The sequence below is a fragment of the Novosphingobium sp. BL-A-41-Hi4A-0G genome (genome assembly GCF_055521735.1).
In genome coordinates, this window is the sequence record NZ_JBVFVU010000003.1 from 57,672 (window position 1) to 114,597 (window position 56,926).

Sequence of the window (56,926 nt, forward strand, 5' to 3'; positions counted from 1 at the left end):
AGTTGCGGCTTATCCGGCCATTTGCCCCATGGATGGGCACCTGCGCCCATCACATATACTGATCGGCTCATGTGGTAGGCTCCCCAAGGCACGGCGCAAACTTGTAGGTGACCACCGATCCACGTTCGGCATCGGTGAACAGAGTTTCGGTGGTAAGCCTCACCTGCATACCAATAGCGATCTGGTCGACCGCAACTCCTGTGAGCATGCCCATCACTTCCACCCCTTCGCCCAGTGCGACCAGCCCGATCGCATAGGGTGCCCATTCATCCATCCGGAACAATGGTGGAGGTTGATAATGCTGGACAGTATAGCTCACGAGTGTGCCTCGTTCCGGGAGATGCGCCGCTGCTAGCCGCTTGTCATGGCAGATCGGATTGCGGCAACTGAAGGCAACGGGAAAATAGAGCGTATTGCATCCGGCGCAGCGCGATCCAACCAGCCGCACTCCGTTTGGACCCTGTTCGAACAGTCCTGCAACCACAGGTACCTGTCCAGTCGTGGACATCGGCATAGCCTCAGGCTCGGCCGCAATCATAGCGACAGGATATCCCGAGTTTCGCGAAGATACAGTGTGTCCGTCACGATGTCTGTCACGATGACCTCGTGACGAACATAACGGCGCCCGCGCTTTTCGAATTTGTCTGCGGCACGGGTGGTGATCCTTACTGTCCTGCCGACCGGGATCGGCGCGAGGATCTCGGAATCATGATAGGTGTGGATCGAACCGATTGCGAACGGCCGCGTGTGGTCGAATTGCACCGACAGCACGAAATGCGAAACCAGCAGTGGTGGCACGATCGCACCACCGAATGGCGATTCCCCCGGAATCTGCCATGTGTTCATTTTCCACGCTTCGTACCATGGGTTGAAGTCTTCGACCCCATCGGCATAGAGGACTACCAGTTCGGGGGACAGATGGAGGTCGCGAATGAGTTCGTCGCCGATTTCCACCATGTCCCAGTAGGTCTGGGCACCTTGCTGAAGACCAGCGATGAAGCGCCGTGTTTGCGTTTCCTGAATTGGCGAAACCGGGCGCAGATCGCCGGTTCCTGGCGTTGATCTTGTCATTCGATCTGGCTCCGCTGAGTTACTCACTGACGTCGACTTCGACCCAGCCGACTGTCTTCTTTTCTCCAGCTTCGTTATCGGCCCAAACATCGACCACAAAGCGGAAGCCCTCGCCTTTCGGCTGCTTCTCACGGACCACGCCGTGGGTCGTGATCACCTCGTCGGCCAGCACTGAACCCACATATTTGCACACCACCCGCGCACCGGTGAACATCGCCGCGCCAAAATGATTCACGCACATTTCAGCAATGTAGGCCGACGACATTTCGCCCGTCTGGATCGGTGCGGACAATCCACTTTCAGCGGCATAGACCGGATCCCAGTGATTTGGATTGAACCGGCCCCATACCCGTGATCCCATCAACTGGATGACGGCCCTCTTCCGAATAGGCTGCAACTCATAGCCGACCGGAGTGTCGCGCGTGATCAAGATAGATTGTTCTGTCATCATGACTGTTCTCCGCAGAATGGTTCACTTGGCCCTGACAGCAGAACCGGCGCGAGAGAGTGCAGCACTCCAATGCAGACGTGTGCAACAAACCCGCGCCGCAAGCGGACTGCTCTGTGGCCAACGCCAAAAGCTACCTGCCGCGCGGCATCTGTTTGGGCAAAACCAGGCAACGAGAGCATAGCCAACGGGGGCGCCCCGCTTCCAGGCGGCATCCTCTGAAGTGCGCCAAACATAACTCTCTCCGATTCTGCCAACCAGCATGGCGGTCTCGTTCTAACGAAATGCCTGTTGCAGTGTATTTTCCGGTGGTGCAATTCCTGAACAGTTTTGTCAATGGCAGTGTTGATTAATCTGATGGAGATGGCACTGAGTGGCGAGCAGGCCCGCTCATCGCAGCCCGCTGAAATGCATGTTTACAAGGAAAACCGCCGGTATCTCGAGTGCTGGATCAAGCAGAAAACTTTTTATCAACGTATCTATTGACGACTTCTTAGGCCGAGTGCAACCAAAAGGCGCACATAGAAGCAGACCGGTAACTGGCGCCTTCCTGACGAGAAGGATGGACAAGGAAGGGTTGTACAGATTAGTCGCGCTCAGAGCCCCACGATGGTAGAACTGGCTTGGCATCTGGCTGCCGGTCCGCCGAATCCAAAGTACGCCTTCAACCGCGTACAGTGCCTGATCGACTGGCAAACGCCTGATATCGCGAACTTCATCTTTCGCGAAAGTAACGTCCACGCTGCGGTCATGTGTCCTCTCGCCTTGAACCGCCCCGGGACTGCCGAAAGCAATTTCGTTTAGTTCATGCGGCCATGGGTGCGTCGTCCAGCATGGCGTAATTGCGTTCCTCGGCTTCGGCCGGTGGCATATTGCCGATGGGCGCTAGTAGGCGGCTGTTGTTGAACCAGTCGACCCATTAGCTGCGCTGAACTTCGTTTCGAGCGTAGCATATTCAACGGCTTCAAAAGATCGCCCGGGCGCTCGCCGGTGGATCACCTCGTCCTTGGAGAGGCCGTTGATGGTCTCGGCTAAGGCGTTGTCGTAGCTGTCGTCAGCGCTCCCGTCCGATGGCGCGATCCCAGCCTCGGCAAGGCGCTCGGGATACATGATTGAGACGTATTGGGCGGATTCAAACGGTCGTCGCAACACCTGCTTCATACTAGGCGACCAGGAACTGGTCGTGGACTTCTGTGGGGTCTTCCAACCAAGCGCTTTCTGTGGGCGCGTGTTCAGCGCGTTAGCAACGCCATCGAGTTCGCCTATGGAGTGCCGACTAAGGTCGGTACCCTGGGGGAAATACTGCCGAAGCAAGCCGTTGGTATTCTCATTCGATCCGCGTTGCCATGTGCTTTGCCGGTCGCAGAAGTAGATTTCCAAGCCGCTGTCGATCTTGAGCTTTGCGTGCTGGGCCTTCTCGGCTCCTTGGTCCCAAGTTGTGGACCGGCGTGCAAAAGGGACCCCTCATTCTGATGGTGTAGCAGGCTACCTGGTTTTCCAGGTGGCGAGATCGGGATGTTGGTGGTGGAGACAGTTGACCCACGAGATCCTGACCGACCTGCTGCGTGCCGAAGCTGCGCATCGGCATGCTGCATCGATGCGCTACCGCATGGGCGCCCCGGAGAGCGCAACCACTCTCGGGTGCAGTATCGTGATGCTCGGCGACCTACCATCTTTACAACCTCCAATTTCTAGGTGTTGCGACGACCGGTTGAATCCGTCTTGGCTGCCGCGGTTGCTGTGCTGGAACTGGGTTCTGCACCAAGCTAGGGGGTTGAGTAGCAACGGAACAGAAAACCTACATAAGGCGCGGCTTCAGGCATCGTCGATGCCCGTGACGCTGGGATCACGGAGCGGCCGCAGCTCGCCGCGCGCGACCATGTCGGGGATGGTGAAGGCGTAGCGCCCGAGCATGTTGATGTGTTGGGAGCCGAGCGGCGAGAGGCGCGCGACGTCCTCGTCGAGGATCACATGACCTTCGGTGCGGAGCTGGTTGAGCGCGGCGTCGATGTAGATCGTGTTCCAGAGCACGACCAGATTGACGACGAGCCCAAGCGCGCCGAGTTGATCTTCTTGCCCTTCGCGGTAACGCTGACGAAGCTCACCGCGCTTGCCGTGGAATACGGTGCGGGCGAGCTGGTGACGGCTCTCGCCCCGGTTGAGCTGGACCAGGATGCGTCGCCGGTAGGTTTCGTCATTGTAGATTTCCGCTGAGAAGTGACCCGGTATTTCCATCGAGAATTGACCCGGGTGATGGTATGTCCCGCAGAGCGGGTTTTGGGTCAAGCTGGTGATTTTTCCTTTCGTGGTTTTGGTGAGGCAGAGCTGGCCCTGAACCGGAAGCTGTCATTGCCAGTTTCGATGATGTGGCAATGATGGGTTAGCCGATCCAGCAGGGCTGTGGTCATCTTGGCATCGCTGAATACCTCGGCCCATTCGCTGAAGCTGAGGTTAGTGGTGATCACGACGCTGGTGCGTTCGTACAATTTGCTGAGCAGGTGGAACAGCAAAGCTCCGCCTGATGGGCTGAACGGCAGATAGCCCAGTTCATCAAGGATGATGAGATCGAGCTTGAGCAGACGTTCGGCAATCTGCCCCGCCTTGTTGGCTGCTTTTTCCTGTTCGAGCGCATTGACCAGATCGACCGTGGCAAAGAAGCGCACTTTTCTGCGGTGATGTTCGACGGCTTGAACTCCCAGCGCAGTGGCGATGTGCGATTTGCCGGTTCCGGGCCCGCCAATCAGTACTACGTTGTCAGCGCCGTCGATGAACTCGCCACCATGGAGTTGCCGAACCAGGGCCTCGTTGGCCTCGCTGGATGCGAAGTCGAACCCGGCCAGGTCTTTGTAAGCTGGGAACCGGGCGGCCTTGATCTGATAAGCAATCGAGCGGACCTCACGTTCGGCCATCTCGGCTTTGAGCAACTGGGAGACCATCGGCACTGCGGCACTGAAGGCTGGGGCGCCTTGCTCGATAAGGTCCCCCACTGCTTGGGCCATGCCATACAACTTCAGCGCCTTGAGCATGACGACAACGGCGGCACTGGCGGGGTCATGACGCATGACGCAGCCCTCCCTCACGCAGGGCATCATAACGTCCGACATTGGCCAACGGCTCTTGCGCAAGGCGCAAAGCCTGCGGTGCGTCAATCGGCGCTGCCGGTGGAGCCTTACCATCGATCAGGCGGTGCAGGATATTGAGGACGTGGGTCTTGGTGGCGACGCCCGCATCCAGCGCCAGTTCGACAGCGCAAAGCACTGCCTGTTCGTCATGTTGCAGCACCAACGCCAATATCTCCGCCATCTCCTTGTCTCCGCCGGGACGACGTAGGAGCTGGCTTTGCAGCTGCTTGAAGGCCTCTGGGAGCTGCAAGAATGGCGCGCCATTGCGCAGTGCTCCCGGCTTGCGCTGGACTACTGCCAGATAATGCCGCCAGTCATAAATTGTCCGCCCGCCAGTGTGGTGGGATCGGTCAATGATTCTGGCATGTTCGCAAAGGATCTGCCCCTCGGCCGCCACCACGATCCGCTCGGGGTAGATCCTGATGCTGACCGGGCGGTTGGCAAAGGATGCCGGGACGCTGTACCGATTGCGTTCAAAGCTGATGAGGCAGATCGGGGACTGAACCGCCCCGGCTTTCCCGGAGGCATTTTCAATTGAGTCATGCGACCATATCGAGGGTCTCGTTGGCCGCATAGTAGTTGGCTTCGGCTTCGGCGGGTGGGATGTGCCCGATGGGTCCGAACAGGCGGTGATTGTTGAACCAGTCCACCCAGCGCAGCGTTGCCATTTCCACGGCCGATGCGCTCGGCCATGAGCGCTGCCGCCAGATGACCTCGGCCTTATAGAGACCGTTGATGGTCTCGGCCAAGGCGTTGTCATAGCTGTCGCCGACGCTGCCCACAGACGGCACGAGGTTGGCTTCGGCCAGACGCTGCGTGTAGTTCATCGCCAGGTATTGAACGCCCCTGTCGCTGTGGTGGATCAAGCCATCATCTGGACTTGGCCTGCGGGCATGGATCGCCTGCTCCAGGGCATCCAGTACGAAGCCCGCCGTGGCGCTGGTGCTGACCTTCCAGCCCACAATCCGGCGGGCGAAGGCATCGATCACGAACGCGACATAGACGAACCCGGCCCAGGTATGGACGTAGGTGAAGTCGACCACCCACAGCGCATTGGGCCGGCTGACGCGGAACTCGCGGTTGACCTTGTCCAGCGGGCACGGTGCCTTGGGGTTGCTGATGGTCGTCACCGTCGTCTTGCCCCGGCGCACGCCTGCCAGGCCCATGGTGCGCATCAGCCGCTCGACGGTGCACTTGGCCACCTTGATCCCCTCGCGGCGCATCTGGTGCCAGACCTTGCGGGCACCATAGAGGCCAAAGCTGTTCTCGTGGACGCGCTTGATCGCCTCGCGCATCTCGTCATCGCGCCGGACACGGGCGGGGCGCCTGCCGGGATCGGCAAGGCGGGCGGCATATTCGTGGTAGGAGGAAGGGGCGATTGCCAGTTCCCGGCAGATCGGCTCGATACCCAATTCCTTCCGGTGAGCGTCGATGAACGACATCACCATTTGCCGTGGCGGTCGAGCTCCGCCTGCGCAAAATATGCCGAGGCTTTGCGAAGGATCTCGTTGGCCCGGCGCAGTTCCTTGACCTCGCGCTCCAGGGCCTTGACCCGATCACGATCACTGACAGCCTGCGCCGCTGGCCCTGCTCGTCGGCTCGCCTCCTCACGGCACCAGCGGCGCAGTGTCTCGGTCGTGCAGCCAACCTTCCCGGCGATCGACGTCATCGCCGCCCACTCCGACGGGTAATCTCCCCGGTGCTCCTCCACCATCCGCACCGCACGGTCGCGAAACTCAGGCGAGAACTTGTTCCTTGTAGCGCTCATCGTGGCTCCTTCTCACAGATAGGAGCCTCCGGGAAAGCCGGGGCGGTTCAGACACCCGCTTGGTGTGTTCGACAAAACCATCGAAGGTCCGCCCCAGCGGCATCAGACTACCAACCTCAGCGGCGTGTACATCGGCTACGGTGCCGGGCAAGTTGCCATGTTGGATCTCACCCCATTGCGCGATGCATTGTTCCTCGAGCCAGGCATTGAGCGCATGGATATCCGGGAAGCTCGGCAACTTCTGCCACAGCCGCCGCCGTGCATCTTGCACGTTCTTCTCGACTTGGCCCTTCTCCCACCCCGAGGCCGGATTGCAGAATGCAGGCTCGAACAAGTAGTGGCTGGCCATTGCGGTGAAGCGCGCGTTGACCTGTCGGGCTTTGCCCTTGCCGATCTTATCGACCGCAGTTCGCATGTTATCGAAGATCCCGCGCTGCGGCACACCACCCAGCACGCGGAATGCCTGCGTCAGTGCATCAAACAGCATCTCATGCGTCTGTAACGGATAGGCCCGCACGATGAACGCCTTGCTGTGTGATAGTTTGGTATGGGCCGCCTGCAGCTTGACACGCTCGCCACCAAGAATTGCCCAATCTTCGCTCCAGTCGAACTGGAACGCCTCACCTGGCTGGAAAACCAAAGGCACGTATGTTCCGCGGCCACTGGCCTGCTGTGCCAAGAGACGGCCTGCCTTCCAATCCCGCACATAGGCAGCGACACGATTATAGGACCCTTCGTAGCCCAATACGGCCAGATCAGCATGCATCTGCTTCGCCGTGCGCTTCTGCTTGCGCGATTTGCCAGCCTCGATTTGTAACCAACCCGTCAGCTTCTCAGCAAACGGGTCCAGCTTGCTCGACCGGTCAGGTACCTTGAACTGCGGCACCACCGTATCCGCGCGCAGATACTTGCGGATCGTGTTGCGCGACAAACCGGTGCGCCGCTCAATCTCACGAAGCGGGATCTTATCACGAAGGCGCCACCGGCGAATTACACTCAATAAATCCATGTCGATCACTCCCGATACCCCTGACTGGTCAGCCAGGGGCGGGTTCAAACATGGGTCAATTCTCAATGGAAATTTATGCCCTTACCGGGTCACTTCTCAGCGGAAATCTACAACCAGTTCCTTGCTCAACAGATCAAGAGGGGTCGCGAAGGGCTTCAAGCGCCTCGCCCCCGACATTGACCAAGTCATCGCGGATGAGATCGAGCAGTTCCATTTGTCCCGCCCCAAGCCTAAACTTTCGCAACTTGTTCGACGGATCAAGTTCTCCTGCCTCGAGCGCGAATTGCCGCCACCTTCGCGCAAAACGATCGAGGCGCGCGTCGTTGCAATCGATCGCGAGCGATTGGTCGCTGCGCGAGACGGCCGGAAGGCCGCCGATGACCGATATCGACCGATCACTGGATCGTTCACCGCAGACTACCCGCTGCAAGTCGTTCAGATGGACCATACCCCTGCGGACATCATCGTGGTTGATGAGCACTTTCGCAGACCTTTGGGTCGACCCACACTGACGCTTCAGATCGACGTCGCGACGCGTTGTATCCCCGGCTTCTACATTTCGCTGGAAAGTCCCTCGAATACGTCCGTGGGCATGGCGATCCGCCATGCCGTCTTGCCGAAGGCCGATTGGCTGCAGGAACGGGAAGTTGAGATCGATTACCCGATTTATGGCATTCCCGACACTCTCCACCTCGATAATGCCAAGGAGTTCCACTCCCGCGCTCTCGAGCGCGGCTGCCAGCAACACGGGATTGAACTCAACTACCGCCCCATACGCACGCCGCATTATGGAGGCCACATCGAACGGCTTATCGGCACCACAATCGGCGAAGTGCATCTTTTGCCCGGCACGACGTTCTCGAACATCAAGGAAAAGGGCGACTACGACGCCGAAGGTCAGGCGTGCATGACCCTCCGGGACTTCGAGCGCTGGTTCGCCATTCAGATCGGGGTTTATCACGGCACCATCCATGGTGAGCTCGGCCTTCCCCCGCTGACTGCGTGGACCGACGCGCTTGGCACCCGCCCGCTACCACCGCGTCTGCCTGCCGATACCGGCGCTTTCCTCCTGGATTTCCTGCCCTTCGAAATGCGCAAGGCACGGCGCGAGGGCATCGAATTATTCCACCTGTTCTACTGGCACGGAGCACTCGCCCCTCTGGTCGCGAACTCCGACCGGAAGGTCCCGGTCAAATACAATCCGCTCAATCTCTCAGCGGTTTATGTCGAGCTGCCCGATGGCAAATATCTGACGGTGCCGCTCCGGGACCACCAGCGTCCGCCGATCACCAAGTTCGAACACGATCTTGCGCTAAAAACATTGCGCGATCGCGGGCGACAGTCAGTCGATGAGCAATCGCTCTTCTCGATGATTGCCGAGCAGCGTCGGATCGTCGTCGATGCTCTCGCCAAGACAAAATCTGCTCGCAAGACCGCCCAGCGTATCGCTTACGCTTTGCATGACGGGCAGCCCCTGACCAGCAGCCCCCCTCACCCGGCCCTGCCTGACATCGGCCCAGCGGGTAACGACCAACCCATCGTCCCCTTCCAGATCGAGGAGCGATTATGACCGGCCCTTACGATCATCTGTTCCCAGCCTATCGCGAACAGGCGAATTTGAGTGACGAAGCGCGGATTGACTGGTTGAGGCGCGACCGGTGGCTATCCTTGCCGCAAGCCGAGGCAGCTGTGTCCCGGCTTGGGGACCTTCTGACCTACCCGCCGCGTGGACGGATGCCGTGCCTTTTGTTGTTTGGCTCAACCGGTATGGGCAAAAGCGAGATACTGAACCGGTTCGCCGAGCTCCACGCCGGATCGTACGACGTGCGAGCTGGCATGGCGACCATGCCGGTGGTGGTCGTCCAGATGCCGCCGCAGCCGACCGAGGAAGAATTCTACACCGAGTTGATGCTGGCAATGAACTATGTCGAGTTCGAACGCCTACCCCTGCGCTCGCTACGCGGGCTCGCCCGCCGCATGCTCGCAGAATTCGGCACGAAAGTCCTGGTCCTCGACGAAATCGACAAGATGTTGGCCGGCACTCCGCGTCAGCAACGGATATTCCTCAATACCATTCGTTTCCTGACCAATGACCTGAAGATTCCGATTGTGTGCGCTGGCACCGAAGACGCGCGCATCGCGGTCCTCACCGATCCCAATCTCGCTGACCGTTTCGGCGTATTTGAACTGCTACCCTGGCGCAACGATCACGAACTTCGCCAACTCATGGCGAGTTTCTCTGGCTTGCTGCCTTTGCGCCGCGCTTCCCTGCTCGACGCGCCGGAGGTACGGCAACGTGTCATTGCGCTGACCCAAGGTGTAACGGGCCGCATTTTCAGGTTGATCGAAGCCATCGCCATAGCCGCAATACGCAGCGGCCGAGAGATGATCGATGCTGCGAGCTTTGACGACGAGAAGCTGTTGCTGCCCTTGGTATCGATGCAGGTTATAGCCAACACCAATCGCTCATTGCGCCGGCGCGCGGCATGAAAGCGTATCACGCGCCCTTTGCCGATGAGCTACTGGCATCGTGGCATGCTCGGCGCCGGGTAGAGGAATGCGGGCCGCAGCAAGTCGCGACGCACGCCGTCCTCAATCGCAACGCCGAGTGGTGCCACCCCGACATCAATCCGACCAAGGCTTGGCTCAAAGCCGCATCGGCACGGTTCAATGTGTCGACGTCAGAGTTGAATGCATGCGCGCTTGCACGCCGCTATCCCGCGTTGCCGCCTGATTTTGCGGCGTGGAATCTTGCATTCTTTCTTGGCCGTCCCGACGAAACCGGGCCAGCACCAAGGCTGCGAATTTCTTGGTGCACCCGGTGCCTGGCTGACGATTTTGCCGCCGGTCGACCAGCACATATCCGGCAAATTTGGGTTATGGCAGCCGCAGGCTTTTGCCATATGCACAGATGGCCGCTCGATGACCAATGCAGCGCGTGCGGTGCCGGCCAATGGCGATTTGCAGCGCCCCCGCGCGGCCCGCTTCGCATGATCTGTAGGAGTTGTTGGCGACCGCTGGAACGCGCCAATTCCGCTACACTTGAAAGCGCGCAAGACTCCCAAGAGTGCTGGGACTGCGTGATCGGGCTCGAGACCGAATTGCTGAACGCAGTAAGGGGTAAAATACCAGACCAGTTCCGCTTCAATTTCACTTCAGCGAGCCATTTGATCAACGCTGTCCGTGATATCTGCCGCCTCCTTACCCGAAGAAATCGCGTGCCCCCGCGATCTGACACCGCGCTCAACAGTTTCGAATGCCCAGCCCTGAGCCCGGCTCGGACAGCAGTCGACTTTCTTCCAATCGATACGACCTTCCCGCTTGCCACCGCCACTTTGGCGCAGCGCCGGGCCCTGCTTGGGGCGGTAGCGGCCATCATCCAACCACTGCGGCACATTGGCACAACCCTGTTCGGCCAGGGATCCGACCAAGCCATTGATATCTTTATCAGGTCGGTCGAAGGATCTGCACTCGATAACTGCATGGCCGAGCCGAAGAGATGGTCACCGTCGTTTCGTAGCCAAATTTCCGCAGCGTTGGACAGACGACGACACAAGGAGCTATCCCTGAGGCTCACCGATCAAATGCAGCGCCTCTGCTTGCGCAATGACCCGCCTGACGCCCTCTGGAGACCACGCCAAGCCGCCCCGCGGGGTCGGTTCGCGCAGGCCTCGCGACAGCCAAGTGGCAATGTCGCGCAAGGTTGAGTCCGGATGCGTGCGAAGTCTGTCGGCCACTAGCAGGGCCACGCGCGTGTCCGGCGGCAGGCGCTTCGCCGGCTCAAGCATCGAGGCGTCGGCATAGCCAGCCTTGACCAATGCCTTGCACGCCTTGATGAGCGTGCGCTCGGTGAATGAGCGTACCGGCGGCGTGATCGCGCGGATTTGCCTCAGGACGAGTGCCCACGGCAGGTCCGGCCTCAGCCGCTGGACGGTCGGAAGCCAACGCTGTCGGCCGTCCAGCAGGCTGTTGAGATAGCGTTCATTGAGGCTGTAGCGGATGTCGGCAATCGCCGCAGGATCACGCGCACGCATCTTCGGGTTGCCGGGCTTGGCGCCGCGGGCAATCGCAGCCTTCAACCCTGCCCGTGTGCGTTCCTTGATCAACGCGCGTTCGAACTCGGCAAAAGCACCGAGCATCTGCGTCATCAGCATGCCCTGAGGGCTCGATGTGTCGATGGGATCGTTGATGGATCGAAAGTAGGCACCCTTCGCGCGCAGGATCTCAACGATCTCGAGCAGATGCGACAGCGAACGTGCAAGGCGGTCAATCCGCACGACGAGCAGTGTGTCACCATGCCCCACCCGTTTGAGCGCTCGAGCCAGGTTGGGCCTTTCGCGGCTGCCACCACTTGCCTTGTCCTCGATGATCACGCTGCAGCCCTCCGCGCGCAACGTGTCGCGCTGACCGGAGGTGTCCTGTTCCTCGGTTGAAACGCGGGCGTAGCCGATCAGAGCCATTTGTCACATTCCGTATAACGCTAGCAACCGACCGGTTGCCCCCGTTAGATATAGCTTTTCGGTCAATTTGGCCAGTACCAGTCCGAGTGCCCTGCCCGCCTTTGCCAGGCACCGAAGGGAATGGATGGCGCCGAGATCCTCGAACCCGGCGCGGGCGGCGAAGGAATTGGAGGCGACGTGGCTCGCTACTGACGCGAATGGCGCAATTCTGCGGACCTAGGCTGCGGCAGCGGTCGTCAGTCCAGTGTTTTGCTACCAAGAATCCAGCGATCTGGGAAAATCTCGACAGCCTGCGCCGCAGAGAACCGTCGAGTCCGGCCAAACGGGGAAACCGACAGAAACCGACACGAATTTCGGCTCCTTCATATAGAATAGCGTGTCGTCCGTGAAGGGCTCTTATCGGACAGCAAACAAACCGTACAAGCAGAGTATACTTTTTGCAGGTTTAGTATACCATCTGTTTGTGCCCGCCTCCCCTGCCCCCTGGCAATTGACGCTTTCCCGCATCGCAGGCGCGCTGCCCTTCGTGTCGCCGCAACTCGGTCAAGCCCTTGCTTTGGCCTCGCTGCGGCGGCTTTGGCGACTCCATGTTCGCGACTTTGCCTTTGAAAATGCGGGACTTGAGCACAATCCAGGCCTCGACGCCGACGAACTGGTGCGCTCGTGGTATGCGGCCGAGCGACGCGACTTTTTGTCGTGGATCGTCCGGCGCGCATCCCCTGCCCTTGCTGCAGCTGCCCGAATGGCACTTGCCGCCAAAAACAGCACAGAGAGTTTCTCCAGCGCCTTTGCCCCCGCCGATGTCGCGCTGGACCGCCTTGATGCACTGCTTCCCAGCGATGACCCCGTGGCCACCCTGCTCGACTTGATCGCAGTGTTGCGGACCAAGGAGATCGATTTTCTGGAAGGCGGCAGCGAGATCGTCGAGTTCGAGGGGATCGCAATCACCCGCCCAGCGCCGCGTGGAGCTGCGTGGGCCGCATCGCTGGCCGTCGCCATGCGCCCACACCTGTTCGGGCTTGGTTCGCCCCCCATCGCGCTCGCAGGGGTTCTGCCGTGTGCGCTGTTTCGGGAGATACAGGAAGATCCCCTTCCCGCCCTACTGCAGTCGGCACTCGGGACTGCCTGCGATCATGCCGCGGATGATCTCTACACTTTGCATGGCGCATTGGCGCGGGGTGATGCAGTGCTCGCTGATCGAAATGCTTCGTCGACTGCGCCACAGGCCTGGCTTGTCATCAGGGGACTTGGTCCCCTCACCCGCGCAGAACTGGCGCGTGCGCTTGGTGTAACAAAACGCACTGCGTCGTTGGCAGTGTCAACTCTTGAGCAACTGGATCTCGTACGTTTGCGACCCGCCGACAACTCGATCTTTCCGGTACGCCACTGACGAGAATGGAGATACCAAGCCTTAGGTACGATGCACTTCGCGGTAGGGAACACCAATCCGTCGTGTTGCGCTTGCCCGGCGGCGCAGGAGGCCAGCGATAAAGTGTTCTGCGTCAGCAGCGTCAGCAGCGTCCGCAAACGACAACCGCTTGCCCTGCCCTCGCGTGCCTATCCTGCCCCAAGTCAGTTCGACGATCGAAACCCCGAACAGGTCCTGGCTTCGAGATATAACGTAGCGCCTTGCAACATTGAGAGCAGGATATTTGGCTTCTAGCCAAATCTAACATTCCCTTTGTTCATCCTCTAACATGCGGAGGAGTATGCGATAGCCACGGGGAGTTAGGCCAATCGGAATTTTGAATCACAGGTCCCTATCGTGATTCAGGGAATCGATCTTGAGGCTCTGACCAGCGCTAATCTGCGGAGCCGCTATCCCTGTGGAATGACCGCGTCGCACGCAAAGCGGTCATTCCACAGGGATATGTCGGCCTTCCTTAATCCTGAATCAAATCAATAACAAATCCGCCGCAGGCGAAACGTTAGGGGATTTAGATTCTAAGGTTAAGAGGTTACCTGCTCGCGATTAGCATGCAAACTCCTGATTTCTCGCGAGTCGGGGTGGCTATGCCGAATCTGAAAACACGACGTTCGGTTTCTGATAGCACGACAGCCAGATTCTAATAACACGTCATCTGATGCCCGATCACACGTTCGCCACCCTCCCGCCCTGTTGATAACTTTGAAAGCGCGGCTCAGAGCGTGAGGCCAGAGGATCAGTTAGCGTTCCGATTCATATATGATGCGCCGATCCCAAACTTTCTGATCGCCATTTGGCCTTAGGCTGAAACGAACGTGTTTTCGGAAATGCGGTATCTCCGGTCGAACGTGTTTTCGGGAATGGCTTTGGAGGGGTTATTTTCCCCCGGCTTGTCGGCTGACCCGTCGCGCTTCTTGGAAGCAGTGCCCGAAGTGGAGGCTTAGGCAATCTGCCAGTAGGTTCGACATTTGCACGTTAGATGGCTGATTTCGGTCAAAGATGACCAGCTGAAGCATGGTCGGAGTTTCAAAGCCGGTGCTCTTGGCCTTGTTAGCGATTCCTCAGCAGGTGCCGAACGCAGACATAGTTTGCTGATTGGATAGGCGAAGCGAAGTGATTCCCGAAAACACGTTCGTTAGCGGTGGCGCTTCACGGCGCTGTTCTTATCTTTACGATAAATCGCGATGCCCGCCGTAGACCGTCACCAGGTCTAGCAGAGCGGCAGCTGCACTAGCCCCGGGCGCTCATAACCGGTCCTGCAGAAGTGCGCGCCCTTTAAAAGCCGGGAAGCGTATGCTTATTGCGCTCATGGTGCTTCTTAATGAAGCCGTAGAACCGTTTCGAGTAGTTCCTTGGCAACTCATGCGGATTGCTGTTCAGAAAGGAATCGAATTGCCGCATCAGGGCATCGAGATCCCAACCAGGACATTCAGCACGGATGGCCTGATAGATTTCGGGATCGAGTGTGTCCTGAGCCCCCCCTCCCCTTCGTCGTGACTGAGATTGGCTTGCGTTGTTGGCCATTTCTGCTGAAGCATCGGCTTGTTGTTCGGGGCGCAGGCTCGCACTCGTTGTTGCAAGGAGTTTGCGCACGAGGGCAGGATCAACGAATTCCTGCGGAGGGCTGACCTTGGAGGCCTTTGGGAGAGATGCCTGCTGACTGCGCTGTGCTCTGCTCTCCGTGGTGACAGAGCCACTTTCGCCGGTTTTCCCGGAAGGCTTTTCGAGATGGCGACGCATCACCATCTTCAGCTTTGGACGCGGTGTCTCTGCCCCAATGACTTCCAGACTGATATCCGGGAGGTTATTGGCTCGCGCCAGTTCGAGAATTTTATTCTTGAACGAGGGCAGGGAGCTCTCGCTACCACTTTTCTGATGAAGAGTTTCGAAGCCAATCGTGAAACCTTCCGGACCATTGCCACCAGCGTGCTTGCGAGCTGCGCGGTAGAGCCATTTCCCGAGTCCACTCGTTATCTCGAAATACAAAGGCGAGATCGCAAGGACATTTCGCTTGTCCATGACGCCGTCGAAGAACCACTTGGAAAGCGTGATTTCCATTCCGAGCGAACGCTGGGTTCGTTCATCAACGAGATGAGTATAGCTATCGATCCACGAAAATGTGGTCTCGCGGGATTTAGAGTTCGCTCGGATGTTCGTCTTGATCGTCGTGGCCTGAAGACGATCAAGGGCTGCGATCAGACGCTCATAGGCGCGCCCACTTACACCCCAGCAGATTCGCTTGAGAAGATCGCCAGGTTGAACCCTAATGGTCGGCGACAGGTCGTTGTCTCCCCGCTCGCGCAGTTCGTTGAGGTGGGACGCCAGATAGATCATGATATCTGCATCCCAGATGGTCGCCATGCCATAGGCTGGGTTGGCTGACACATGCACGGTGACGGACTTATCCGGACTGAGGTACTCAATGGGTTTCAGGCGTTTCTTCTTCGAAAGACTGAAGAAAGGGCGCTGCATGGTCTCCTGATAGTCCCGCAGCGAGATATCGCTGAAATCAGGCAGCGTGAAGAACATCTCGAACTGCACTCGGCGGCCAGAGGAGGACTGCTCTGGCTCGCTCACGTTCTTCGCCCATTAAATCTGCCACTGTCCCACATGTGGGAGGGGTTAGTTAAGTATATGTAAAAAAACGATAAAAACCACATTTTTAGAGTGGTGAAGACATGGCCATAGGTGGGTTCGCAACCCTCCTTCATCGGGCAGGCCTTTTTAGAATCTTCGCCTTCTCAATCAGAGGGCGCAATGCATCGAGGATTTCGTCAGCGCTCAAATCAGTGGGGTTGATCGTTATCGTGAGTCCTCGTGCACGATCTTTTTCGATGACACCAATGGACGATCCTGCGGCTTCAATTACGGCTTTCTGGACACGGCCAGGCCTGCCTGAAACTGCCTTGAGCAGACGGATAACAACCTGAGGGCCGGAAATTGGCTCTTCGTCTCCCGATTGCCGGAAACTTTGTTCCGCAGCGATTTGCTTTGCTGCTTCCTCCATTCTGGGGCGCAGCGATGGGTTGCGTATGGCTGGAAGAAGCTTGTCACCGTACCGGACCTGAAGTTCCATTGGCGAGGCAAATGCGCTTACGATTGTTTGCGGAATCTCTGTTAGGCCAATGTACCGAGCGAGAGTGGATTTCGAAATCTTCACGCGTTCGGCAAGCCGGGCCTGAAGGCCATCGTAATAAGTATCGACTGCCGCCTTGTAGTTCAAACCGCGCTCCAGGTCTGAGATGTCTTCCCTTTCGCGGTTCTCGATGTCAGCAAGGCGGAACGCAGCTTCGTCATCGAGATCTTCGATGATCGCGACGAGTTCGATGTCCGGATAGTGATTCGCGTTGAGCCACGCGACAGCCCAGTGGCGCCTGGTGCCGATGATCAGCTCATATTGCTGCTCACCTTGCTGCTTTCGACGCACGACTACTGGGATGCGGTTCCCATTCTCTGCCTGGATCGATTCAATCAGAGAACGCAAACGGGGCTCGGTGAGCCGTTCGTAGTCACGGGCGTTCCCCGGCCAGATCAAACATTCTGCTGGCTTGAGCCGGATGGTAGGGCGCTTGACCATCCGCGCTGCTTCCGTGAAGCCTTCAAGCCGACGTGTTGTGAAATTGCGCGATGCAGCTGCCCCTGTAGCTTCTTTTGCTTCGGGGGCAGAGGGTTGGTCTGGGGCAGGGGAGGCGAGGGCCTCGCCAATCAATGAACGACGGCTCATGCTGCAACACTCCCCGCCGTGTTAGATGACCGTCGCGAAATGCTTTTGGACGGCCACTGTTCGTGTATCTCGTTCAGAATTTCGCCAAAGACTGCATTGAGATTGTCCCTGCAGCGCTGATAAGTTGCGTGAGCTGCCGATGGCTTGCTTTCGTAGATTGATCGGAAGGCTTGAGTCGCATTCTTGATTTCTTCCGAGGCAAGGATGGGCTGATTCAGAAGATAATTGGCATAGGTGGCCTTCATCATCTTCCACATGTCGGCCTCACCGGGCTTGCTCGGGGTGTAAGCTGAGCAGACAACACGAATGAACCCATAATCAACGGGTGTTCCGTGCGCCTCAAGGATCTCGATGTTCTCGGCGATCGTGTCCATGAAGTGGATGGTCGAGAGGTAGTCGAGCTGCCGGGCAGGAACAGGAATGAGCATGCCTGTTGCGGCCGCCATTACATTGAGACCCAAAAACCCCATCGCCGGCGGCGGATCGAGCAAAACGACATCGAAGTCCTTGATAATACTGTCGATGCCAATCCGCAGACGCTGAAGTCCCTCGCGCACCGCTTGCCCGCCCTCCGTGAGCGTCGCCGTGAGGTCCCACTCTGCATCCTGCAGGCCAAGGCTTGATGGCACTATTTTGATTGTGGGCCATGCCGTGTCCCGGATAGCCTTGCTGAAATCATCGAAAGTGCTGCGGGGCGACAAAAAGTTGCCCAATGATTCTTGGTCATCAATTAACGTTTCGGGCTGAATGTCGAACATCGTGGTCGTTGAGGCCTGCGGATCACAATCGATCACGAGCACGCTGTACCCATTGAGGGCAAGAAAATCGGCAAAATGCTTGGTAATAGTACTCTTGCCAACGCCACCCTTGAAATTCTGCACTGCAACTACGACCGCGTTTTCATGGGCGAGCTTGCCCGGATGAATGTTCAGCGCCTTGCGAATATGAGTAAGGTCTTCAAGTGTGTAATAGCGGCGGCCATTGGTGAGCTGCTTGGGAGGCGCGAGACGTCCTTCCTTCTCTGCCTTGGCAAGCGCTTCAGGCGTTCTTCCGACCAATTCCGCCGCCGCCGTTGGCCCAAAGGTGATGTCGAGCACCTTCCGATCATCCGGTTTGAACACTACGGCCTTGACCCGATCACGCATCATCTCGCACGATCTAGTCATGTTTCGCAGTGTGTTCACGGTATAGGTCATGCGCCAGCCTTTCGATGAATCACAATTCCGCGACCCAGTTAGCGTTTTATGACCATTTCCATCCGTAAAAGTCAAACCGATATCACAAAGCTGGTACCATTCCCTAATTCCGAAAACTGAGAGGCGCATCTTGTCGTAGGTCGTGGAGATGCGGCTTCCTATTCTGCAATCCAACTCGGTACAGCCTGCGCACGGAAAGTGGTTGGCGCTGTCCTTGCAGAGCTTGGGAACGATCATGAACCCGTCCCGCCCAAACGAAAGGGGAGGGGGAAGGCCTGATGCGGTTCAGCATCAGGAGCAGACCGTGACCGACCTTTTTGAGCAATCCAGCCAGAAGCTGGACGCAGCAATCACTGAAATCCAGCACGCCATCGCCACCGGACTAGCGAACAAGCAACGCCTGTTTGAGACAATGCGCCAGCTCTACGGGGAGGGCTCCGCAAACGGCACCTGGAGCCAGAGGGACGCTTTTGACCTGCTCGAGGCAGCCTTGACGCGCCACATGGCCGGACTGCTGAACAAACCTCAGATGCTGACCCAGATTTCGGAGATCAGTGCGCTTATCGATGCACTGCCGACGCATACGGTCAGAAGTGAAGACCAGATCAAGTACCAGCAATTCTCGACGCCCGCAGACCTCGCAAGCCTGGCCGTGATTTTGGCGCAACCGCTCGCAACCGATATCGTTCTTGAACCGAGCGCCGGACATGGCGCTCTTGTGGCAACTTTACCCGATATCAGCGCATTGCACCTCAACGAAATCGATCCGCGCAGGCGTGAGAAGCTGGTTCTGCTGTTCCCCCAGGCCACCACAACAGGGATCGATGGAGCCATGCTGGCTTCGCATCTCGACGCGGCTGTGCAGCCAAGCCTGATCCTGATGAACCCACCGTTCTCTAGGTCAATGGGGCGAGGGGCAGACGAGTTCGCAGCGGTGCGTCACCTGCGCGCTGCCATAACGCGCCTCAGGCAAGGAGGACGGATCGTCGCGATCATGCCGGACTGGTTCACGACGAGCGCAAAGCTTGCGAAAATCTACGAAGACACCTTTGCCTCTTGCACGGTCCGCACATCCATCCGGCTCGATAAATGCTATCACAAGCAGGGCACCAGCGTGGCCGTGCGCATGTACGTGATCGACAAGATCCCGGGGCAGATCAGACCTCCAGTTTTGGCGCGGGAGACAGTTGCAGACGTCGCGTCTGCGGTTCCAATCATCAAACGCGTGACAATCCAGCCCGACTGCGAACCGCGCGCGGTGCCGCCGAACGCAAAGCCGGGTGCGCTCTTCAAAGCCATGCGGGCAACGCCGATCACAAAGCCCGTCAAAGCAAGGGCCGCCCAAGCCCCCAAAATCGCAGCGCTGGCGTTCAGTACCTTGGACAAGCCGCGCGTGCTCGGTGAGCAAAGCGGGGTCTACATCCCCTACCGGCCAAGCCGGGTCGACATTGTTGGTGCACGCGAGCATCCGACGCCGCTCGTCGAAAGCGTGGCCATGGGATCAATCCCGGCACCTGTCCCGGATTATGTCCCGGCGCTGCAGGATCGGGTCTTGCAGGAAAGCCTGCTCTCCGAGGCCCAGATCGAAACTGTCATCTATGCCGGGAACGCGTGGCAGCAGCATTTGCCTGGCCTGTTCGTTCCGGCTGAAGAGGGTGTAGGCCTGCAGCTGGGCGAGCATGGACGCGCCTACCGCAAGGGCTATTTCCTCGGTGATGGCACGGGGGCAGGGAAGGGCAGACAGATCGCCGCCTGCATCCTTGATGGCTGGCTTGCCGGACGCCGCAAGGCCATCTGGGTCTCGAAGAACGAAAGCCTGCTCGAAGACGCGCGCCGCGACTGGAGCGCCATCGGGGGCCTTGCGGCCGACATTCAGCCGCTTTCCAACTGGAAGATCGATCAGGCCGTTCCGTTTCGCGAAGGGATCCTGTTCGTCACTTACCCGACCCTTCGTAGCCAGCGTCAGGACGCCACGCGCCTGAAGCAGCTGCTCGATTGGGCCGGCGAGGATTTCGACGGTGTCATCGCCTTCGATGAGAGCCACGAGATGGGCGGTGTTGCAGGGGGCGAGGGCGCCCGCGGCACGAAAAGCGGATCGCTGCAGGGCATCGCCGGCGTGCTGCTGCAAAACAATCTGCCCGATGCCCGGGTTCTCTACGCCTCTGCGACTGGGGCCTCGGAGGTCAACAACCTTGCCTATGCCGTACGCCTCGGTCTGTGGGGGCCCGGTACTGCGTTTGCCAACAGGGAAGATTTCATCAGCCAGATCAGGGCAGGGGGCATCGCTGCGATGGAACTCGTGTCGCGGGACCTCAAGGCACTGGGCCTCTATCAGGCGCGCGCGCTTAGCTTTGCAGGCGTCGAATACGAGATCCTGAAACATGATCTGACCGCCGAACAGATCGCCGTCTACGACACTTATGCCGACGCTTGGGCTATCATCCATCAGAACCTTGAGGAGGCGCTGGAGTTGACCGGCGTCGTCGACGAAATCGACGGCACAACGCTCAACAGCGGTGCGAAAGCCGCAGCGCGAAGCCGGTTTGAAAGCACCAAGCAGCGGTTCTTCAACCAGCTGCTGCTGTCGATGAAGCTGCCCACGCTGATTGCTGCCATCAATCTCCATCTGGATCGCGACGAGGTGGTTGTGGTCCAACTGGTTTCGACCGCCGAAAGCATCCTCGATCGCCGTCTCGACAGCCTCTCGCCAGAAGAGCGCGCGGAACTCGACCTCGATCTCAGCCCGCTCGACGCGGTGATTGAGTACCTTGAGCGCGCCTTCCCCACGCAACAGATGCAGGTATTCGTTGATGATACCGGCACCCAGCGCTCGACACCTATGTTCGATGAGGAAGGCCGTCCAGTCCACAACCAGACTGCGATCGCCCGCCGCGGCGAGATGATCGAGCACTTGTGTGCCATGCCGCCGATCAAGCCAGCGCTGGACGGGATCATCGAGCACTACGGACCGGAGAAGGTCGCCGAGGTGACCGGGCGCAGCAAGCGGCTCATAACCCAAAGCGACGGCCAGCAGCGTCTCGAGACCCGCTCGCCGCGGACAAACCAGTCCGAGACCGACCATTTCATGGATGGCAGGAAGCCGATCCTTGTCTTCAGCGATGCGGGCGGCACCGGACGGTCCTACCACGCCAGCCTTGATGCAGCTTGCCAGAAGCGGCGCATCCACTTCCTGCTTGAGCCGGGATGGCGAGCCGACCGCGCCATCCAGGGGCTGGGTCGAACGCACCGGACCCATCAAGCCAACACACCGCTGTTCCGGCCTGTGACCACGAACTGCAAGGGGGAACTGCGGTTCACAAGCACCATTGCGCGCAGGCTCGACAGCTTGGGGGCGCTGACGCGAGGCCAACGCCAGACTGGCGGCCAGAACCTGTTTGACCCTGCCGACAATCTCGAAAGCGAATATGCCAAGGCGGCTCTCTCGACCTGGTTTGCCTTGCTGGCACACGGCAAGCTCAAGAGCGCAACGCTGATCGATTTCCAGCGCCGGAGCGGGCTCAAGATTGTCTCCGAAGATGGTGTTCTCGAAGAGGACCTTCCGCCAATCCAGCGTTGGCTCAACCGCATCCTTGCGCTGCCGATCGGAATGCAGAATGCGATCTTCGAAGAATTTCTGGGGTTGGTCGAAGCGCGGGTGTCGGCTGCGCGCGAGGCCGGTTCGCTCGATGTTGGCGTCGAGACCCTGCGGGTCGAACAGGCCGAGGTTGTCGAAGACATAGTCTTGCGGACCGACGAGCGAACCGGTGCCACGTCGCATTTGCTGCAGCTGGCTCTCAAGACGAGAGCACGGCCGATCTCCCTTGAGCGTGTCCTTGATCGCCGCGACTACGCTGACGGCTGCATTCTGCTCCAAAACACCAAGAGCGGGAAAGCAGCCCTGGCCGAACCTTCGCGGCACTTCATGACCGAACAGGGCGAATTAATCAGGCGGGTTATCCTCCACCGTCCGCTCCGGCGCGAATACCACCACTTCGATGACCTTGCGGAATCGGCCTGGGAAGAAGCTCCGCGCCGGACTTTCGAGAAGCTGTGGCAAAGCGAGGTTGCGGAGCTTGCCGAACGGCTAACGACAGAGACCGTGTACCTTGCGACCGGACTTCTCCTGCCGATCTGGTCGAGCCTGCCTATCGACTATCTGGAGGTTCGGCGGATCGTCGACGAGGAGGGCAGAAGCTGGCTCGGCCGCATGGTCCACGAACTCGATGTGGCGAAGCTGCTCGAGAAGTTCGACATTGCCTCCACCGTTGAACTAACCCCGGATACGATCATCAAGGCGCTCGGCGAAGGCCGGACAGTCCCTATCAAGCAGCCGTTCGAGGCGACCATCAGATGGTCGCGCGTGGCAGGCGAGCAGCGCTACGAAATCGTCAGGGCGCCTGTCGATCAGCTGCCTTGGCTCAAGAGCATCGGCTGTTTCACGGAAATCATCTCGTTTCGTACCCGGGCGTTTATTCCGATAGAGGCAGCGCCGTCTGTCATCAGAGCACTGTTTCGAGCATGTGGAGCAGCTATGCCGGAGCCATCGATGCCGACTTTCCCGGTTGAGCCCTAACGCCCCACGGTTTTCCTCTTGGTATGATCCATCTGTGCAGCATGGAATGGCGAGGAGTGGGACAATGCTGCCGTTCGACGTGCGCCGCTCAAACGGCAGGCTTCGCCGCAACCCGCCTTAGCTAGCGTGAGATGGGGCGGATGGGGGTCTGGGGCAAAAGGTTTCCGGCTCAGGTGTCAACACCGGGACAAAAAACGGGCCAGGCTGTCAAAACCGGTCGACAGTCGAGCACTGGCGCACTTCGGTGATTACCTCTGCGGTCGGGGATCCCCGCGTCCGAAGGCGTAGTCGCTAATCAGCGAGCCGCAGACACCGTTATTCCCGCTACATCATCTAGTGGCAGCTGTGCACCACAATGATGGCCGGCGGCCTCACCGACACGCTGGATCTGGCTTTGCTCCATACCACCTGCCCCCACGAGTTGCACAGTGGCAAGTGGTATGGCTAGCCGCTCATCCTTTAGGTTTCAGCGTCAAGGGAAGGCCGGCGAACATTATGACTGCCTCTTCAACCAATGCCGCTATTTCCTGATTGATGCGGCCCGCAACATCGCGAAACCTTCTGGCAAGGGCGTTGTCGGGTACAATGCCCAGACCCACTTCGTTGGCGACCAGAATGACCGGCCCCCGTGCGGCTGAAAGCGAGCGCGTCAGTCCTTCCGTAGCGGCAGCCGTATCGCGTTCCGCCAGCATCAGGTTCGAAGCCCACAGCGTCAGGCAATCGACCAGCACCACCGTCTCGGGCGTGCTATATACCGTGATCGCCTCCGCCAGTTCCAGGGGGGCCTCGACGGTTGACCAGCGCGGCCCACGATCGGCACGGTGCAGGGCAATCCGCTCGCGCATCTCGTCATCGAAGGCCTGGGCTGAGGCCAGATAGATCAGTTCACCCGCCAGGGCCTCTGCCCTGCCTTGCGCATAGCGGCTCTTGCCCGAACGCGCGCCGCCCAGCACCAGCAAGTGGGACAAGGCGCTGCTCATGCGCTGTCTCCCGCCGGGACGGAAGCGGGTCTCTCCGCCATGGCCAGCGCCACCAGCGCGTCAATATCGAGATGCTCCTCAAGCGCGGCTGCGATCTCGTCCAGCGCCGCCTCGACAGAGGCGCCATAGTCCACGCCCCCGGCTTCTACATCCATGCGCGACAGCAGCGCCCGGCGCAGCTCCGCATCAGCCAGCAGGCCGTGGACATAGGAACCAAACACCGTGCCGCCCGCATTTATCGCGCCATCGCGGCGGCCATCGGCGAAAACGGCGAAGGGCTGTTCCGTATCCGGCCCGTTGGTTTGCCCCATGTGCATTTCATATCCCTGGAATGGCGCGCCCATCGCCAGCCCGCTGACCGGACGCAACGCCTTGTGCGCGTGCAAGGTCGTTTCAACATCAAGCAGGCCAAGGCCGCTGGCAGCGCTGGCCGAACCTTCAAACCCATCGGGATCGGCGATGCTTTTGCCGAGCATCTGGTAACCACCGCAAAGCCCAAGGATCAGCCCGCCGCGCCGGTGATGCGCAAAAATATCGATGTCCCAGCCCTCTGCACGCAGAGCGGCCAGATCGGCGATTGTCGACTTTGACCCGGGCAGGATGATGAGTGCGGCCTCTGCCGGGATCGGCTGGCCGGGCGGAACCATGTGCAGGTCCACACCATGTTCGAGCTTCAGCGGATCGAGGTCATCGAAATTAGATATGCGCGGCAGGATCGGACAGGCGATCAGCTTGCGGCTTTCAGCCCGCGCCTTGCCGCTCTCCAGCACCACGGCATCCTCGCTGGGGAGCCGCGCCGCCGCGCTCAACCATGGGACAACGCCGAAGCCGCGCCAGCCTGAGAGGCTTTCGATCTGGGCGTAGCCATCGGCGAACAGGGCGGGATCCCCCCGAAACTTGTTGATGATGAAACCCTGGATCATCGCCGTGTCGGCGGGGTCGATGATCGTTCTCGTGCCAACGATGGCGGCAATGACTCCGCCGCGATCAATATCGCCGACCAGCACGACGGGCACGCCTGCCGCTCGCGCAAAGCCCATATTGGCGATGTCGCCAGCGCGCAGGTTGATTTCCGCAGGAGAGCCGGCACCCTCGACAACGACGATGTCGCACGCCCGGCGGAGCCGGTTATAGCTGGCCAGAACTTCGCCGAGCAGCGCGCCCCGTGCCTGCCGAAAATTGCCCGCGCCCAATGTGCCGCGCACCCGACCATGCACGATCAGTTGCGATGTGCGGTCGGCCTGCGGTTTCAGCAGCACCGGATTCATGTCGGTATGCGGCTCCACCTTGCAGGCGATTGCCTGCAAGGCCTGCGCCCGGCCGATCTCGCCGCCATCGCTGGTGACGGCAGCATTGTTCGACATGTTCTGCGGCTTGAACGGCAAGACCCGCAAACCCCGCTGCACCAGGGCGCGGCACAGCCCCGCCACCAGCACGGATTTGCCCACATCAGAGCCGGTGCCCTGAAGCATTATAGCGCCCATGCTGCACCTCCTGCAATACCGGCCGCCATGAACCACAGGCACAGACATGCACGGGCGTAGATGCCCAATCCGCGCCAAATATCCTCTGTCCGGGCCGGGCGGTCTCCCTCCCCAATCCAGAGCTTGTCCGAAAGAATCCCGTCATAAGCGATTGGCCCAGCCAGGCGCAGCCCCAGCGCCCCAGCCATCGCGGCCTCGGGCCAGCCCGCATTGGGCGAGGCGTGCCTGGACGCATCGCGCCACAATATCCGCCAGCCACCCCCGCCGCACAGGCAGATCAGCAATCCCGACAGGCGCGCTGGAATGAGGTTCATCGCATCGTCGGTGCGGGCCGCAGCCCAACCATAGGCGCGCCATCGCTCCTCGCGGTGCCCAATCATGCTGTCGGCGGTGTTGATCGCTTTATAGGCCCAGATACCGGGCAGCCCCAGCACCAGCAGCCAGAACAACGGCGCGACCACCCCGTCGCAGAAACTTTCCGCCAGACTCTCGATCGCCGCGCGGGCAACACCCGCGTCATCAAGCGCGGCTGTATCGCGGCCAACGATCATGCCGACTGTGGCGCGCGCGGCTGGCAGATCCTGCCGCTCCAGCGCATCGGCAACGAGGCGGACGTGGTCGTACAGGCTGCGCTGCGCCAGACCCGGCCAGGCCAGCACAGCGATCAGGGGCCAGGCCCAAGGCCCGGCGATTGCCACGAGCAGACTTTGCAGCACCCAGCCCGCACCGCCCGCCATACCCAGCAGGATCAGGACGGTGACCGCCCCGGCCATGCGCCGCTGTCCATCGGAACGCGAGGGGACATTCCAGCGCCGTTCCAGCGCGGCGATAATCCGCGCAAAGATGCCCACAGGATGGCCGATCCGGCGATACAGCGGCTGAGGCCAGCCCACTGCCGCGTCGAGCACCAAGGCCAGGAAAGCAGTCAGATCAATCATCAGCCAGCGCCGCATCAAGGCGATCCAGCGCCTGTCGGTCGGCGGGCAGGCCCAGGCGCAGCCAGCGCGGATCGTAATCGAACGGCCGCGTCAGGATGGAATGGCGCGCAAGGCGTTCGAACAGCGCGGCGGCATCGTCCGTTTCGATCAGCCGGAACAGCGGGCAAGCACCTATCGCGCTGTAGCCCCGCCGCGCCAGCACCGCGTCCAGCGCATCCGCCTGTTCACGCAAGGCCATCCGCATGGCGGCTGTCCAGTCCACATCCTGATATGCCGCTGTGCCGATGGCCAGCGCCGCTGCCGATAGCGGCCAACTGCCCAGCCGCTGCCGATATTGCGCGATCAGCGCGCGCGGTCCCAGCACAAAGCCGAGCCGCACCCCGGCCAGCCCGAAGAATTTGCCGAACGAGCGGAAGATAATCAGCCGCTGTCCGTCCTGCACATGGGCGGCAAGGCTGCTGTGCGGGGCGGCATCGGCAAAGGCTTCGTCCACGACCAGCCACGCTGCGCTGTCGCGCCGCGCCGCCAGCCAGCCAAGCAGGGTGGCAGGCGACATGATCCGGCCATCGGGGTTATTGGGATTGGCAAGGATGATGGTCGCCTCCTCCGTTCCGGTCAGCTCGGTCAGGGCTACGGGGCGGCTGCGGGGAATCATTTCGCCATGGGTGCGATAGCTGGGCTGGGCGTGGATGGCAGCGCCGGGCAGGATGTCACCCAGCATCCGCAGGCCGATCTCCGTGCCTGGTACGGCACAGACATGGGCTGGGTCAGTGCCGAAACAGGCGGCGGCAGCGGCCTCCAGATCGTTCAGCGCGCCGGTGTCGGGCAGCGCCTGCCAGTCCACTGCCAGATTGTCCGCGCCGGGCCAGCCATGCGGATTGATGCCGGTGGACAGGTCGATCCACGGCGCCTTGCCCATGCCGAACTGCGCCATGGCATCGGCCAACCTGCCGCCGTGAAAACTGAAGCTGTTCATGTCGTGTGTATCCATAGGCCCGTGATTGCCACGCTCAGCAGCAAGCCGGTTTCGATCAACTCGATGCCTGCACCATGGCCATCGCCGGAAATCCCGCCCAACGCGCGGCGCACGTGCCACCCCCACCACAGAACGAGCAATGGTGTGACAAGCAGCGCCGGAGTGAACCACGCCGCCGCTGCCAGCGCGGCCGCCCAGCCCGCAAGATCGATCGGGCCGATGGCGGAACGGAATCGAGCCGCCAGCCCCTGATGCAGCGGCATCAGCCACCATGTCCACACCAGCGGGCCGATGCGCGCGGCAAACGGCACCAGTACCAGCGCGCCAAACGCCCGTGCATCCACCAGCATATCCAGCAGCACCAACTTGCTCAGCAGTTGGAGCACAATCGCGACAACGCCGAAGCTGCCGACATGGGGATCGGCCAGAACGGCCAGCAGCCGCTCGCGATCTTTATGCGCCGCGCCGCTGGCATCGGCGAGGTCGGCCAGGCCATCAAGGTGCAGCGCGCCGGTCACGCCCACCCAGACGATCAGTGCGGCTAATGCGCCCAGCCGGTGATCGACCAGCGCGCCTGCCCATGCGGCTCCCGCAACCGCTGCACCAATAACCAGGCCTACAGCGGGAAACCAGCGCATCGACCGGGCAAACGCGGCATCATCCACGACGATTGTCCGCAGTGGAGCTGGCATAGGCAGCCGCGTCAGGAATTGCAGGGCGATGATGAAGCCCCTCACGGATAAAGCCCCGCGATCTGTGCCGTGGGGGTTGCTCCGGGCCAGACGCGCAACGTCAGCAGGCAATTGTAGGGCAGGTCAACGGCCCACGTCTGGTGCATGTCAAACCCGCACAACACCGCCAGCGCCGCCCGCATCGCGCCTCCATGCGTGACGATCAGCGTCGGCCGCGCGGCCAGATCGCCAAGGGCGCTGGATACTCGTTCCACCAGCGCCGACCAGCGTTCTCCACCGGGCGGCGCATGGCCATCGGGATCGTCCCAGAACCGCGCCAGTGCCGCGCCTTCTACATCGCCGGGAGCCATCCCGTCCCATGCGCCAAAGTCCAGTTCGCGCCAGCGCGGATCGATTGACAGCGGCACACCGGTCGCAAGGGCAATGGCCTCGCCCGCCAAACGCGCCCGCGACAGGTCGGAAGCGATCAGCACTTCAGCCGCCAGATTCCGCGCCTGATCGGCGCAGGCCGCGATACCGGCGGCAATAGGCGGCGCATCGGTAAGACCAATCAGCCGCCCCGCGCCTTCCGGTTCACCGTGGCGCAGGAGATAAAGGGGAAAGCTGCTCACAGGCCGTCTGCCACCCCGGCCTGCGCAAAAGTGGCCATGCCGTTGTGCGTGGCCAGCGCTGCCCGGATTACCGACACGGCCAGCGCCGCGCCGCTGCCTTCGCCCAATCGCATCCCCAGCGACAGCAGGGGATCAAGGCCCAGATGCTCCAGCAAGCGGATATGCCCCGGTTCAGCCGAACAATGGCCCGCCAGACAATGATCGGTGATCGCCGGAACGGCGGCGGCCAGCGGCGCCAGTGCGGCGCAACTGATGAACCCGTCCAGCACCACCGGGATGCGCAGACGGCGCGCCTCCAGCACGGCCCCGGCAACGCCTGCGATTTCGCGCCCGCCCAACCGGCGCAGGATTTCAAACGGGGTGTCCGGCGCATCGGCATGAAAGGCCAGCGCCCGCTCTACCACGGCTACCTTGCGCGCAATTCCGCCCGCATCAACGCCCGTTCCCGGCCCGGCCCATTGCGCGGGACTGCCGCCATAACTGCGCGCGCAAAGCGCGGCGGCGGCGGTTGAATTGCCAATGCCCATTTCGCCAACGACCAGCAGGTGCAGCCCCGGCTCCACCACCGCCGCTCCGGCAGCAAGTGCAGCAAGGCACTCCGTCTCGTCCATTGCCGCAGCGATGGTGAAGTCCGCCGTGGGCCGGTCCAGATCGAGTGCGATGACCCGCAGATCAAGTCCGGCGGCCCCGGCCAGTGCGTTGATGGCGGCACCTCCGGCAGCGAAATTGCCGACCATCGCGGCAGTCACGCTGGCGGGAAAGGCGCTGACCCCGTGGACAACGAAGCCATGATTCCCGGCAAAGATCGCCGCGCGGCCCTGTTCGATCACCGGCTGCGCCGTGCCCTGCCATCCGGCCATAAACACCGCGATGTCTTCCAGTCGCCCCAGCGATCCGGCGGGCTTGGTCAGGCTGGCCTGCCGCGCCCGCGCAGCGGTGATGGCGTCCGCATCGGCCACAGGCAAACGCTCAAGCGCCGCTTCAAAGGCGGCAAGGGACGCAAACCGGCTCATTCCGCAACGAAGCCCTGCGGCGGGGTGCGGGTTATGAAATGCCCCTTCACGCCTTGCGGCCATTGCTTGAACGGCACCCGGCCATGTTCGCTGGCGGCATAGTGGACCGCATAGTCCAGAATGGCGGTGGCGGCGTCCTCGTCCGGCGTGAACCGGCCCAGAACATAGCCGACCTTGCCGGGCGCGCGCAGGTGGATTGTGCAGAAATCGGTGCAGGCGAACAGGCACGGCATCTCCTGCACCGCCACCCCGGCATAGCGCGCGTCGCTCTCCTGTACCTGTCGCAGCGCCGCCACCAGTTGCGCGCCGCCGCGCGTCCCGGCGGAGTCCTCACGCGCATCGGCGCTATGGCGGCAAGTGTTGCAGGCCACGATAGCGGGGCCGTCCTCCACGGGTATCAGCATGGTTTTCTGGTCCTTTGATTGAAAATCATCGTTCGAACACCCGGTCGCTCCACGGTTCACGCGGTTGCCAACCGTGCCGTTCCAGTTCGGGTGTGTCGGATGTGTCTGCCGGATAGCCAATGCACAGCAGCGCGATCAGCGACCAATGCGCGGGTACATCCAGCATGGCCTGAACCAAAGGCGGATCAACGATCGACACCCAGCCAAGGCCAATGCCGCGCAGCCGTGCCGCGAGCCAGAGATTGTGGATCGCCAGCACACAGGAATATCGCAGCATTTCAGGCATGGTGGCAATGCCAAGGCCGTGCCCCGCCTCGGGCAGTTCATCGCAGAACACCGCCATCAGTTCGGGCGCTTCACGCAAGCCGTGCAGCTTTAGCGACAGGTAGTGATCGTGCCGCGCCTGCCCGGCATAACGCTCCGCCGCTTGTGCACTTTGCCCATCGGCATGGGCGGCCAGCGCCTCGCGGATGTCAGGCGTCCGCACCCGCACAAATCGCCACGGCTGCGCATTGCCGACCGACGGCGCAAGCGAGGCACAGGCCAGCAGCGCGCGCATGTCCGCTTCGCCCACGGCGCGGCGGTCGAAATGCCGGACATCGCGCCGCCAGCGCAGCAATTGCATGAATTGCTCCGCAAATTCCGCGCCGAACACAGGCGGGACCGCGCTCAGAACTCGATCCCCGGTCAAAATTCAATGCCGGCCTGGGCCTTCACGCCGGAGCGGAATGGATGCTTGACCATGGTCATTTCGGTAACAAGGTCGGCCGCCTCGATCAGCGCCTCGGGGGCGTTGCGGCCTGTGACGATAACGTGCTTCATCATGTCGCGCGCGGTCAGCACCGCCACCACTTCATCGACCGGCAGATAATCATACCGCAGCACGATGTTCAGTTCGTCGGCCAGCACCATGTGATAGCTGGGATCGGCGATCATGCGCTTGACCTCGTCCCAGCCGGCGCGGGCGGCCGCGATATCGCGTGTGCGGTCCTGCGTGTCCCAGGTAAAACCCTCGCCCATCGGCTTGAATTCGACATTGTCGGGAAAGGCATCGAACACGGCCTTTTCACCCGTTTTCATCGCCCCTTTGACAAACTGGACCACCCCCACTTTCATGCCGTGGCCAATGGCGCGAACCACCATGCCCAGCGCCGCGCTGGTTTTGCCCTTGCCCTTGCCGGTGTGGACGATCAGCAGGCCCTGTTCGCGGGTCTTGCTGGCCATGATCTTGGCCTGCGCGGTCTGCTTCTTGCGCATCTTTTCGGCGTGGCGGGCATCGCCGCCTGCAACTTCTACTTGGTTTTCAGGTTCCATCGGCCAATTCCCTTCGCATGAGATAGACATCCATGATCCAGCCATGGCGCGCGCGCAGTTCCGCCCGGCGCAACGCGATCCGGGGACCGGCTTGCGCCAGGGGGCCCTGTTCCAGCGCCTCGTGCGCCATGCCCAGATAAGCGCCCCACCAGATGGTGATGCCTTGCGGTTGCAGCCCCTCGAACGCGCAACCGCTGTCAAGCATCACGACAATCGTGTCGGCTCCGGCAGGCCAGCCATGGGCGCGCAGCAGCCGCCCGGTGGTGATCGTCACCGGGCCGGCCAGCGGGTTCAACGGCATGGCATGGGCAGCGGTCAGCGCCTGAATACTGGTGATGCCCGGCACCACCCGCACGGCGATTTCCACCCCCGCGCTGCGCAGCCGGTCAGCAATGCGCAAGGTGCTGTCATACAGCGAGGGATCACCCCAGACGAGCAGCGCCAGCTTGCCACCGCCGGGCAAATGTTCGGCGATCTGCACCCGCCACGCATCGGCAATGGCATCATGCCAAGCGTTGACGTCATCCAGATAAGTGGCCCCATTGCCGCGCACTGGCAAGTCAAATTCCACAATCCGCGTTGGCCCCGTCAGCACCTGCGCGCAGATCTCCCGGCGCAGGTCGATCAGATCGGACTTGGCCTGCCCCTTGCGCGGCAACAGGATCAGGTCGGCACGGTTCATCGCCGCGACAGCCTGCGCTGTCAGGTGATCGGGGTTGCCAGTGCCGATACCGATCAGGTGGAGGTCGATCATTGGGCATCTCGGCACGAAGCGGGCGCGATCATGTGGAAATAGCTGCCGGTGACATGGCCGCGATGCGATCCGCTTTCGGCCACCGCCGCGCCTTCGGCATCGGTCACAAGCGCCAGCGGCGCGTCGCTCTGTTCGGCAATGGTTGAATAGTGGAACTCGTGCCCGCGCAGCCTGGTCCCGGCGGCAAGGCGCGATACCGGCACCAGCAGTTCGGCATGGCGATAGCCAAGGTGCATCTTGCGCTGGGCATGGCTGGTGACAAGCCCCAGCAGCCCGGCCATCCGGTGCCGTTCTCCGCTCTTGTCGATCAACCCCTGCCCCAGCACCATATAGCCGCCGCATTCGCCGTGCACGGGCCGCGTTTGCGCATGGCAGCGCAGGCCGGACAGGAATGTTGCAGCCGCCGCAATGGTCCCGGCGTGCAGTTCGGGATAGCCGCCGGGCAACCACACCAGATCGGCATGGGCGGCAGGCGCTTCATCGGCCAGCGGCGAGAATGGCAGGATCTCCGCCCCGGCGCGCCGCCAGCCTTCGATCAGATGCGGGTAGACGAACGAAAAGGCCGCATCGCGCGCCATGGCGATCCGCTGGGCCGGAGGGGCAGGCAGGTTGCCGCCGTCGGCTTGTGGTGCGGCACCAGCGGCAAGGCGAATAACGTCAAGATCGACATGGGCGCGCAGGAACGCTGCAAACTCGGCAATCGCGCGATCAAGGTCGGGATGCTCCACCGCCTGAACCAGCCCCAGATGGCGTTCGGGCAGGGTCAGGTCGCCGCGCCTTGGCAGGGCGCCCAGCACCGGAATGCCCACCGCCTCCATGCCCTTGCGCACCAGCCGTTCATGACGCGGACTGGCCACGCGGTTCAGGATCACCCCGGCAAATGGCAGCCCCGGATCAAGGCTGCTGAACCCCAGCGCGGTGGCGGCGGCGGACTGCGCCTGCCCCGACACATCCAGCACCAGCACGATCGGCCAGCCCATCCGGCGGGCCATGTCGGCGCTGGCACCATTGCCCGACGCACCCTTGCTGGCCACGCCATCGAACAACCCCATCGACCCTTCGGCCAGCACCATGTCCGCGCCCCCGGCCTGCGCCGCAATGGCAGCGATCAGATCGTCCTCCATCGCCCAGCTATCGAGATTGAACGACGGCCTGCCACTCGCCGCGCGGTGAAACGCCGGGTCGATATAGTCCGGCCCGCTCTTGAACGGCTGCACCGCCAGCCCGTCTTCGGTCAGGGCGCGCAGCAGGCCCAGCATCACCGTGGTCTTGCCTGTGCCCGATGCGGGGGCGGCGATCATCAATCCCGGAGTCTGGTGGCGCGCGCTCATTCGGCCGCACCGCCAAAACGTGACGTGGCATCCTGCGGCCTGAACCGGCGATCATAACCGGGCGCATAGAGGCTGCTTTCGGCAAAATCCTGCGCCGCCAGCACCCGCCCGACCAGGATCAGGGCGGTGCGCTCCATGCTCCCGGCGATGGCCTGTTCAATAGTGTCGAGCGTGGCGCGCACGATCCGCTGATCGGGCCAACTGGCGCGCCAGACCACCGCGACGGGGCAATCCGCGCCATAGGCCGGCGTCAGGTCCGCCACCACTTGCGCCAGATTGTGAACCGAAAGGTGAATGGCCAGCGTCGCGCCGGTCACGGCAAAGTTGGCCAGGCTTTCGGCGGGCGGCATCGTGCTGGCGCGGCCCGGTGTGCGGGTCAGCACCAGCGATTGCGCCAGCGCGGGCAGGGTCAGCTCTGCCTCCAGCGCAGCGGCGGCGGCGGCGAAAGCCGGGACGCCGGGTGTGATCGTAAAGGGAATGTCCAGCGCGCGCAGGCGGCGCAACTGCTCGCCCATGGCAGACCACACCGAAAGATCGCCCGAATGCAGCCGCGCCACATCGTGCCCGGCGGCATGGGCGGCGGCGATTTCGGCCATGATCTGGTCCAGTTCCAGCGGCGCGGTGTTCACGATCCGGGCGCCCGGCGGGCAATGATCCAGCACGGCGACCGGGATCAGCGACCCGGCATAAAGGCACACCGGGCTGCCCGCGATCAGATCGCGTCCGCGCAAAGTGAGAAGATCGGGCGCGCCGGGACCGGCGCCAATGAAGTGGACGGTCATGTCGGGGTTCCCTGAAGGTTGACACTGGCAGCAATGGCGCACGTCGCCATGCGATCGGGGGAGATGTGGCGCGGCGACAGCAGGCGCGCACCCGCGCCAGCAGCGGCAAGCGCGGACGCTTCGGCCACGCTGCCGACGTGACGAGCGTTCAGGCTGGCGATGGAGCGCGTGGGGGTGGAAACGGCAGCCAGTGCATCGGACGCCACGCCCATCAGCGGCAGGCCCAGCGCTTCGGCCAGAGGGAGCAGCGCTGCGAGCTTGTCTTGCGCCGTGGCCAGATGCGTCACCGGCGGTTGCCCCTGCTCCGCCAGCGCGAACGCCGCGCGCAGCGAAGGCAGGCCGACGCCTGACCGAAAGCCGAACCCGGCGATGATCACAGCGTCACGCTCCATTGCACCACCGGATAGCGCGCGCGCCAGCCGTGCCGGTTGCCCAGCGGTGCGGCGTCGGCCAGTTCGATGCGCAGGAGGCTCCCGCCCTTCTGGCCATGCCACCGGGCTAGCAGCGCTTCTGATTCCAGCGTCACCGCATTGGTCACCAGCCGCGTTCCGGCGGGCAAACGTGCCCATAGCGTGTCCAGCAAGGCTTCCGATAAACCACCGCCGATGAACACCGCATCGGGCAATGGTCCCGGTGGCAGGGCATCCGGCGCAATCCCGACGACAACTTTCAGCCGATCAACGCCCAGCGCAGCGGCGTTGGCCCGCACACGGTCCGCGCGCACCGGATCCGCCTCTATCGCACAGGCCCGGTTGGCCAGGTGGGCCAGCAGCCATTCGATCCCGATCGATCCCGATCCCGCGCCAATATCCCACAGCAGCTCACCCGCACACGGGGCCAGCGCCGATAGCGTCAGCGCGCGTACCGGACGCTTGGTCAACTGCCCGTCGGACGCAAACCAGTGGTCCGGTCGGCCCGCCGTCAGCGGCAAGGACGGGCCATGCCCGGCACACTCGATCCCGGCCGCTACCGGATGGGCGATGTCGGTGAAAGACAGCCCCTCGGCGCGCGCGGTGCGAACCCGTTCGCGCGGCCCGCCCAGCGCTTCCATCACATGCAACGCTGACGCGCCAAAGCCTTGGCCGGTCAGATAGTCCGCCAGCGCGGCCACCGCCGCGCCATCGCGCAACAGTGCAATGACGCGCCGCCCTGGTGCCAGGTGGGGCTTGAGCCGATCTAACGGCGCGGCATGGAGACCAAGACAGGCCACATCCTGAACCGGCCAGCCCAGCCGCGCAACCGCCAGCGTGAAAGTGGAAGGCGCGGGGATCGCCACCCATTCGCCCGGATCAAGCAGGCGCGCCACACTGCTTCCCGCCCCGAACCAGAACGGATCGCCCGATGCCAGCATCACCACCCGCTGCCCGCGATGTTGCATCAGCAGGGCAATGCCATCGGCAAAGGGTACTGGCCATTCGATCATGGTACAGGTAATCGCGGGCAGCAGCGACAGGTGCCGTGCCGGTCCCATGACCAGTCCGGCCTGCGCCAGCGCCGTGCGGGCGGCGGCGGAAAGGCCGTCCGGCCCGTCCTCGCCAATGCCGATGATCGTCAACCACGCTTCAGGAGCCATATCAGCCATGCCCAACGTCCTCCTGCTGGGCGGCACGACAGAGGCCAGCGCGCTTGCCCGCCTGCTTGGCGCGCGGGGCATTGCGACGACGCTCAGCTATGCCGGACGGACCGAAAACCCCCGCGCTCAACCGGTGCCGGTGCGTGTCGGCGGGTTCGGCGGTGTGGCGGGGCTGGCCGATTATCTGCGCCACCACCGCGTGACTCATCTGGTGGACGCGACCCACCCCTTTGCCGCAACGATGAGCAGCCATGCCGTGGAGGCGGCCCGCCTGGCCGGAGTGCCTCATGTAGCGCTGACCCGCCGGGCGTGGCAACCGGTCGCCGGAGACCGCTGGACCCGCGTTGCCAGCATCGACGGTGCGGTGGCAGCGCTGGCCGGGCACTCCCGCCGCGTAATGCTGGCGCTGGGCCGGATGCATGTGGCAGCCTTCGCTGCCCAGCCGCAGCATCATTATCTGTTGCGCTTTGTCGATGCGCCAGACCAGCCGCCGGGCTTGCCCCATCACACCCTGATCGTCGATCGCGGGCCGTTCACCGCCACAGGCGACAGCGCATTGATGGAGGCGCACGCCATCGATCTGGTGGTGTGCAAGAACGCTGGCGGGCAAGGCGCAGAGGCCAAGCTGATCGCCGCACGGGATCTGGGCCTGCCGGTCCTGATGATTGATCGCCCTGCCGTTCCGGGCCGGGCCGAATGCTATCGCCCGGAAGATGTACTGGTCTGGCTGGGTCATGACGCCGAACCCAAGGCCGAACGCGACGTGTAGAGGATCGGACCGAGCTTTCGCCCACTTGTCCGTTCGATGATCCGCGTCAGGCTTGATCCGACGATCACCATGGTCCGCATGTCGGCCATGTCTGCACGGGCCTGACCCAGCGGTACGATCCGCAATTGCTCGTCGGGCGTCGATACGGCGCGGGCGAACAAGATCGGGCGATCCGGGCCGCACACTTCGCGCAGCAATTCCAGCACACGTTCGAAACCTTCGGGCCGGGCTTTTGACCTCGGGTTGTAGAAGGCCATGGCAAAGTCCGCCTCTGCCGCCAGCCGCAACCGTTTTTCGATCAAATTCCACGGCTTGAGATTGTCCGACAGATTGATCGCGCAAAAATCATGACCCAGCGGCGCCCCCGCCCGCGCGCTGGCGGCCAGCATCGCGGTGATGCCGGGCAGCACCCGGATGTCGAGATCGCGCCAGTGGGCCGGGCCTGCCTCCAGCGCCTCGAACACGGCGGCGGCCATCGCGAAAACGCCCGGATCGCCCGATGATACCACCACCACGCGCCGCCCCTGCGCCGCGAGTTCCAGCGCATGGGCGGCCCGGTCCAGCTCCACCCGGTTATCGGACGGATGCAGTGTCAGCCCGGCGCGCGGGGCGATCCGGGCGACATAGGGAATATAGCCGATGACATCGCTTGCCCCGGCCAGAGCGGCGGTGACTTCGGGCGTAATCAGCGCCTCGTCGCCCGGCCCCAGACCGGCGATGGCCAGCCAGCCGCTCATGGCCCCGGCACTCATGGCCGGCGCCCCTGGCCGTGAATCAGCAGGATCGAGAAATAGGGCGTGACCGTTTCGGCCTCGATCAGCCGCGTGACCCGCTGACCTGGCATGGCGGCATGTTCGACCAGCCATGCCGCATCCTCGCGCCCGGCAGCGGCCACCGCGCGGCGCAGTTTGGGCAGGTTGCGCCCGATCTTCATCACCACCAGCGCATCTGTATCGCGGATGCGTCGCACCAGTTCATCCTCGGGCAGGGTCGCCATCGCGATGGTCAGCACATCGTCGCCCCAGGTGATCGGGATGCCGGTTGCGTTCCACGCCCCGGCCATGCCGGTGATACCCGGAACCACTGCCACCGGAACCGTGCCCGCCAGCCGGGTGTGCAAATGCATGAATGAACCGTAGAAAAACGGATCGCCCTCACACAGCACGACCACGTCTTCGCCTGCCTGCGCCAGCATGACCAATCGCTGCGTGCATTCGGCATAGAAAGCGGAAAGACAGTCGTTGTAGCGCGGGTCGGATAACGGAATCTCGGTCGTCACCGGATATTCCATCGGGATTTCGATCACGTCGGGGCGCAGCATTCCTTCGACAATCCGCCGCGCCTGTCCTGGTCGCCCGGCCTTGCGGAAATAGGCCACGTGGCGGGCGCCACGCACCAGCCGGTCAGAGCGAACGCTCAACAGATCGGGCGCACCCGGACCCAAACCCACGCCGTGGATCGTCCCGCAGGAAAGGGCCGCGCTCATTCGGTGCCGCTCGCCAAAGCGTTGATCGCAGCAACCGTGATCGCGCTGCCGCCCAGCCGCCCTTCAACGATGCAGCACGGCACCGGCGGCGCGGCCCATAACGCGGCCTTGGATTCGGCCGCGCCGACAAAGCCCACCGGACAGCCGATGACCGCCGCAGGGCGCGGGCAATCGGGATCTTCCAGCATATTCAGCAGATGGAACAGCGCGGTTGGCGCGTTGCCGATGGCCACCACCGCGCCTGCCAGATGCGGCCGCCACAGTTCCAGTGCGGCGGCAGAGCGGGTGTTACCCATTGCCCGCGCCATGTCGGGCACTTGCGGCGCATTCAGGGTGCAGATGATCTGATTATCAGCAGGCAGCCGCGCACGGGTGATCCCTTCGGACACCATCCGCGCATCGCACAGCACCGGCGCGCCAGCGGCCAGCGCCGCCCGCGCCGCACTGGCAAAGCCGGGTGAGAAGCGGATATGCGCGGCAAGGTCCACCATCCCGGCGGCGTGGATCATGCGCACCGCCACCGGTTCCTCATCAGCGAAAAAGGGCGCCAGATCGGCTTCGGCGCGGATCATGGCGAAAGACTGGCGATAGATGGCCGCGCCATCGGTTTCATAGATATGGGGCATCAAGCGGCTCCGAAATGGGCGAGAAGCTCGGCTGGGCTGAGCGCAGAGCGAACTGGCAACGCACCGGCGGGTGCGTTCAGGGAAAGATCGAACAGGCCATCGCGGCCGGTCAGCGTGACATCGGCGGCGCGCTGGCGGGCGCAGCCCTTGGCACAGCCCGAAACATGCAGCCGCCCGGCGACATGCGGTGCAAGGCGGCGGGCAAGATCGCGGGTTTCAACCGAGGCCTGCGGGCAGCAGGGCGCGCCGGGGCAAGCATCGACATGCAGCAGCGGGTCGGCAGGATTATCGATCAGCCCACCGGCGCAAACGGCAGGCGCGCCTTCCACCAGCAGCACACGCCACGGCGTGATCCGCACCGCTGCGGCGGGCGATGCTTCCACCATCCCGGCCAGTATCCGCGCCTCTATCCGGCCAAACGGCAAGCCATAGGCCCAACTCCCATCACGGAGGCCCAGATCATGAAGGCCCGGCACGATGCAAGCAGCCGACGGCGCGGGCAGAATGTCGCCACAGGCCCATTCGGGCAGGACCAGCCGGTGTCGCGCCATGCGCCCCGCTTTCGCGCCGCCGCTGGCCGCAAACCAGTGGGCGAGCGCGATCAGCGCGTCCACTTCCCTGCCAGCAGCAACCGCCATACCGGTGGCGCGGCCATCGGCGCGCAGGATCAGACCGCCATCGCCGCCGCGCTCAATGCGGAAATCGCCCGCCTCGCCACCCAGAATGCAGGTCTGACCGGCATCGATGGCAAAGCCCACTTTACCGAGCAGATCGGGCAACTCATCCAGCCGGGTCAGCAACGCGCCCGCAATGCGATGGCTGTCATCACCGACCCGCCAATCCGGCGCGACCAGAATGTTGCGCCGCTGTTCGATGACAGGGTCAGGGTCCACCAGATCCAGCACCAGCAACCGGTCGAGCAGCGCCTGCCAGCCAGTTTCAGGCACCCCGCGAAGCTGGAGATTGGCGCGGGCGGTCATGTCGATCAGGCCATTGCCGTGCACCACGGCGGCATCGCACAGGCCCAGCACTTGCGCCCGCGTCAGGCGGCCAAGCCGAGGCTTTACCCGCACCAGCAGCCCGTCGCCCGCCATCATCGGGTGCCAGGCATCGGGGCACCAGCCCTTCACCGCAAAACTGCTCATGCCCTGTCCTCAAGCCTTGGCAGGCTGGCGAGGATGGAATTGCGCCGGGTCTGCCACAGCCCGGCGGCATGGAGCGCGGCAAAGCGGGCTTCCATCGCCGCCAGCGCAGCCGGATTCTCGCGTTCAAGAAATGCGCGAACATCGGTCTGGCCCAGTGTCGCGTCGTGATAAAGGTCGAACAGATGCGGCGGTACGCTGCCTGAAAGGTGCGCAAAGGCACCCATATGGTCCAGCGTCGCGGCCAGTTCTGCCCCCCCGCGAAAGCCGTGCCGCATCATGCCCGCCACCCAGCCTGGGTGCGCCGCGCGGGCGCGGACCACGCGGGCGATCTCTTCGGTCAGGGTGCGCGCAACGGTGCGCCCCGGATCGCGATTGTCGAGGTGGTAGAGCGCCGCCGAACCACCGATCAGCGCCTTGGCAGCGGCAAAGCCCGCCTCGTGCGCGGCATAATCGGCGGCCAGCAGCAGATCGGTTTCGGGCAAGTCCTGAAGATGGACAAAGGCGTCCGCTCCTTCAACACGCTGGCGCAGGCCGGCAGGATCGGCAAAGGTTCCGATCGCATCGGAGGCTGCGTCAAACGCATGGTCCGATGCCGCCAGCCATGCCTCACCAGCAGCGCGCCGGGCCGCTTCAGTATAGACCTCGGCTGCATCGCCAAGACCCAGTCCATAGCTGCCGGGGGCCGGGCCATAGACGCGCGGTGCCGCAGCCTGCCCTGCAAACGGGTTCCAGTCCGCCGGTTCATCGCGCAAACACAGCGCGCGCACCGCTTGGCCAAACAGTATCGGCAGCGCAGGAAAGGCATCGCGGAACAGGCCGGAAATCCGCAACGTCACATCGATACGCGGCCGGTCCAGCAGCGCCAGCGGCAGGATTTCGATGCCTGTTACCCGTTCGGACGCGGTGTCCCACAGCGGCTTTGCGCCCAGCAGGTGCAGCGCCATGGCGAATTCCTCGCCCGCCGTGCGCATCGTGGCCGATCCCCACAGATCGACCACCAGCCCGCGCGGATAATCGCCGTGATCCTGCAGATGCCGCCGGATCAGCTCCTCTGCCAGTGTCACCCCTTGGGCATGGGCCGCGCGTGAAGGCACGGCGCGCGGGTCTATCGCATAAAGGTTTCGCCCGGTTGGCAGCACATCGCTGCGCCCGCGAAAGGGGGAGCCGGAGGGACCGGGCGGAACGCGGCGTCCGTCGAGTGCCGCCAGCAATCCGGCCCGCTCGGCTGCGCCCTGATCTCCCCGCCCGAACACATGCAGCCCGTCACCGAACTGGCTGTCCTTTACATCGCAAACGAAGCGGTCGATCCGGGTGATCGCCTCGACCAGCGTGGCCGCGTCATCAAGGCCCAGTTCCGCCTCAAGTCCCAGCACGCGCGCTTCGTCGCGGATGTTCACTTGCAGACGGTCGCGGCGGGCCGGGTCCAGCCCGCCAGCGTTGGAGAATTCATCCAGCAGCGCCTCGATCCGGGCCAGCCCCGCACCGCTTTGCGTTTGCACCAGTGGCGGGGGAACGTGCCCGATCGTAACCGCGCTGATCCGGCGCTTGGCCTGCGCCGCTTCGCCGGGATCGTTGACGATGAACGGATAGATCACCGGCATCGCGCCGGTCAGCGCCTCGGGCCAGCAAGCATCGGACAGCGCGACTGATTTGCCCGGCAGCCATTCCAGTGTGCCATGTGCGCCGATATGCACCAGCGCGTCCACGCTTCGCTGGCGCAGCCACAGGTAGAACGCCACATAGCCATGGCGCGGGCAGCGGGACAGGTCGTGATAGTCGCCGTCGCGATGGGCGCGTTCGCCGCGTTCGGGCTGCAAGGCTACCAGCGCGTTGCCGATGGGCAGCGCGGCAAAACGGAACGCGCCATCGGCGGCGGCAGCATCGGCTTCCGGCTCGCCCCATGCGGCGAAAAGTTCAGCGCGCAGGGTATCGGGCAGTGCTGCCAAAGCCTTGCGGTACTCTGCCATCGGCCAGTGCTGATGTGTGCATTGAAGGAGCGCTGCCAGTCCGGCCTGCGCGTCAGTGGCATATCCCGCCTCGGCCAGATCGGCCAGGATCGCCTCGGCAGAAGCCAGCGCATCCAGCCCCACGGCGTGGGCCATCTGGTATGTCTTGCCGGGATAAGTAGACAGGACCAGCGCAACCCGCCGTTCTGCAACCGGCGTTTGGGCAAGTGCGATCCAGCCCGCCACCCGCGCGGTGATCGCCCCAACCCGGCCTGCATCGGCGCGATGGATGGTGCGGGCAAAGCCAAGCGCGGGATCGCGCGTCCCCGCCTCCTTGAAGCTGGCGACGCCTGCAAACACCCGCCCGTCAATTTCGGGCAAGACCACGTGCATGGCAAGGTCTGCCGGGGAAAGCCCGCGCGAAGCCGCTGCCCATCCCGCGCGCCCGGACGTGGCCAGCGCCAGCTGAAACACGGGAACGCCCGCGCCATCAAGCGGGGTGGCGCCGTCATCGCCCCGCGCGGAAAAAGCGGTAGCGTTGATGATCGCTGCCGGGCCAAGCCCGCGCACCCAGCGGTCCACCTGTTCGCGCACCTGCGGGGCTTTCAGCGAGGGGACGAAGATCGACAATGCATCGAAACCGCGCTGCTCGAACGCGGTATGCAGGGCGGCAAACGGGTCCAGATCGTGGGCGGTCAGGTAAGAACGATAGAACACGATCAGGACCAGCGGCCTTGCGGGATCGCGCGCAAAGGCTTCAAGATCGATCACGCCCCGGCCGGGATGCCAGCCTCCCGCCATCAGCAGCGGATCGAATGTCCGGGCGGGGGCATCAATCAGCCCCGCCAGCTGCGACAGCGCGGCAAGCGCCGCCTGCGCCGCCCTTGCACCGCCAGCATCGCACCACTGCGCAAGTTCGCGCAACGCGGTCACCGGCACGGTCGAGGCCGCATCCAGCCGCGCATCCTCAAAGCCGTCGCCGGGCAGCACGGCCAGCACGATCCCGCGCGACCGGGCCAGCGCCTCGACCTGTTGCAGCCCGTAGCTCCAATAGGGCGTGCCGCCGATCAGCCGGATCAGGATCGCCTTTGCGCCCGACAGCGTCCGCTCGGCATACGTGTCGACCGACAGCGGATGCATCAGCGCCGCCAGATTGGCGAGCCGCAGCGAAGGAAATGTCGCATCGTCTGCACGGGCCTGATGCCATGCCGCCGCGAACGCCCCCAGATCGCTGTCCGAAAAGGACAGGACCACAAGATCCGCGGGCTCTTGCCCCAGATCCTGCGGGACGGCGGTTTCCTCCATCCCGTGCGTTTCGCGGAAAATGACGTGCATGGCCCGCGCCTTACGCCAGCAGCACCGCGCGAATGGCATCGGCGTCGACGTGATCGTGCTCGGCAATGGCGACCAGCGTGGTGCGGCGCGGCTCGTCAGGGCGCCACGGGCGATCGTACTGGTGCCGCACCCGCGCGCCCACCGCCTGCACCAGCAGCCGCATCGGCTTTCCCGCAACGGCGGCATAGCCCTTTACGCGCAGGATATGGTGATCGCGGGCCAGCGTCTCGATCCGCGCGACCAGCGCCGCCGGATCGGCGATCTCGCCCCATTCGATAACGGTGCTGTCAAAGTCGTCGTGTTCGTGATCATCCTCACCATCATGGTGCGATGGGCGCGCGGCGATGTCGTCCTCGGCTGCGGCATCAAGCCCCAGGATCACACGCGGATCGACCACGCCTTCGGTCAGTTCTATCACCGGAACCGGGCGACTAAGCTCTGCCGCAATGATCGCGCGCGCGGCGGCTACGCCTTGGGGTCCGGCCAGATCGACCTTGGTCAGCAGGATCATGTCGGCGCAGGCCAGCTGATCCTCGAACACTTCCGACAGCGGCGTCTCGTGATCGATGCTCGGATCGGCGGCGCGCTGGGCGTCAAGCGCTGCCACATCGGGCGCGAACCGGCCTGCCGCGACCGCTTCGGCATCGGCCAGCGCCAGCACGCCGTCCACGGTGATCCGGCTGCGGATCGCAGGCCAGTCGAACGCCTTGAGCAGCGGCTTTGGCAACGCCAGACCCGATGTCTCGATCAGGATGTGATCGGGGCGCGGATCAAGCGCCAGCAGCTTTTCCACCGTCGGGATGAAATCGTCCGCCACGGTGCAGCAGATGCAGCCATTGGCCAGCTCTACGATGTTTTCCGCCGGGCAATCAGGAATGGCGCAGGACTGCAGAATCTCGCCATCCACACCCAGAGAACCGAATTCGTTGACCACCACGGCCAGCCTGCGGCCACCGGCATTGTGGATCAGGTGGCTGATGAGCGTGGTTTTCCCCGCGCCCAGAAAGCCCGTGATGATGGTGACCGGCACCTTGGACAGGGACGCCTTGGACAGGTCTGGCATAGTAACTTCCCCGCGCGCCAGAGCGAGACACGGCGGGGCTTGCCGGACAAGTCCGGTCGGCGCGCGACGACGGGCGGGCGCGACAAAGCACCCGTAACCACGCAACCCGTGCAGCCCCAGCCACACAGCTTCGTCGCTCAGACGGAGAGTTACCGTGCCGTGACCATCCCCTGGATCAGGCAAGAGCGACCGGTGCGCCGGCAGGTCTCCTGGCTCGCGGGTCACAGCTTGATGCACGCCTTCCCAGACTTGGCGCTTGCGCGCTGCCCAGTGGCTGCTCCTGAATTCAGGAGCATGTGCATCGCGCTATCCGCTTACAGTTGCAGGGACAGCCACGGATTTGGGAGCACGCTCCCGCACCGCATTCCCGATTAAGCCCCTTGCGGGGCACCGGCGCGATCATTGAAGGGCGGGTTACCCCGATCCTTCACCGCGCGCTCTAGACGAAAATGCCAGCCAAGCCAATTGATGATGTTGCTTCACGCAACGTGGACGGTCAGGCACCGACCGAAACCTCGATTTCATCGAACCGCTTCCATCGATAGATCGCGTAACTCGCCAGCCAGCAGAACACGAAAAGACCGATGATGGCGAAGCCCAGACCATTGAAATTTTCACCCAGTTCAATGGCGATCCGCCATGGCGCACCCGTAAGGGCCAGCTTGTCGCCAATCAGGGCCAGCGTTTCGATTCCACCAATGACAATCGCCACGATGGCCGAGATCAGGGTGATGGTGATGTTGTAGTAGAGCTTGCGGATCGGCTTCACGAAGGCCCATTCATAAGCGCCCAGCATCACCACGCCGTCCGCCGTATCGATGAGGGCCATACCGACCGCGAACAGGGCGGGCAGGACCAGGATTGTCCCGATCGACAGGCCATCGGCGGCCTGGCTGGCCGACATGCCCAGAATGGCAACTTCGGTTGCTGTATCGAACCCAAGCCCGAACAGAAACCCCAGCGGGGCCATATGCCAGCTTTTGTTCACGAGGCGGAACATCGGCCTGAACAGTCTGGAAAGCAGACCGCGCCCACCCAATAGCAGATCAAGATCGTCCTCGGCATAGCTGCCGCCTGCACGAACATGGGCAAAAGTCCGCCAGACAGAGCGCAGGATGACCAGGTTCATGCCGGCGATCGTGAACAGGAAAAGCGCGGAAATCACGGTTGCAATCACGCCACCGATTTCCTTGAAGGCGCCGAACTGCGACAGCGCGCTGGCCGTCACCGCAATGATGATCGATGCTATGGCAATGATTCCGGAATGCCCGATCGCGAACCAGAATCCGACCGAAACCGGGCGCTGCCCGTCCTGCATCAGCTTGCGGGTCACATTGTCAATCGCCGCAATATGATCGGCATCAACCGCGTGACGCAGGCCCAGCCCCCAGGCAAGCACAGCGGTGCCGAGCATTAACGGCTGTGCATGAAACAGGCTGAATGCCCAGACCCAGACCCCAATGTTGGCGGCGATCAATCCGGCAAACAAGGCACCAATTCGTCGGCGCAGAGACAGGGATGGCAGTGACTTCGTGAGGTGCATGATTGGCTCGGCGATTGAGGAATATACAAACGAAGGATGGCGCCGCAGACGTGCTGCAGCGCCGCCCATCAAGGGATTTCGCTAGAAATTGACCTTTGCGCCAATCCTCACAGTTCGAGGCTCGACCACGCGGCTCAACCGGCCTTCCACCGGAGCACCTGCATCGAAGGCGGGGATGTAGGACTCGTAATAATAGGCGATGTCCTTGTCCCGGCTGTCGAAGATGTTCAGCACTTCTCCAAATATCTCGACCTTCTTGCCCTTCCACGCGGCCCGGGCATTCATGACGGTGCTGCCTCGATCCCGGACACTGTTGTCCTCGACAAGCGGAGAAGGTCCAAGGTGGCGCACCCGAATGCTGGCTTCCCAGGGATCAAGAATGATGGCGGCACCGGCTGAAGCCGCGTTCTCAAATGCATTGGGGATGTGATCGCCATTGTCGAAGCGCGCATGGCTGGCGGTATAGTTTCCATCAAGCGCAAGCCAAGGGAACGGCCGCCAGAAGGCGACGATTTCATAGCCATGACGCCCACTGGCACCCGACGGTTCAACAGCATTGGAATCGCCAATGAAACGAAGTTCGCTGCCGACATGCAGCCACCAGTAAGTCGCGGTTAACGTGACCCCGGAGAATTGAATGCGTCCTCCCAGTTCCTTGCCGATGCCGCGAACCAGAACGGGAACAGGCGTGTCCCTGTTGACCGCACCCCGAACATCGTTGGAATGGAATCCACGGCCCCAGTTGGCGTAGAGTTCAAGATGCGGCGTAACCTGATAGGCGATTGACGCCTTGGGAGAGAGAATCGACGCTGAGCCACTGCCTTCGCCCAGCGACGCCGCAACAGAATCTCGTGCACGCACGGAATAGTGATAATAGTCCCCGCGAAGACCACCTGTCACACGCAGTCCCGCCAAGGGTTTCCAAGCGACTTCGCCGTAGAGCGCGGAAGACAATTCCCCGACCCGAAAGTGCCCGAGAGATTCAAGAAATGCGCGGGCAGCCGTTCGATCGACACCAACATTCCCGACGGCGTCGTATCTGTTTTCGGTGCCAAGGCTCACAGCCAGACTGTCAGCGATTTCCCAATGTTTTTGTGCGGACAGCCCGAGGACCCAACGCCGGTCGAACTGCTTGATCTGCGCGCTTGTGCCATCCGGATCGGTGTAAGTGGGGTTCGAGAACATCGACCAGTCGTAAAACTGGGCATAGACATTGGCGCGCCATGTCGGTTGCTTGACCGCGATGTTAGCCACCAGGCGCGTCGTCTCACCCCGCGCGGAAGGATCTGGAGAGCAGAACACATCCGCACACAACGCCGTGCCGATAATGCGCTCGGGGATTTGCTCGGTTGGGTGCCATGTCGCCCGGTAGGCATGGAGAGATGCCTCCAATGTGCCCGCACCGGTCGGCATGCTATATTTCGCGAACCCCGAGTAATGGCGCAGACGTTCAGGTTCCTGCCACGGTCCGTCATAGGCCTTGGCCTGGGCGACAAGCGTGAGGTCTCCGCCGCCCAGGTCGTGCAATGTTCCACCCGCAGCGACGCGGCGCCAACCATATGAACCAGTCTCGGCCGATGCCCATGGCCGGTCATAACCCTTGATGGTCGTCATATAGGCTGCTCCCGCCAGAGCGAAATCACCGCCATCGGCGCGGTAGGGCCCTTTACGAAAATCCTCCCGGCCCACGATCTCCGGAATGAGGCCGTTGAGGTCGAGATAGCCATGACCATGTCCGTGGGTACGAAAGTTCATCTGCACATCATCGATATAGGTACTGAAGTCAGACCCATGGTCGAGGTTGAAACCGCGCAGGAAATACTGGTTGGCTTTGCCGCTCCCAGAATGCTGGGCTGCAACCAGCCCGGGCACCGCTTCCAGCAGTTCGGCCACGCGGAGAAGAGGCCGCACGAGGAGATCGGCCCCTCCGACGCTTCCTTCGCTCGCTGATTTGGCAGTGCCGATCATGGCCTCACCGCGACCGAAAACCACAATGTCGTTACCCGCCACGACTGCATCCGCGCTTGTTTGCGATGCCTTTTCAGAGGTTTCGGCAAATGCCGGTTTTCCGATACAGATCAGCGCAAGGGCGCTGCTGGTAGTAATGGTCTTGATCACTAAATAGTCCCCCGGCGTCTTGCGACGTGGCCGGGGCAAACCCGCGCGAACGGGCGACACGCGCGGCGGCCGGACGCCATGGGCGGCCGACGCACGTCTCCGATGCGGCCCCAGCCGCTCGTTCGTCGCTCAGACGGAGTTCACCGTGCCGCAGCCATCCTCTGGACCAAGGCAAGAGCGACCAGACGCCGGCAGGTCTCCTGGCTCACGGGTCACAGCTTGATGCACGCCTTCCCAGACCTCGCATGATTTAGCGTCCGGCCCAGTGGCTGCCCCTTCCAAGAGGAGCGATGTACATCGCGCTATCCGCTTACAGTTGCAGAGACAGCCGCGGATTTGGAAGCAAGCTTCCGCACCGCATTCCCGATTAAGCCCCTTTCGGGGGCACCGGCGCGATCAATGAAAGGCGGACTAGTCTGCCCGTCGATACCTCACCTAACTGAAGTGATCGGAAAAGCCAATAACGCTTGGAGCAGGGATTGAATCAACGATTACTGCATCCCGCGCCACCATTGCCATTGGCACGGCCAGAGCGCACCAACCGCGCGCACTCGATTTGAATGGCGGGTTTTCACTGAACCTATCGTTGGCCATCGGACTCCTGTACGACCGGAAGTGGTCGCCTGCTGCCCCTGCAATCGCCGCCTACAAGGTGGCAAATGCAGCCCTATATTCGGTCATTCCGAGGTCATTTCAATCGCATCAAAACCCGCTGGTCAGTGGATTGCCGTCTAAGAATTTGATGGCAGGCACTGACCAGATTGTTGCCTAGCCCCTTTTGCTCTGCTGATCTCGATTGCCGATGTTCGCTAAATGTTCCAGAATGGTTGCGTCTGATTCCCTCGCAAAAGGCCCTTACGGCTGTGACAAAGCTTTACCTCGATTTCGACAGCTTCTTCGCATCGGCCGAGCAACATTTTAATCCAGTCCTGCGTGGGAAGCCGGTTGGTGTAGTACCGCTAGATGTCCGGCACACTGGTTGCATTGCAATCAGCCGCGAAGCGAAGCGGGCGGGGGTCCCCTCTGGTGCTTCGGTAAGCGAAGCCAGAGCGATCGTGCCAGAGATGATTTTCATCGTAGCACGGCCTGATGCGTACGTTCGGCTCCATCACCGTATCCTCGCTGTAATCGAGGGCTGCCTGCCGATCGAAAAAGAGCGCTCGATCGACGAACTGGTATGCAACTTGGTTGCATCAGAAGTAAGCGCCGACGGAAGGCGGCGTTGACGTAAGTCTATTTGGCCTTCCGCGGGCGCGGCGCCCATTTCTTTGCCAGCGCTGCTAAGCGGTTATGGATCATGTCGATGTCGGGCTGAGCATCGGTATCATGGTCGTCCCCCAGGGCTTCCAACGCCTCTTCATGGTATTCATGTGTCGGATCGGCCAGGGCTTCCAGCTTCTCGGCATAGCCCCAAGGTCCGCCTGAGTCCTCTGGCGGTCGCATGCCGGTGGCTGCGAGCAGGCGAGGATAGCTGCCTTGGGGCTCGGCCGGAGCGATGCCCTGGATTTTGACGCTGTGCTCCCAGGCATCACCGAAGTCGTATAGGTATCGGAAGGACTTGCCCCGCATTCCCTCTAGAGCCTGACCCAGGGTCGCCTTGCGGGCATCGAGCGGACCGCCAAAGCCATATTCGGGATCTGGGATGCCGAAGCCCGTGCGACCGAACGTCAGTTCCCACAGATGACTGTCCGTCCACGCCAATGCCGCCTGGAAGACGCTGTGCAGACGATCGAGCCGGATACCCAGCGGCACTTCGATTACGCGGCTGACGGCCGGCGTCACGTCGTCTAGGGTGATTGTCATCCGCACGATGAAGGCGTTGCTCAAGCAGCATACTCCAGGTTCTGGACCTCTCTCGCCGCATGCCAGTTCCATGGCAGCAATTCGTCGATCCGGTTGATCGGGTGGTTGCCGATACGCGCGATGACGTCGGTAAACCAAGCCTCGGGTTCCACGCCGTTCAGGCGGCATGTCTCGACAAGCGAGTAAAACAGGGCCGAAGCATCTCCGCCCTTGGTCGAACCGACGAACATCCAGTTGCGCCGACCAAGAGCAACGCCGCGCAGGGCATTTTCGACCAGGTTGTTGCTGATCTCGAGCAGGCCATCGTCGCAATAGCGGATCATCGCCGCCCACCGGTTGAGCGGATAACGGCAGGCCTTCGCCAGTGCGCTGTCTGAGGACAGCCCGCGCATCTGTGCTTCGAGCCAGGGCCGTAAGGCAGCCAGTTTAGGGGAGGCCTGCTGCTGGCGGACCTGTCGTCGTGCATCGGGTGGTGCGCCCTTGATGTCGCGCTCGATCGCGAACAGCTCACCAATCCTCACAACGGCTTCAGCCGCGACTGGCGACGGGTTCTTTTCCAGGATGTCAGTAAACTTGCGCCGCGCATGTGCCCAGCAACCCACCTCGGTCACGCCGCGCGGGGCCTTCGTCTTGGGGTCACGATACAGCGCGTTGTAGCCGGCATAGCCATCCGCCTGGAGGTATCCCTGATATCCGGCGAGATGGGCTGCGGGATGCTCGCCGCCGCGGCCGGTGGTGAAGCGGAACACCACAGCGGGCGGGCTCATGTCGCCGCTCGAACGACCATCGCGCAGATAGACCCAGAAGTAGGCAGTGTGGCTGCCGTCCTCACCCATGAGCAATGTGACCGGCGTCTCGTCACCATGGATCTTGGGAGCTTGGAGGACGTAGGCGAGCAAGCGTTCGCCGAGCGGGGCCATCAACCAAGCCAGCTTGCGGGACCAACGCCCCATTACATCGCGATCGATGTCCACGCCCTGGCGACGCAAGATCACCGACTGGCGGTGCCAGGGTTGATGATCCACGAAGCGGCTGACGACCAGATGCGCAAGCAGCGCGCTGCTCGCCATGACCTTGGGCAACGGCAGCTCAATGGCCGGAGCCTGGCGGATTGTCTCGCAAGACCGGCAAGCGATACGAGGGCGAACATGGCGCAGGACGCGGAAGCGGGCCGGCACATAATCCAGCACTTCGGTGACGTCTTCGCAGATGACGGTTTCCACGCCCCCGCAGCCACAGGGCTCTGGGCGATGCTCCGTCGTCAGGCGCGGGACGTGCGCCGGGATCGGCGTCCGGGCTCCAGCCTTGCGTGCCGATTTCAGCTTTGACGATGTGGCTACGTCGTCATTGGCCGGCTCCGGGGTCTCGACCTCTTCGAACATCAGGCGCAGTTGCGCGATATCCATCTTTTCGGAGCTGCGACCGAACTGGACGCGCAGCAGCCGGGCAAGGCGATGCTCCAGCTTTTCGATCGTCAGGCTTTGGGTCTTGACGGTATGCTTTACCGCCTTCAGCTCGGCCCGCTCTACCTCCATGGCTTCGGCCATCTCCCGCAGCATTTTCTGCAGGAGAACCGGGTCTGTGGGAAGGCGATCAAGGTCGAACCGCATGCCCGGAACTATAGCGGAAATGCCTTCCCGATCCTACCTAAAACCGCAGTTTTTCGTGACTTTTCCGCTCATGCGAGTGTCGGTACGAGCACCTCGTTGTGAATGATCGCCTGCCTCCAATCGAGGCCTTCAATCAACATCGCCAACTGTGCGCCCGAGAGCCGAGCTGCCGCCCCCTCCTGGGTTCGGGGCCACACGAACTTTCCACGCTCGAGACGTTTCGCGTACAGGCAAAGCCCTGACCCGTCCCAGACCAGCGCCTTCAGCCTGTCACCTCTTTTCCCGCGGAACAGGAATACTGCACCAGAGAATGGATCAAGCTGCAGGATATTACGAACCTGGGCCGACAGCCCGTCGAAGCCTTTGCGCATGTCGCACGGTGCCAGCGACAGATAGATCTTGGCCGACGGCGGCAAGGTCAGGCTCACCGTTCAAGCTCCCCGACAATCTCGAGAACCAGTCGCAGCGCCTGTGGGTCAACCAGCCTGTCCACCGAGACCGTGAAGCCGTCGCCTCGCCGGATGTCGATCCGGCCAGCTTCAGGCGGTTTGCCTGCCGGCTCGGGCTTCACCAGTTCAACTGGAACAAAACCCGCCATCGCCCCGCGCAGCAATTGCTTGCGCCATGTGTAGAGCTGGCCTGTTCCGATCCCATGCCGCCGCGCCACCGCCGCAACTATGACGCCGGGCTGCGTCGTCTCCTTCAGGATCGCGAGCTTCTCCTCGTCGCTCCAATGCCGCCGCCGCTCGACACGTACGACCGCTCCTCCATCCCGACGAGCGCCCATACGAGGCTCGTTTGACTGCTCGATATCCACTCGCAAGGCCTCCATTTGCCCCGCGAAATCTACGCCATCCCAATCCTGCGCAAGGCCGGGTTCCGGCGGCGCTTACCATCAGAAGCCGAGCAAGGCAGAGAGCTTGCCCACCGCATAAAGGCTGCCCTGCTAAATGCTTTTGGACCAACCCTCACCTGTTCAATCGGGATCGGGCCGTCCGAACTGCTCGCAAAAATCGGGGCAGAAATGCACAAGCCCGATGGACTGGTTATTCTGCGTGAGTCCGAATTGCCTGACTCTATCGCTCACCTTAAGCTTTCGGACATTCCAGGTATCTCTAAGGGCATGAGCGCGCGTCTGGAAAAGGCGGGTATCACCGACGTGCCGGCGCTTTGGAAGTTGGGCGCCAAGGAGGCGCGTGGTCTGTGGGGCAGCATCGAGGGTGAGCGGTTTTGGAATGCGCTTCATGGCTTGCCCTATGAGCGGCCGGTAAGCGAGAAACGCATGTTTGGCCACAGCCGGATGCTGTCCTTCGACTGGCGCACGCCCGAGCGGGTCCACGATTGCGCGCGCCAACTGTCGCTTAGTGCGGTGCGCCGGTTGCGCCGCACCAAGTTAAAGGCAACGCAACTAACCCTGAGTGTGCGGGGTGGTGGCTCCCGCACTGATACCGCGCGTCGCTCGGATCACCAGCGCTGGAGCACCGAGATGCAGTTTGAAGCGATGCGTGACGATGCGTCTACGCTAGAACAGCTTGCGGCAGCCATTGCCCACTATCGGCGCGAGGTTCGCTTCAAGCCTCGTTCGGTCACCGTGCTGCTGCATGGTTTGGTTGACGCAGCGCCAGCGCAAGCGGACCTGTTTAGCCAGCCCGGCTTGAACGACCAGCGCGCAGCGATTCTTGTGCGCCAGGAAAAGCGGGAAAGGCTGAGCGGCGCAATGGACGCCATCCGTGCAAAACATGGCCCTGCATCGGCATCGTGGGGCGTCTGTGATGAAATACCCGGCGGTTTTGTCGGCAGCAAGATCGCGTTCGGGCGCATCCCTGATCTGGGGGATTTCAACGAAGCGCCAAGCAAGGATGAGGCGACGCATTTTTGCGTGGTGGCTTAAGCTGGGTTTTTGACTGCGCGCTTGGCTTTACTCTTTGAGCGGTTCTTTCCAGAGCCCAACATTCATATTGCCAGATATGAACAGCCTGATCTGGTCGGCAGCCGGATGCGGTCTGCTCGCGTTGCGAATGGTGGCGATCCCAGAATCGCAGCCTCCAACTGTTGCGGCATTTTGAACTCTGACGAGCCGCGCGCTCCAAATCCGAAGCATGCCCCGCTTTCCATTCGCAGGGCGACAACGACTAGCCCTTAGGCCTGCGTGGAACGCAGATCAGAAGGGGAGGGGGAGGGGATGTGTGCCCGGGTGATTGCCGGGTGCACATCAGGAGTGACGACCATGCTTATTCCCTTTTCCCGACTCTATCTGAGCGATGCCAATGTGCGCAAAACGCGCAGCGAAGAAGACGATATCCAGCTTTCCGCCGACATCGAAGCGCGCGGCCTTTTGCAGAACCTGCTGGTCACCAAGAGCAAGAAGCGCGGCAAGTTTGCCGTGATCGCCGGTGGTCGCCGCCTGCGGGCCATCGAGATGATCGTCACGCGCGGTGCCTGGCCCCCTGATACCGAGATCGAATGCAAGCTGCTCGAAGGCAGCGAAGAGGAAGCAGGCGAGGCCTCGCTTGCCGAGAACTTCCAGCGCGTCGGGATGTCGCCCGCTGAAGAATGCCGCGCCTTTCAGCACTTCATCAAGGAAGGCAGCGATGTTGCCGCGGTCGCCAAACGCTTTGGCCTCACCCAGCGCTTTGTGGAAGGCCGTCTGCGGCTTGCAAACCTCGCCGAGCCGATCTTCGAAGCACTTGCCAAGGGCGATGTAACCCTCGACATCGCGAAAGCCTATGCTGCTACCGATCAGCACGAGGTGCAGCTGCGGGTCTTTGAGCAGACGCGCTATGCCTATAACCCAAGCGCCGATGCCATCCGGCGTATGGTGGCGAGCGGTTCCATGCGCGGCAATGACCCAATCGCGCTGCTGATCGGCGAAGATGCCTATGTGGCCGCCGGCGGCAAGATCGAGCGCGACCTCTTCAGCGAAGCGGCAGATGATCGCTGGATCGACATCGAGATCGCCCACAGGCTTGCGGCGGAGAAAATGGAAGCCGAAGCCCAGCGTATCACTGCCGAGACGGGCCTTGCCTGGATCAGCCCGGTGGCGTCGACCAATTCATGGCAGGCGCGCAGCGAAATGGGCGTCAATGCGGTTCGCCTCCCGCCCGCGCCGCTCTCCGAAGAAGCACGTGCCCGAATTGACGCGATCGATGCCCGAATGGAAGAAATCAGCGAGATCATCGACGAAGGCAATGAAGGCGACGAGACCGATTTTGGGCAGCTCGAAGCCGAGTATGAAGATCTCGATGCTGAGCGCAGCGACCTCAATAACCCGGTGCGCGAACTGCCCGAAGAATGGCGCAGTGAGGCCGGACGGTTTCTGGTTCTCACCACCCGCGGCGAGATGGTGCTCGAGGCCGATTATTACAGCGAAAAGCGCCTGTCGTTCGAGACCGATGAGAATGGCAAGGTGACAGCGACGGCCGAAGAGCCGGTGCCAGGTTCTACCAAGAAAGGCAGCGCTGCGCCTTCCAGGCCCGAGGCAGTTGCGCCGGGCACGGAAAAGCCGATCAGCGCCCGCCTGTTCGACGAGCTTGCCGTGCAGCGCCGCAATATCCTCTCGGCATCCCTCCTCACCGATGCGGGCCTCGCGCTCGACTTCGCCATCTTCGCGCTGGCCGACAGCCGCAGCTATGAAAGCCGGGGAACCTCGATCAAGGGCGGACGACCCAGCGATCCGGCGACCGGAGAACTTTCGCAGTCCACAGCCGAAGGGATTCTCGCCGAGGCTGAAAACGCGCTCGACACGGCATGGCAGGAACATGGCTGTGCAGCCCAACGCTTCATTGCCTTCCGCGAACTTGCCGACGAAGCCAAGGCGGCGTGGCTCGCCTATGCGGTAGCCATCTCGCTCGAAGCCAAGAAGGGCTATGGTTCGGAATACCATCCGATCCATGCTGTCATCGGCAGCATGCTCGACATCGACGTTGCAGCGATGTGGCGGCCGACAGCCGAGAATTTCTTCGACCGGGTGAGCAAGACCTCGTGTCTTGCGGCACTGACCGAAGTCGGCGGCAGCGATCTTGCGGCGCGTTATGCCGCATCGAAGAAGGCTGACCTTGCCAAGACCTGCGAGACGATCTTCGCCGGCAAGGCGATCATTGAACAGGACGTCAAGGAAGCAGCGCTGGCCTGGCTCCCCGAAGGTATGAAGTTCACGATCGCTGCCAATCCCGCTGATCCGGTCATCCCGGACACCGACGAAAGCGAACCTGTCGCCGACGTCTGCGATGGCGATGACGGTGAAGCCGACAGCGAGGCCGACGAGCTGATCGATGACCATGAACCTCAACACGCCTGTGAAGAAGCGGCGGTAGCCGCCTGAAGCGGTCAATCACCCCTCCTGATGACCTGACCCGGCCACTCGCCTGAGTGAGCCGGGCCTCTTTTTTGTTGAGGAGCAGGCCAATGCGCCAACGACCCAAGCGCGACGTCGCGCAGGAAATCACCAATCTGATCATCGCGACAATCGAGGCCGGAACGCTGCCCTGGCGCCGGCCCTGGAAGAAGACCGGGATGGGCGGAGCGCCGCTGCGCGCGGCAGGCGTCCCTTACACTGGGATCAATCGCCTCTATCTTTGGGCGGTCGCCGACCATTATGGCTTTGGATCCCGCTATTGGATGACCTGGCGCCAGGCCATCGAGCTTGGCGGACAGGTCCGCAAGGGCGAGACCGCTGAGCCGAGCATCTACTTCAACAGCACGAAGAAGACTGCGATTGACCATGCAACCGGCGAGGAATCGTCGAAAACAATCCGCTTCATGCGCGCTTATAGCGTGTTCAACGGTGCGCCGTAACGGCGGAAATTAAGGAGTGCTATCATGGATAGTTGATCTTGCTGGCTATAGATCATGCCCACTGGACTAACCTCGGCCAGAAATGGCTGCGATCCCGAAAGGGACGGGGAACAATAGCATGTTCAGAAAAGGTCCCGAAACGCCAAAGCCATTTGAGGCGCGAGGGATCAGGGCAAGACGTGTATGGTGAAAGCTATACTGCCTGAACCCCAGTTTGCAGCGGCTGATAACGTGGCGATGTCGCAGAATGGTTGACGCGGCATATCGGAGAGACGGAGGAAAGGGCGTTGAGTTCCTCCACAGCGAGCGGGACTTCCGCGAGCGCGCCAGCCTCTCTGACGCACCCTCTATAGGGAGGGGTAAGTGAACGAACGGGGCACCTAACCACGTCGTATCTCCAATTTCCGTAATTACGGGATGCCCTGAAGCAGGCGCTGGGAAGACCAGCGACCTGTATGGGCACGGAGCCGCCATATTACTCAAATGCCCGGTGTAATGGCCGGGACAGCCGCCGAGCAATCGGCGGACGGTCGGCAGTATAAGCTCGGGGTGACCCGGGCGAAAGCCTAACCGACCGGGGGAAGGGCGGCAGCGACTGCGATCAGACGACCTCAAAAGGAGGTGTGCTAATGCTGCCAGATACCATTGAGAGGGCCGTCAGATCACTCCCGACCGTCATCAGGTCGGGTCGGAAGGTCAATGGCCTCTATCGCCTGCTGAAAAGCCCGCTCCTCTGGGAGCATGCCTACCAGCGGATCGCCCCGAATAAAGGGGCGATGACGCCCGGAGTTGATGGTCAGACATTCGACGGCTTCTCGCCCGACAAGGTCAGGTCCATCATCGAACGGCTTGCGAACGGGACCTATCGACCTCAACCGGCAAGACGGGTGTATATCCCGAAAGCCAATGGCCAGAAACGGCCACTTGGCGTGCCGACCACGGAAGACAAGTTGGTCCAGGAAGTGGTGCGGACGATCCTCGAGCAAATCTATGAGCCGCTGTTTTCCAGACACTCTCATGGGTTCCGCCCGAAACGTTC

Annotated in this window: 50 protein-coding genes, 6 pseudogenes, 2 riboswitches and 1 other annotated feature (2 of these 59 only partly in view); of the genes and pseudogenes, 13 read left to right on the top strand and 43 right to left on the bottom strand. The window is 62.2% G+C overall.

Features of this window, described 5'->3' with window-relative positions; genetic code table 11:
• The 4 genes in view from ACZ1JX_RS20085 to ACZ1JX_RS20100 are tightly spaced (at most 19 nt apart) and all read right to left on the bottom strand, a layout consistent with a single transcriptional unit that may run on beyond the window.
• On the bottom strand, positions 1-50 hold the start of the coding sequence (locus ACZ1JX_RS20085; RefSeq protein ID WP_465126961.1) for a lipid-transfer protein. It extends 1,123 nt beyond the left edge of the window; the window shows 50 of its 1,173 coding nt (coding positions 1-50); the start codon lies at positions 48-50; its stop codon lies off the left edge, out of view.
• A gap of 17 nt (positions 51-67) precedes the next feature.
• On the bottom strand, positions 68-538 hold the full coding sequence (locus ACZ1JX_RS20090; protein WP_465126962.1) for a Zn-ribbon domain-containing OB-fold protein: 471 nt from the start codon (positions 536-538) through the stop codon (positions 68-70).
• Positions 535-1,071: a MaoC family dehydratase gene (locus ACZ1JX_RS20095; protein ID WP_465126963.1), complete on the bottom strand. Its 537-nt coding sequence runs from the start codon at positions 1,069-1,071 to the stop codon at positions 535-537. Before ACZ1JX_RS20095 ends, ACZ1JX_RS20090 begins: the two co-directional genes overlap by 4 nt.
• 19 nt (positions 1,072-1,090) lie before the next feature.
• A complete protein-coding gene (locus ACZ1JX_RS20100) occupies positions 1,091-1,522 on the bottom strand; it encodes a MaoC family dehydratase (protein WP_298284042.1) in 432 nt (143 codons plus the stop codon).
• A 333-nt stretch (positions 1,523-1,855) separates the two neighbouring features.
• Here ACZ1JX_RS20100 and ACZ1JX_RS20105 point away from each other — a divergent pair, with 333 nt between their 5' ends.
• Positions 1,856-2,005 carry a hypothetical protein gene (locus ACZ1JX_RS20105; RefSeq protein WP_298284044.1) on the top strand — a complete coding sequence of 50 codons (150 nt, stop codon included), beginning with the start codon at positions 1,856-1,858 and terminating at the stop codon, positions 2,003-2,005.
• 319 nt (positions 2,006-2,324) lie between these two features.
• On the opposite strand, the pseudogene ACZ1JX_RS20110 reads toward ACZ1JX_RS20105, so the two are convergent.
• The 7 genes and pseudogenes from ACZ1JX_RS20110 to istA all read right to left on the bottom strand — a co-directional run.
• A pseudogene (locus ACZ1JX_RS20110) lies at positions 2,325-2,647 on the bottom strand (IS3 family transposase); the annotation flags it as partial.
• A 34-nt stretch (positions 2,648-2,681) separates the two neighbouring features.
• Positions 2,682-2,968, bottom strand: a pseudogene (locus ACZ1JX_RS20115) (IS30 family transposase); the annotation flags it as partial.
• A gap of 366 nt (positions 2,969-3,334) precedes the next feature.
• Positions 3,335-3,718, bottom strand: a pseudogene (locus ACZ1JX_RS20120) (Tn3 family transposase); the annotation flags it as partial.
• A gap of 83 nt (positions 3,719-3,801) precedes the next feature.
• A complete protein-coding gene (gene istB, locus ACZ1JX_RS20125; RefSeq protein WP_086740912.1) occupies positions 3,802-4,581 on the bottom strand; it encodes an IS21-like element helper ATPase IstB in 780 nt (259 codons plus the stop codon).
• A pseudogene (locus ACZ1JX_RS20130) lies at positions 4,571-5,140 on the bottom strand (Mu transposase domain-containing protein); the annotation flags it as partial. The gene istB and the pseudogene ACZ1JX_RS20130, both read right to left, overlap by 11 nt.
• A gap of 40 nt (positions 5,141-5,180) precedes the next feature.
• Positions 5,181-6,409, bottom strand: a protein-coding gene (locus tag ACZ1JX_RS20135; RefSeq protein WP_465123188.1) for an IS3 family transposase whose coding sequence is annotated in 2 segments (ribosomal slippage) — positions 5,181-6,121 and positions 6,121-6,409 — 1,230 coding nt in all. Because the reading frame shifts where the segments join, the coding sequence is not laid out codon by codon here.
• Positions 6,014-6,128: a sequence feature (AL1L pseudoknot), on the bottom strand. (Overlaps the previous gene by 115 nt.)
• A gap of 49 nt (positions 6,410-6,458) precedes the next feature.
• Positions 6,459-7,418 (bottom strand): annotated as a pseudogene (istA, locus tag ACZ1JX_RS20140) (IS21 family transposase); the annotation flags it as partial.
• 121 nt (positions 7,419-7,539) lie between these two features.
• Here istA and ACZ1JX_RS20145 point away from each other — a divergent pair.
• The 4 genes and pseudogenes from ACZ1JX_RS20145 to ACZ1JX_RS20160 all read left to right on the top strand — a co-directional run bounded on the left by ACZ1JX_RS20145 (position 7,540) and on the right by ACZ1JX_RS20160 (position 10,412).
• The gene (locus ACZ1JX_RS20145; protein WP_465126964.1) at positions 7,540-8,988 is read left to right on the top strand and encodes a transposase; all 1,449 of its coding nucleotides are present in this window, start codon (positions 7,540-7,542) and stop codon (positions 8,986-8,988) included.
• A complete protein-coding gene (locus tag ACZ1JX_RS20150) occupies positions 8,985-9,908 on the top strand; it encodes a TniB family NTP-binding protein (protein ID WP_465126965.1) in 924 nt (307 codons plus the stop codon). Before ACZ1JX_RS20145 ends, ACZ1JX_RS20150 begins: the two co-directional genes overlap by 4 nt.
• Positions 9,905-10,279 (top strand): annotated as a pseudogene (locus ACZ1JX_RS20155) (hypothetical protein); the annotation flags it as partial. The gene ACZ1JX_RS20150 and the pseudogene ACZ1JX_RS20155, both read left to right, overlap by 4 nt.
• On the top strand, positions 10,182-10,412 hold the full coding sequence (locus ACZ1JX_RS20160; protein ID WP_465126971.1) for a hypothetical protein: 231 nt from the start codon (positions 10,182-10,184) through the stop codon (positions 10,410-10,412). The pseudogene ACZ1JX_RS20155 and the gene ACZ1JX_RS20160, both read left to right, overlap by 98 nt.
• A 566-nt stretch (positions 10,413-10,978) precedes the next feature.
• On the opposite strand, the gene ACZ1JX_RS20165 is transcribed toward ACZ1JX_RS20160, so the two are convergent.
• The gene (locus ACZ1JX_RS20165) at positions 10,979-11,878 is read right to left on the bottom strand and encodes a recombinase family protein (RefSeq protein WP_053556442.1); all 900 of its coding nucleotides are present in this window, start codon (positions 11,876-11,878) and stop codon (positions 10,979-10,981) included.
• Between the two features lie 376 nt (positions 11,879-12,254).
• On the opposite strand from ACZ1JX_RS20165, the gene ACZ1JX_RS20170 reads away from it, so the two are divergent.
• Positions 12,255-13,268 (top strand): hypothetical protein, encoded by a 1,014-nt coding sequence (locus ACZ1JX_RS20170; RefSeq protein ID WP_465126966.1) that lies wholly within the window; start codon positions 12,255-12,257, stop codon positions 13,266-13,268.
• A 21-nt stretch (positions 13,269-13,289) separates the two neighbouring features.
• Here ACZ1JX_RS20170 and ACZ1JX_RS20175 read toward each other — a convergent pair whose 3' ends face one another.
• The 4 genes from ACZ1JX_RS20175 to ACZ1JX_RS20190 all read right to left on the bottom strand — a co-directional run bounded on the left by ACZ1JX_RS20175 (position 13,290) and on the right by ACZ1JX_RS20190 (position 18,224).
• Positions 13,290-13,547 (bottom strand): WGR domain-containing protein, encoded by a 258-nt coding sequence (locus tag ACZ1JX_RS20175; protein ID WP_256448285.1) that lies wholly within the window; start codon positions 13,545-13,547, stop codon positions 13,290-13,292.
• A gap of 1,032 nt (positions 13,548-14,579) precedes the next feature.
• Positions 14,580-15,833, bottom strand: a complete 1,254-nt coding sequence (locus tag ACZ1JX_RS20180) for a replication initiator protein A (RefSeq protein WP_371823740.1) — start codon at positions 15,831-15,833, stop codon at positions 14,580-14,582.
• A gap of 178 nt (positions 15,834-16,011) precedes the next feature.
• Positions 16,012-17,028: a ParB/RepB/Spo0J family partition protein gene (locus ACZ1JX_RS20185; RefSeq protein WP_231471968.1), complete on the bottom strand. Its 1,017-nt coding sequence runs from the start codon at positions 17,026-17,028 to the stop codon at positions 16,012-16,014.
• Complete coding sequence (locus ACZ1JX_RS20190) at positions 17,025-18,224, bottom strand: AAA family ATPase (protein ID WP_371823739.1); 1,200 nt, start codon at positions 18,222-18,224, stop codon at positions 17,025-17,027. The genes ACZ1JX_RS20185 and ACZ1JX_RS20190 overlap by 4 nt, the downstream gene beginning before the upstream one ends.
• Before the next feature lie 304 nt (positions 18,225-18,528).
• Here ACZ1JX_RS20190 and ACZ1JX_RS20195 point away from each other — a divergent pair, with 304 nt between their 5' ends.
• Complete coding sequence (locus ACZ1JX_RS20195; RefSeq protein ID WP_231471966.1) at positions 18,529-22,797, top strand: strawberry notch family protein; 4,269 nt, start codon at positions 18,529-18,531, stop codon at positions 22,795-22,797.
• A 452-nt stretch (positions 22,798-23,249) separates the two neighbouring features.
• Here ACZ1JX_RS20195 and cobU read toward each other — a convergent pair whose 3' ends face one another.
• From cobU to ACZ1JX_RS20270, 15 genes are all read right to left on the bottom strand, one after another.
• Complete coding sequence (gene cobU / locus ACZ1JX_RS20200) at positions 23,250-23,777, bottom strand: bifunctional adenosylcobinamide kinase/adenosylcobinamide-phosphate guanylyltransferase (protein ID WP_011443984.1); 528 nt, start codon at positions 23,775-23,777, stop codon at positions 23,250-23,252.
• Positions 23,774-25,261, bottom strand: coding sequence for a cobyric acid synthase (locus tag ACZ1JX_RS20205; protein WP_041549915.1), 1,488 nt, complete (start codon positions 25,259-25,261; stop codon positions 23,774-23,776). The genes cobU and ACZ1JX_RS20205 overlap by 4 nt, the downstream gene beginning before the upstream one ends.
• Positions 25,249-26,199 (bottom strand): adenosylcobinamide-phosphate synthase CbiB, encoded by a 951-nt coding sequence (gene cbiB, locus ACZ1JX_RS20210; protein ID WP_011443986.1) that lies wholly within the window; start codon positions 26,197-26,199, stop codon positions 25,249-25,251. Before cbiB ends, ACZ1JX_RS20205 begins: the two co-directional genes overlap by 13 nt.
• The gene (gene cobD / locus ACZ1JX_RS20215) at positions 26,192-27,175 is read right to left on the bottom strand and encodes a threonine-phosphate decarboxylase CobD (RefSeq protein WP_011443987.1); all 984 of its coding nucleotides are present in this window, start codon (positions 27,173-27,175) and stop codon (positions 26,192-26,194) included. Before cobD ends, cbiB begins: the two co-directional genes overlap by 8 nt.
• The gene (locus tag ACZ1JX_RS20220; RefSeq protein WP_011443988.1) at positions 27,172-27,912 is read right to left on the bottom strand and encodes an adenosylcobinamide-GDP ribazoletransferase; all 741 of its coding nucleotides are present in this window, start codon (positions 27,910-27,912) and stop codon (positions 27,172-27,174) included. The genes cobD and ACZ1JX_RS20220 overlap by 4 nt, the downstream gene beginning before the upstream one ends.
• Complete coding sequence (locus ACZ1JX_RS20225; RefSeq protein WP_011443989.1) at positions 27,909-28,478, bottom strand: histidine phosphatase family protein; 570 nt, start codon at positions 28,476-28,478, stop codon at positions 27,909-27,911. Before ACZ1JX_RS20225 ends, ACZ1JX_RS20220 begins: the two co-directional genes overlap by 4 nt.
• Positions 28,475-29,491, bottom strand: coding sequence for a nicotinate-nucleotide--dimethylbenzimidazole phosphoribosyltransferase (cobT, locus tag ACZ1JX_RS20230; RefSeq protein ID WP_011443990.1), 1,017 nt, complete (start codon positions 29,489-29,491; stop codon positions 28,475-28,477). Before cobT ends, ACZ1JX_RS20225 begins: the two co-directional genes overlap by 4 nt.
• The gene (locus tag ACZ1JX_RS20235) at positions 29,488-29,895 is read right to left on the bottom strand and encodes a DUF1636 domain-containing protein (protein ID WP_011443991.1); all 408 of its coding nucleotides are present in this window, start codon (positions 29,893-29,895) and stop codon (positions 29,488-29,490) included. Before ACZ1JX_RS20235 ends, cobT begins: the two co-directional genes overlap by 4 nt.
• Before the next feature lie 25 nt (positions 29,896-29,920).
• Positions 29,921-30,520 carry a 5,6-dimethylbenzimidazole synthase gene (gene bluB, locus ACZ1JX_RS20240; RefSeq protein WP_011443992.1) on the bottom strand — a complete coding sequence of 200 codons (600 nt, stop codon included), beginning with the start codon at positions 30,518-30,520 and terminating at the stop codon, positions 29,921-29,923.
• Between the two features lie 62 nt (positions 30,521-30,582).
• Entirely contained in the window at positions 30,583-31,209 is a 627-nt protein-coding gene (gene cobO / locus ACZ1JX_RS20245) for a cob(I)yrinic acid a,c-diamide adenosyltransferase (protein WP_011443993.1), read from the bottom strand.
• On the bottom strand, positions 31,199-31,963 hold the full coding sequence (gene cobF, locus ACZ1JX_RS20250; RefSeq protein WP_011443994.1) for a precorrin-6A synthase (deacetylating): 765 nt from the start codon (positions 31,961-31,963) through the stop codon (positions 31,199-31,201). The genes cobO and cobF overlap by 11 nt, the downstream gene beginning before the upstream one ends.
• Positions 31,960-33,294 (bottom strand): cobyrinate a,c-diamide synthase, encoded by a 1,335-nt coding sequence (locus ACZ1JX_RS20255; RefSeq protein WP_011443995.1) that lies wholly within the window; start codon positions 33,292-33,294, stop codon positions 31,960-31,962. The genes cobF and ACZ1JX_RS20255 overlap by 4 nt, the downstream gene beginning before the upstream one ends.
• Positions 33,291-34,076, bottom strand: coding sequence for a precorrin-4 C(11)-methyltransferase (cobM, locus tag ACZ1JX_RS20260; RefSeq protein ID WP_011443996.1), 786 nt, complete (start codon positions 34,074-34,076; stop codon positions 33,291-33,293). Before cobM ends, ACZ1JX_RS20255 begins: the two co-directional genes overlap by 4 nt.
• The gene (locus tag ACZ1JX_RS20265) at positions 34,073-34,453 is read right to left on the bottom strand and encodes a cobalamin biosynthesis protein (protein ID WP_011443997.1); all 381 of its coding nucleotides are present in this window, start codon (positions 34,451-34,453) and stop codon (positions 34,073-34,075) included. The genes cobM and ACZ1JX_RS20265 overlap by 4 nt, the downstream gene beginning before the upstream one ends.
• Positions 34,450-35,649 (bottom strand): bifunctional cobalt-precorrin-7 (C(5))-methyltransferase/cobalt-precorrin-6B (C(15))-methyltransferase, encoded by a 1,200-nt coding sequence (locus tag ACZ1JX_RS20270; RefSeq protein WP_011443998.1) that lies wholly within the window; start codon positions 35,647-35,649, stop codon positions 34,450-34,452. The genes ACZ1JX_RS20265 and ACZ1JX_RS20270 overlap by 4 nt, the downstream gene beginning before the upstream one ends.
• 7 nt (positions 35,650-35,656) lie before the next feature.
• Between ACZ1JX_RS20270 and ACZ1JX_RS20275 the strand changes: the two genes are divergently transcribed.
• Positions 35,657-36,418, top strand: coding sequence for a cobalt-precorrin-6A reductase (locus ACZ1JX_RS20275; RefSeq protein ID WP_011443999.1), 762 nt, complete (start codon positions 35,657-35,659; stop codon positions 36,416-36,418).
• On the opposite strand, the gene cobJ is transcribed toward ACZ1JX_RS20275, so the two are convergent.
• From cobJ to ACZ1JX_RS20315, 8 genes are all read right to left on the bottom strand, one after another.
• Entirely contained in the window at positions 36,382-37,155 is a 774-nt protein-coding gene (gene cobJ, locus ACZ1JX_RS20280; protein WP_041549922.1) for a precorrin-3B C(17)-methyltransferase, read from the bottom strand. The genes ACZ1JX_RS20275 and cobJ overlap by 37 nt on opposite strands.
• 11 nt (positions 37,156-37,166) lie before the next feature.
• Positions 37,167-37,904 carry a precorrin-2 C(20)-methyltransferase gene (gene cobI, locus ACZ1JX_RS20285; RefSeq protein WP_011444001.1) on the bottom strand — a complete coding sequence of 246 codons (738 nt, stop codon included), beginning with the start codon at positions 37,902-37,904 and terminating at the stop codon, positions 37,167-37,169.
• Entirely contained in the window at positions 37,901-38,530 is a 630-nt protein-coding gene (locus tag ACZ1JX_RS20290; RefSeq protein WP_011444002.1) for a precorrin-8X methylmutase, read from the bottom strand. Before ACZ1JX_RS20290 ends, cobI begins: the two co-directional genes overlap by 4 nt.
• Positions 38,530-39,675 (bottom strand): precorrin-3B synthase, encoded by a 1,146-nt coding sequence (locus ACZ1JX_RS20295; RefSeq protein WP_011444003.1) that lies wholly within the window; start codon positions 39,673-39,675, stop codon positions 38,530-38,532. Before ACZ1JX_RS20295 ends, ACZ1JX_RS20290 begins: the two co-directional genes overlap by 1 nt.
• Positions 39,672-42,956 (bottom strand): cobaltochelatase subunit CobN, encoded by a 3,285-nt coding sequence (gene cobN / locus ACZ1JX_RS20300; protein WP_011444004.1) that lies wholly within the window; start codon positions 42,954-42,956, stop codon positions 39,672-39,674. Before cobN ends, ACZ1JX_RS20295 begins: the two co-directional genes overlap by 4 nt.
• A 10-nt stretch (positions 42,957-42,966) precedes the next feature.
• Complete coding sequence (gene cobW, locus ACZ1JX_RS20305; RefSeq protein WP_011444005.1) at positions 42,967-44,019, bottom strand: cobalamin biosynthesis protein CobW; 1,053 nt, start codon at positions 44,017-44,019, stop codon at positions 42,967-42,969.
• Positions 44,020-44,201: 182 nt separating this feature from the next.
• Positions 44,202-44,429, bottom strand: a riboswitch (cobalamin riboswitch).
• A gap of 86 nt (positions 44,430-44,515) precedes the next feature.
• A complete protein-coding gene (locus ACZ1JX_RS20310) occupies positions 44,516-45,562 on the bottom strand; it encodes a HoxN/HupN/NixA family nickel/cobalt transporter (protein ID WP_083455652.1) in 1,047 nt (348 codons plus the stop codon).
• 81 nt (positions 45,563-45,643) lie between these two features.
• Complete coding sequence (locus ACZ1JX_RS20315; RefSeq protein ID WP_011444007.1) at positions 45,644-47,680, bottom strand: TonB-dependent receptor; 2,037 nt, start codon at positions 47,678-47,680, stop codon at positions 45,644-45,646.
• A 173-nt stretch (positions 47,681-47,853) separates the two neighbouring features.
• Positions 47,854-48,087: riboswitch (cobalamin riboswitch) on the bottom strand.
• A 420-nt stretch (positions 48,088-48,507) separates the two neighbouring features.
• Here ACZ1JX_RS20315 and ACZ1JX_RS20320 point away from each other — a divergent pair.
• Positions 48,508-48,906, top strand: a complete 399-nt coding sequence (locus ACZ1JX_RS20320) for a Y-family DNA polymerase (RefSeq protein WP_465126882.1) — start codon at positions 48,508-48,510, stop codon at positions 48,904-48,906.
• A 7-nt stretch (positions 48,907-48,913) separates the two neighbouring features.
• Here the strand turns inward: ACZ1JX_RS20320 and ACZ1JX_RS20325 are convergent, their stop codons facing one another.
• The 4 genes from ACZ1JX_RS20325 to tnpA all read right to left on the bottom strand — a co-directional run bounded on the left by ACZ1JX_RS20325 (position 48,914) and on the right by tnpA (position 51,880).
• Complete coding sequence (locus ACZ1JX_RS20325; protein ID WP_254895250.1) at positions 48,914-49,507, bottom strand: plasmid pRiA4b ORF-3 family protein; 594 nt, start codon at positions 49,505-49,507, stop codon at positions 48,914-48,916.
• Entirely contained in the window at positions 49,504-51,093 is a 1,590-nt protein-coding gene (gene tnpC / locus ACZ1JX_RS20330; protein WP_084281523.1) for an IS66 family transposase, read from the bottom strand. The genes ACZ1JX_RS20325 and tnpC overlap by 4 nt, the downstream gene beginning before the upstream one ends.
• A gap of 68 nt (positions 51,094-51,161) precedes the next feature.
• Complete coding sequence (gene tnpB, locus ACZ1JX_RS20335) at positions 51,162-51,464, bottom strand: IS66 family insertion sequence element accessory protein TnpB (protein ID WP_084281526.1); 303 nt, start codon at positions 51,462-51,464, stop codon at positions 51,162-51,164.
• A gap of 53 nt (positions 51,465-51,517) precedes the next feature.
• Positions 51,518-51,880: an IS66-like element accessory protein TnpA gene (gene tnpA / locus ACZ1JX_RS20340; protein WP_217806662.1), complete on the bottom strand. Its 363-nt coding sequence runs from the start codon at positions 51,878-51,880 to the stop codon at positions 51,518-51,520.
• A gap of 45 nt (positions 51,881-51,925) precedes the next feature.
• On the opposite strand from tnpA, the gene ACZ1JX_RS20345 reads away from it, so the two are divergent.
• The 4 genes from ACZ1JX_RS20345 to ACZ1JX_RS20360 all read left to right on the top strand — a co-directional run.
• A complete protein-coding gene (locus ACZ1JX_RS20345) occupies positions 51,926-52,984 on the top strand; it encodes a DinB/UmuC family translesion DNA polymerase (protein ID WP_231471962.1) in 1,059 nt (352 codons plus the stop codon).
• 336 nt (positions 52,985-53,320) lie between these two features.
• Complete coding sequence (locus tag ACZ1JX_RS20350) at positions 53,321-55,414, top strand: ParB/RepB/Spo0J family partition protein (RefSeq protein ID WP_465126883.1); 2,094 nt, start codon at positions 53,321-53,323, stop codon at positions 55,412-55,414.
• 83 nt (positions 55,415-55,497) lie between these two features.
• Complete coding sequence (locus ACZ1JX_RS20355) at positions 55,498-55,887, top strand: ArdC-like ssDNA-binding domain-containing protein (protein ID WP_465126884.1); 390 nt, start codon at positions 55,498-55,500, stop codon at positions 55,885-55,887.
• 629 nt (positions 55,888-56,516) lie between these two features.
• Positions 56,517-56,926, top strand: partial view of a reverse transcriptase domain-containing protein gene (locus ACZ1JX_RS20360; RefSeq protein ID WP_010890906.1) — the 5' end (the start) only. The gene runs 1,492 nt beyond the window's last position; the window shows 410 of its 1,902 coding nt (coding positions 1-410); the start codon lies at positions 56,517-56,519; its stop codon lies beyond the right edge, outside the window.

What these genes read in the sequence shown, in the direction of transcription:
- ACZ1JX_RS20185 (WP_231471968.1), bottom strand. Translation starts at nt 17,028, where the DNA reads ATGAGCCGTCGTTCATTGATTGGCGAGGCCCTCGCCTCCCCTGCCCCA.
- tnpA (WP_217806662.1), bottom strand. Translation starts at nt 51,880, where the DNA reads ATGGGCGCTCGTCGGGATGGAGGAGCGGTCGTACGTGTCGAGCGGCGG.
- cobN (WP_011444004.1), bottom strand. Translation starts at nt 42,956, where the DNA reads ATGCACGTCATTTTCCGCGAAACGCACGGGATGGAGGAAACCGCCGTC.
- ACZ1JX_RS20090 (WP_465126962.1), bottom strand. Translation starts at nt 538, where the DNA reads ATGATTGCGGCCGAGCCTGAGGCTATGCCGATGTCCACGACTGGACAG.
- ACZ1JX_RS20235 (WP_011443991.1), bottom strand. Translation starts at nt 29,895, where the DNA reads ATGCTGATACCCGTGGAGGACGGCCCCGCTATCGTGGCCTGCAACACT.
- ACZ1JX_RS20255 (WP_011443995.1), bottom strand. Translation starts at nt 33,294, where the DNA reads ATGAGCGCGCGCCACCAGACTCCGGGATTGATGATCGCCGCCCCCGCA.
- ACZ1JX_RS20105 (WP_298284044.1), top strand. Translation starts at nt 1,856, where the DNA reads ATGGCAGTGTTGATTAATCTGATGGAGATGGCACTGAGTGGCGAGCAG.
- ACZ1JX_RS20205 (WP_041549915.1), bottom strand. Translation starts at nt 25,261, where the DNA reads ATGGGCGCTATAATGCTTCAGGGCACCGGCTCTGATGTGGGCAAATCC.
- cobI (WP_011444001.1), bottom strand. Translation starts at nt 37,904, where the DNA reads ATGAGCGCGGCCCTTTCCTGCGGGACGATCCACGGCGTGGGTTTGGGT.
- ACZ1JX_RS20150 (WP_465126965.1), top strand. Translation starts at nt 8,985, where the DNA reads ATGACCGGCCCTTACGATCATCTGTTCCCAGCCTATCGCGAACAGGCG.
- ACZ1JX_RS20165 (WP_053556442.1), bottom strand. Translation starts at nt 11,878, where the DNA reads ATGGCTCTGATCGGCTACGCCCGCGTTTCAACCGAGGAACAGGACACC.
- ACZ1JX_RS20100 (WP_298284042.1), bottom strand. Translation starts at nt 1,522, where the DNA reads ATGATGACAGAACAATCTATCTTGATCACGCGCGACACTCCGGTCGGC.
- tnpC (WP_084281523.1), bottom strand. Translation starts at nt 51,093, where the DNA reads ATGCGGTTCGACCTTGATCGCCTTCCCACAGACCCGGTTCTCCTGCAG.
- ACZ1JX_RS20095 (WP_465126963.1), bottom strand. Translation starts at nt 1,071, where the DNA reads ATGACAAGATCAACGCCAGGAACCGGCGATCTGCGCCCGGTTTCGCCA.
- cobF (WP_011443994.1), bottom strand. Translation starts at nt 31,963, where the DNA reads ATGATCGACCTCCACCTGATCGGTATCGGCACTGGCAACCCCGATCAC.
- istB (WP_086740912.1), bottom strand. Translation starts at nt 4,581, where the DNA reads ATGCGTCATGACCCCGCCAGTGCCGCCGTTGTCGTCATGCTCAAGGCG.
- ACZ1JX_RS20270 (WP_011443998.1), bottom strand. Translation starts at nt 35,649, where the DNA reads ATGGCTCCTGAAGCGTGGTTGACGATCATCGGCATTGGCGAGGACGGG.
- tnpB (WP_084281526.1), bottom strand. Translation starts at nt 51,464, where the DNA reads ATGCGCAAAGGCTTCGACGGGCTGTCGGCCCAGGTTCGTAATATCCTG.
- cbiB (WP_011443986.1), bottom strand. Translation starts at nt 26,199, where the DNA reads ATGATTGATCTGACTGCTTTCCTGGCCTTGGTGCTCGACGCGGCAGTG.
- ACZ1JX_RS20180 (WP_371823740.1), bottom strand. Translation starts at nt 15,833, where the DNA reads ATGTTCTTCACGCTGCCTGATTTCAGCGATATCTCGCTGCGGGACTAT.
- cobJ (WP_041549922.1), bottom strand. Translation starts at nt 37,155, where the DNA reads ATGAGCGGCTGGCTGGCCATCGCCGGTCTGGGGCCGGGCGACGAGGCG.
- cobM (WP_011443996.1), bottom strand. Translation starts at nt 34,076, where the DNA reads ATGACCGTCCACTTCATTGGCGCCGGTCCCGGCGCGCCCGATCTTCTC.
- ACZ1JX_RS20350 (WP_465126883.1), top strand. Translation starts at nt 53,321, where the DNA reads ATGCTTATTCCCTTTTCCCGACTCTATCTGAGCGATGCCAATGTGCGC.
- cobU (WP_011443984.1), bottom strand. Translation starts at nt 23,777, where the DNA reads ATGAGCAGCGCCTTGTCCCACTTGCTGGTGCTGGGCGGCGCGCGTTCG.
- cobO (WP_011443993.1), bottom strand. Translation starts at nt 31,209, where the DNA reads ATGGAACCTGAAAACCAAGTAGAAGTTGCAGGCGGCGATGCCCGCCAC.
- ACZ1JX_RS20190 (WP_371823739.1), bottom strand. Translation starts at nt 18,224, where the DNA reads ATGACCTATACCGTGAACACACTGCGAAACATGACTAGATCGTGCGAG.
- ACZ1JX_RS20355 (WP_465126884.1), top strand. Translation starts at nt 55,498, where the DNA reads ATGCGCCAACGACCCAAGCGCGACGTCGCGCAGGAAATCACCAATCTG.
- ACZ1JX_RS20275 (WP_011443999.1), top strand. Translation starts at nt 35,657, where the DNA reads ATGCCCAACGTCCTCCTGCTGGGCGGCACGACAGAGGCCAGCGCGCTT.
- cobD (WP_011443987.1), bottom strand. Translation starts at nt 27,175, where the DNA reads ATGAACAGCTTCAGTTTTCACGGCGGCAGGTTGGCCGATGCCATGGCG.
- ACZ1JX_RS20310 (WP_083455652.1), bottom strand. Translation starts at nt 45,562, where the DNA reads ATGCACCTCACGAAGTCACTGCCATCCCTGTCTCTGCGCCGACGAATT.
- ACZ1JX_RS20295 (WP_011444003.1), bottom strand. Translation starts at nt 39,675, where the DNA reads ATGAGCAGTTTTGCGGTGAAGGGCTGGTGCCCCGATGCCTGGCACCCG.
- bluB (WP_011443992.1), bottom strand. Translation starts at nt 30,520, where the DNA reads ATGCAATTGCTGCGCTGGCGGCGCGATGTCCGGCATTTCGACCGCCGC.
- cobT (WP_011443990.1), bottom strand. Translation starts at nt 29,491, where the DNA reads ATGAGCCGGTTTGCGTCCCTTGCCGCCTTTGAAGCGGCGCTTGAGCGT.
- cobW (WP_011444005.1), bottom strand. Translation starts at nt 44,019, where the DNA reads ATGCCAGACCTGTCCAAGGCGTCCCTGTCCAAGGTGCCGGTCACCATC.
- ACZ1JX_RS20290 (WP_011444002.1), bottom strand. Translation starts at nt 38,530, where the DNA reads ATGCCCCATATCTATGAAACCGATGGCGCGGCCATCTATCGCCAGTCT.